The following is a 57,671-nucleotide window of genomic DNA, read 5'->3' as shown; positions in this document are numbered from 1 at the left end:
TGCCCTTTTCGCTAGAGCACCACCTACCGAAAGTCACTGATTTTTGGGTGCAGCAATTGCTGTCGGAACGGGTTTATCACGGTGAGTTATTTAAACGTCATCAACAGCTCCACCAGCAAGCGGCGTTGAGCCCACACCACTTTCACCGCTGGCTGCATTTACTCAACCTCAGTATTGACGCGCAATTTTGCGGCCCACGCTGCGACGCCATGAAACAGCGCGCCACCGCGATCGCCCAGTCTATGGCCACCGCCCTCGCCGAGCATGCAGATAAGCCCTCTGATGAGCTAGGCGTGCAATTCTACGACAAGCCTCAGCCGTAAAGCTTACGCAAACGCGCCACGCCCTCAACCAAACGCGGCATGCCCGTGGTATACGCAAAACGCACATGCTCGTCAGCGCGGTAGCGCCCAAAGTCCTCGCCTGGGGTAATCGCGATACCGTGATCCTCAAGCAGTGAACGACAAAACTCTGGGCTCTTCATCTTAAAGCGTTTAATTCCGGCATAAAGGTATAAGGCCCCATCCGGACAATGGGGAATTTCAAATCCTAGACTCCGGAGCTCCGGCAGCAAATAATCCCGACGCTGAGCAAATTCATCTCTACGTTCATTGAGGATAAGCCGCGTCTCGGGTTCGAATGCCGCCAGCGCCGCATGCTGAGCCATAGTCGACATAGAGATAAACAAATTCTGAGCCAACTTCTCCAGTTCGGGCACGGCCTCTTCCGGTGCAACCAGCCATCCCAAGCGCCAGCCAGTCATACCAAAGTACTTAGAAAAACTATTAATAACAAAAGCTTGATCGGTAATAGACAAAATACTCGGCGCATCTACGCCATAATTCAGACCATGGTAGATCTCATCGACAATTAAATAACCCTCTTTGCGCTCGCACAGGCTGTGCAAATCGCGCAACTGCGGCGCGGTGAGTATTTCCCCACTCGGATTGGCTGGTGAAGCAACCATAATGCCCTTAGTATTAGCCTGCCAGTGCTGCTCAGCTTTTTCTGCACTGAGCTGAAAGCGATCTTCCGGCCCCACTGGCACCAACTGGCCCTCGCCCTCCACCAAACGTAAAAAATGGCGGTTGCAGGGGTAACCGGGATCCGTCATCAACATGCCATCACCGGGATTAATTAATAAACCCGCCAACAGTAACAATGCGCCAGATGCCCCGGGGGTAATCATAATTCGCTCGGGAGCAATATCTAAACCGTGATCCTGCTTATAGTATTTGGCAATTGCTTGACGCAGCGCAGGAATACCCGCCGCAGGGGTATAACTCGTCTCCCCCCTATCTAACGAAGCCTTGGCGGCGCGAATAATCGGCTCAGCGCTACTGAAATCGGGCTCCCCCGCCTCCATATGAATAATATCTCGCCCCGCAGCCGCCAGTGCCTTAGCGCGGGTCAGCACCTCAACCACTCGAAACGGCTCAATATCAGCTAAACGACGCGCAAAGGATTTACTCACCTATACTCTTCCTATGACCAAAAATAGGAGTGTAACTTTATCCCTTGCGGCTTAACATCATCACAACAGCGTAATGAAATGTTGCGATCACGCCTTTATGCGCAATTTCGTGTGGCGTAGCTGGCCCATATCTGGTAGTTTTGCCGATTTGGCGGCACAGCGTCGCCGCGCATGCCCGCGGCTTGCGGTTAACGGCTTGTAAAAAGAGGGCCAACCATGCCTGCACAGCAGAGTACACCTGAGAATTTGAAGACCTTCGTTCCTTACGTAGAAAAAAAGGGCGAAGAGTATATGAACGACAAGCAGAAGGAACACTTCCGCCAGATCCTGCTCAATTGGAAAGCAGAATTAATGGAAGAAGTGGATCGTACTGTGAGTCATATGAAGGACGAAGCAGCTAATTTTCCTGACCCTGCAGACCGCGCCACACAAGAAGAAGAGTTTAGTCTTGAACTCCGAACCCGTGACCGCGAACGCAAACTAATCAAGAAAATCGACTCGACCATCAATTTAATTGACGAAGACGATTACGGCTACTGCAATACCTGTGGTGTTGATATCGGTATCAAGCGTTTAGAAGCACGCCCTACGGCAACGCTATGCATAGACTGCAAGACCCTTGATGAAATCAAAGAACGCCAGGAACGCGGCTAAAACGGCTGGGCGGCTCGCCGCCCACACCCCCCTGAATGTCACCCCCTTATAGCGCGTATATGGGCCGGTTTGCGCCGTCGCCCAGCGGGCCACTGCATATTGGCTCACTCGTTACTGCACTGGCCAGCTATTTAGACGCCCGCGCCAATCGCGGCCAATGGCTGCTGCGTATGGAAGACATTGACCCACCTCGAGAGCAAGCGGGTGCCGCGCAGCAAATCATCAACAGCCTCATTAGTCATGGCCTAATATGGGATGGCGACATCTTCTGGCAAAGCCAGCGTAGCGCAGCCTACGATACTTATTTGCAACAGCTTCTCGACAACAACCTTGCGTATTACTGTAACTGCTCCCGTCGCCAGCTTGCACCTAAGCATGGCTTACACATTGGCGCCTGCCGCCATCCGGGCAGCCCCGGCAGCTCAGCTATTCGCCTGCGCACGCCCAATGAAACGATCCACTTTGAAGATCGCATCCAAGGCAACCAAAGTCGCGCCCAAGCGGACATCGGCGACCCGGTCTTAAAACGCAAAGACGGCCTCTATGCCTACCAGCTCGCTGTTGTGGTCGACGATGCCGAACAGGGAGTTACCGATATCGTGCGCGGGGTTGATTTGCTCGATGCCACTGCCTGGCAAATTCACCTACAAAACACCCTTGGCCTACCACCGGTGCGCTACTGCCACATACCTGTCATTGTTGGTAGCGACGGCCACAAACTTAGCAAACAAAGCTTCGCCCCTGCGCTCGATGACAGTCGCGCCACCGACAATCTCCGCAGCGCACTGCACTATTTACAGCAAAGCCCGCCCCCCGACACCCTCACCGATAGCACTGCCTTACTAACGTGGGCCACCGCGCACTGGCGCCCCCAAGACATCCCCGCCAGCAGGCACATCGATGCCGTTTAACAACACAATATAAGCACCACCATGCGCAGCATGCTTTGCAGTTTACCCGCACCTCCAGTAACATCATGCCGACAGTGAACGCGTCTCGGTCGCCATGCAAATTCAATCTCCCCTGCTTTTATTATCAATTTTTGCTTTTGTGTATGCCCCAACGATGGGCCGCTGGCTCTATGAAGGCAGCAATCTCTGGTATCGCCACCATTTAATTTGGCTATTTGTTATTGGCTTTGTGTTTATCAGCCTCCGTCAGCGACACCACAATGACCTTTAGTATCAACACCCTGTTTTTAATAGGGCTTAGCTATTTACTGCTCCTTTTCGCCATCGCCTACGCTGCAGAACGTCGTCTACTGCCCAGTAAAATTATCAACCATCCCGCTACCTATGTTCTGTCTCTGGGGATATACGCCAGTGGCTTTGCCATCTATGGCGCCGTGGGCTTTGCTAAGAATTACGGCTACAGCTTCCTGAATTATTATATCGGCCTGTCCGCGGCGATGATTTTATTGCCCATAATGCTTCTACCCATCCATCGCATATGCAAAAACTACCGCCTGAACTCACTCGCCGACCTGCTAAGTTTTCGCTTTCGCAGCTCCTGGGTGGGCTCACTGGTCACACTCTTTACCGCCATCGCTATCTGGCCACTGCTCGCCATTCAAATACAAACCGTTTCGGAATCGACCCTTATATTGAGTTTAGGCCACGCGCTGAGCCAGGAAGACGATGGCTACCGAAGGCTTACCGCTCTCGGTTTTTGCGTGATTATCACGGCATTCACTATTTTATTTGGCTCGCGCAATCTGACCTCCAAAGATAGCCACCGCGGTTTACTCACCGCACTGGCCTTTGAATCGCTCGTTAAAATGTTTGCCCTGCTGCTGGTGGGCATTATCAGCACCTATGCCGTATTTGGTAGTTTTGACGGCCTACAAAGCTGGCTAGACAGTAGCCCTGATGTTTTGGCCTCGCTCAACAAGCCCCAAGCCGCCGACAGCAATCGCTTGATGCTGATTATGTTTTTTGCTGCCGCCGTGTGCATGCCCCATATTTTTCATATGCTCTTTTCGGAAAATCCCAGCGCAAAAAACCTCGCCACCGCGAGCTGGGGCCTACCGCTGTTTTTACTGATCATGAGCTTGCCAGTATTGCCCATACTCTGGGCCGGAAGCGCCCGGGGAATAGCGCTGCCAGCAGACTACTACGCACTTGGCCTGTCTCTCGAAATTGGTAAACCCTGGCTGTCGGTGCTGCTTTATTTGGGAGGCTTATCGGCCGCCAGCGGCGCCATCATTGTCACCACCTTGGCACTGGCCTCGATGAGCCTCAATCATCTCGTATTGCCGGTATTGCGCCCAAAAAGCTCAAAAGGCCGCGATATCGACATATACCGCTGGCTACTCACCACACGCCAACTGCTGATTTGCGTCATCATTCTTATTGGCTTTGTATTCTATGAACTAATCGGTGCATCGCAAAGCCTCAGCCGCTTAGCCATGACCTCAGCCAGCGGCTGCGTCCAGTTTCTGCCCGGCGTATTGGCCGTGCTGTATTGGCCTAAAGCAAATCGCAACGGCTTTATCAGCGGTTTATGTGCAGGCTTTAGCCTCTGGATAATAGGCATCATTTTGCCCATGTTTAGCGGTGTTCATCCCAGCTTTTTAGAGCACCTTTATTTATACCCCATTGAGCGAGATCAATTCTGGGTAGTCATCACTGGACTATCGCTGGCCCTGAATGGCATTGTTTTCATTATCGTGTCGTTACTTAGCGAAACCTCCGCCGAAGAGCGCCGCGCCGCCGAAGCCTGCACGATCGACGACCTAAATCGCCCCAGCCGCCACTCCCTGAACTTACACCATGCGGGTGAAATAAAATTGCGCTTACAAGACGCACTCGGCGACCGCGCCGCCACGCAAGAATTCAAGCGCGCGCTCGACGAGCTGCAAATGAATGAGCAGGAAACCCGACCCTACGCCCTGCGCCGAATTAGAGACCGAATAGAAGTCAATCTTTCCTCGCTGGTTGGCCCCTCCAGTGCTCGCCGCGTAATAGATCGCGCCTTGCCCTATACCGATAATCTCATGGGCGACAGCGAAGACATTACCTATATTGAAGAACGGCTTGAGAACTACCAAACTCACCTCACTGGCCTAGCCGCCGATTTAGACAGCCTACGCCGCTACCACAGACAAACCCTAGAAGACTTGCCCATCGGCGTGTGCGCCCTTGGTCGCGACCAAGAGATACTGTTGTGGAATATGTCCATGGCCGATATTACTCACATCAACGCCAATACTGTTACCGGATCTCGCTTAGCAGGGCTACCCGAACCTTGGTCAACATGCCTGCAAGACTTCTTAGCCAGCAGCGACCTACACCGTAGCAAGTTCAGCGTTGAAACCGACAATGGTCTGCGCTGGCTAAACTTACACCGCACCGAATCGCAAATGCTTGGCCGTGACGAATTGATAGTCGTGGTTGAAGATATCACCGACACTCAGTTGCTGGAGCATGAACTTACGCATCAAGAGCGCCTAGCCTCGATTGGTCGCCTGGCCGCCGGCGTCGCCCACGAGATCGGCAACCCGGTAACCGGAATCGCCTGCCTGGCCCAAAACCTGCGCTACGAGAGTGACAACGCGGACACGCTGGAAGCCGCCTCACAAATCGTTAAGCAAACCCAGCGCATAAGCAGTATTGTGCATAGCCTGGTTAATTTTGCCCACACCGGCCGCCAAGACCCGACCCAAGCTACCGAGGCGGTATCCGTGCGCAACTGCGTGAGCGAAGCCGTGCAGCTCTTAAGTCTCGACCCCGAGGCCCGCCACATTCACTACAACAACAACTGCCCCGAGCATATTATTGTGGCTGGCGACAATCAGCGCTTAATGCAGGTGTTCATCAATTTGCTCTCTAATGCTCGCGATGCCAGCCCCGAAGACGGCATGATCACCGTGGATGCCGAGGCTGAACAAGACAGTGCCCACATTACCGTGACCGACCACGGCAGCGGGATAGACGAGAAATTACAGAAGCAAATATTTGAACCGTTTTTTACCACCAAAGAGCCAGGTAAAGGCACTGGTCTCGGCTTAGCGCTGGTTTATAACATTATCAGCGATCTTGGCGGCGATATTAGTATTGAGAGTCCGGTACCGGAATTTAGCCAATCCGGCACCCGATTTCACATCCACCTCAGACTGAACCACCCTGAGGTACTCTAGAAATAATTGGCTGATCGCGTTATGTTGTTCGGTTACACATATCGACGCATTGCCCGTACCCAGCAACGGAGAGAATTATGCCCAGAATCCTTTTAGTCGAAGACGAAGACGTTATCCGTCTAGCACTGCGTCGCCTATTAGAACGCAATGACTATCAGGTGGACGAAGCCGATTCGGTTGCAAAAGCACTGAGCACCTACAAAGTTAACGATTACGACTTAATTATCAGTGACTTACGCCTGCCTGGTGCCCCCGGAACAGACCTTATCAGCAAAACTGACGCACCCGTGCTGATTATGACCAGTTACGCCAGCCTCAAATCTGCGGTCGACTCCATGAAAAAAGGCGCTATCGACTATATTGCCAAGCCCTTTGACCACGACGAAATGCTAGAAACCGTCGAGCGCATCATTCTCAGCACCGCAAAAGAGAACACCCCAGGCGACAAGCCGGAACCCAGTAGCAGCCAGCGCAAACAGATCGCCGACGCTAACGGCATGATTGGCAGCTGCAAAGCCATGCAACAACTCTACGATCACATTCGCCGCGCCGCGCCCACTGACGCGACCATTCTGGTACACGGCGAAACCGGCACCGGTAAAGAGCTCGTGGCCAGAGCGATACACAACCAGAGCGCCAGAGCGACTAAAGCTATTATCTGCGTAAACTGCGCCGCGATCCCGGAAACACTGATTGAGTCGGAGCTATTCGGTTATGAAAAAGGCGCGTTTACCGGCGCCAACGCTAGTCGAATTGGCCTAATTGAGGCCGCCGACGGCGGCACCTTATTCCTGGACGAAATTGGCGAATTGCCCCTTGAGGCCCAAGCCCGACTCCTGCGCTTTATCCAAGAAGATGAAATTCGTCGTATCGGCTCCGTGGAGTCCAGCAAGGTCAATGTTCGTCTTATTTGCGCCACCCACCGCGACCTCAAGGAAATGGCTCACGCTGGGCGCTTCCGAGAAGATCTGTACTATCGCATCAACGTCATGAAACTGGAGCTACCGCCCTTAAGAGAGCGCGGCAAAGACATTCTTGAACTCGCCGAAGCCTTGCTCAAACACCGCTGCGAAAAAATGAAAAAGCCCCTAATGCACTTTAGCCCCAAGGCTATTCAGGCAATCACCACCTATATTTGGCCCGGCAATATCCGCGAATTGGAAAATGCCATCGAGCGCGCCGTAATCCTGTGCGATCGCAAAGAGATTGATAACGAATTACTCGATATCGACCTCGAACTTGTCGACATTGGCCAAATTAGAGGCCGCAGCAACGAATTTAACAATCGCCCTGGCAGTGTTAACAACAATGGCGCAATTGAGCGTAAAGATAACCGCAACAAGCCGAGTCGCGCCAATGATCCCAGCGAAGACTTATCCCTCGAGGACTACTTCCAGCGCTTTGTTCTCGAGCACCAAGACTCCATGAGCGAAACGGAGCTAGCGCAAAAGCTCGGTGTTAGTCGCAAATGCCTATGGGAACGCCGCCAACGACTGGGCATTCCGCGCAAAAAAGTGGCCGCCAGAAGCAACGCCTAAGAAGCCATGAGCACCGTTACCCAATCCAACGGAATGTAACAAAGAGCGTTTACTAGGGTAACAAGTCACAAATATGTAAGGGGTTTCCACGACGAGGAAAATACCTAAGTGATTGAAATAAAAAGATTTTCAAAACATGGCACGGCATATGCTCTCTTTAGGTACAAACAACAATAAGAAAACAAAATAATAATAAGAAAAGATAAACAATAATAATAATACAACAGCAAAGAGACCTGGGTGGGGAAGACAATGTTTTCCCCTTCTTCATTTTAGAAACCCCTAAATTACGAAAACCACCAAAAATTTCCTCCTCCGCATTTCCCGCACACACCAAAGCCCTGTGCTAGAATACTGCCTTTCTCATTAACGGCCGACCCTAAAACGCAATGACATCAAGCTCTGTTACCGGTCTGTGGAAAAAGCTAACCGGCAAATTTTCCAAATCCAGCCAAGGCGCTGCACACCACGTGGCCATTATTCCTAGGGATCAACACACGGTATCGCGCAGACACATTAGCGATGCTGCGCTAAAAGTCATCCGCAAACTCAACGACGAAGGCTTCGAAGCGTTTTTAGTCGGCGGCGGAGTTCGCGACCTGTTGCTCGGCGGCCAACCCAAAGATTTCGACATTGCCACCGATGCAACCCCCGAGCAGGTTCGCAACGCCTTTCGCAATAGTCGTATTATTGGCCGGCGCTTTCGTATCGTACACGTCCGTTTTGGCCGGGAAATCATCGAGGTCACCACTTTCCGTGGCAACCACAGCGCCCCGGCGAGCAATCCACAGCGCAACAAACACTCCGCGCAAACTGAATCGGGCATGCTCACCAGAGACAATGTTTACGGCTCAATCGACGACGATGCCGCACGCCGCGACCTCACTATCAACGCCCTGTATTATTCCAGCCGCGACTTCTGCGTTTACGACTTTGTCGGCGGCCTAGACGACCTCAACAACAAACTCATTCGCATCATCGGCGACCCAGAAACTCGCTACCGTGAAGATCCGGTACGGATGCTGCGGGTAGTGCGCTTTGCCGCCAAACTCGACTTTGATATTGAAAAGCACAGCGAAGCGCCCATCAAACGCCTCGCCCCCCTGCTGAACGATATTGCCGCCGCCCGCATGTTTGACGAAGTCATCAAACTTTTCATGTCCGGCCAAGGTCTGCACACTTACGCGCTAATGCAGCGCTACGAGCTGTTTGCCCCGCTGTTTCCCGCCACCCAAAAAATGCTCAGCCAACGCGAACCCGCAGCCGAAGAAATCATCAAACAAGGCCTGATAAACACCGATGCTCGCATCGCCGACGGCAAGCCGGTCACTCCAGCGTTTATCTATGCCGTTATTTTGTGGCCAATGGTAAAACACCTCCACAAAGAGATTATGGATGCCGGCACCCCGGAAATCGCGGCCCTACATCAGGCCGCCGAACGAGTTCTTCACAAGCAGCAACAAACCGTCGCCATTCCCAAACGCTTCTCGCTACCCATGCGCGACATCTGGGAGCTGCAATGCCGCCTAACGCGGCGCTCCGGCAAGCGTCCCGAGCAACTATTGGAACACCGCTACTTCCGGGCGGGTTTTGACTTCTTATTATTACGCGAGCAAGCAGGTGAAATTGAGCCCGGCCTCGGACAGTGGTGGCTGGCATTCCAAGAGGCCCACACAGATACCCGTGGCGCCATGCTTAGCCAGGTTCCTAGTGGCGACAAACCACGAGCACCGCGGCGGCGACGCGGCCCTCGCAAGCCAAGATGATCCGCTGCTATATCGCCCTCGGTAGCAATCTTGGCGAACCCCAAAAGCAAGTTCGCTCCGCACTCAGTGCACTAGCGGCGCTGCCTAACTCCGCGCTAGTGGACTGTTCCCGACTCTACGGCTCTATCGCGGTCGGGCCGGGGCAACAAGGCGATTACGTCAACGCTGTTGCCGCGCTGGACACCACGCTGACAGCAGCGCAATTACTCGCCGCAATGCAGCGTATAGAAGCCCAGCACCAACGGCGCCGCGCCGAGCGTTGGGGGCCGCGCACGCTGGACCTCGACCTGTTGCTTTACGGCGATTCCCGGATCAATACTGACACCCTGTGTGTGCCCCATCCACGCATGCATCAGCGCAACTTTGTTTTGCGCCCACTGGCCGATATCGCCCCCCAAAAACTGTTACAGTCCGAATTCGGCGGCATCAATAGCGCCACATTCAAAGACACCGACGACCTATGGGTTTTAAACGAAAATGACCAATCACAACCTGCTTAACGAACCCATTATCAATTTGCAGCAACCACCACGCTTCATTGCCGTGGAGGGACCAATTGGGGTGGGCAAAACCACATTAGCGCGACGCCTAGCCGAATCCCTCAATTTCCACCAGCTATTAGAAAAAGCCGAAGACAACCCTTTTTTAGAACGCTTCTACGCCAACCAGCGCCATGCAGCCTTGTCTGCCCAGTTATTCTTTTTGTTTCAACGGGCCCAGCAGCTCAGCGATTTACGCCAAAGCGACCTCTTTGAACAAACCCACGTCGCTGATTTTGTTTTTCAAAAAGACCCATTGTTCGCAAAAATAACCTTAGATAACAACGAGCTAGAACTTTACAACAAGGTTTACGAGCAAGTGCAAGTCGACATACCAACGCCAGATCTCGTGATCTACCTCCAGGCGCCAGTCAAAGTACTGAAAGACCGCATACAACAGCGTGGCGTTGCTTTTGAGCGTAGTATCGATGCCGAATATTTAGAAAAAATAAACGGCGCTTACAGCGAATACTTCCACTCCTACCACGACTCACCGCTACTGATCATCAATGCGAGCGAGATCGACTTCGCCAATAATGACCAGCAATATGAACAATTATTGCAATATCTGCTGGAAATTCGCAGCGGTCGCCATTACTTTAACCCCACTTTTTTTTAAGCACCAATGAGGCGCGCCATGAGTAAGGTCAACATCCTCAGCTTGTTAGCCAAAAAGCAGAGCCAGCAAAAATTTGCCGTAGTCACCTGTTATGACGCGAGCTTTGCCAAATTGGTTGAAAACGCCGGCATCGACGCGATTTTAGTCGGCGATTCGCTGGGCATGGTTTTGCAGGGACACGACTCAACCCTACCGGTGACGATCGCCGACATGGCCTACCACACCAGTTGCGTCAGTCGCGGTTGCAATCGCCCACTGATTATTAGCGACATGCCCTTTGGTAGCTACAATACCACCGCGCAATGCCTCGATAATGCCACCACCCTGATGCGCGCTGGCGCACAAATGGTAAAACTCGAAGGCGGTGACTGGCTCTGCGAGAGCATTCGCCAGCTCAATCACGCGGGCATACCGGTCTGCGGACACCTAGGCCTAACCCCCCAATCCGTCAATGTGCTGGGGGGCTACCGGATACAAGGCCGCGAAGACAGCCAAGCCCAAGCAATACTGAAAGACGCCCTCGCCCTAGAGGCCGCCGGCGCCGCATTGCTGGTACTGGAATGCGTCCCGCGTAAACTTGCCGCCGAGATCAGTCATGCACTAAAAATCCCGGTCATTGGCATTGGCGCGGGTAACGAGACCGATGCGCAAGTATTGGTTTTGCACGACCTGCTCGGCGTAACCGAGAAAACCGCCCGCTTTGTCCGCAATTTTGCTGAGGGCAGCAGTAGCATCGCCGACGCGCTAGGCCGGTATAATGACGCGGTAGCAGACGCCAGCTTCCCTGCCGATGAGCACAGTTTTGACTGATAGCAAAAAGGTGTAAACTGTTACCTCAAGGAACATTTTACAAGGTAACAAAGTAGTGAATTTTTTGTTACCAAAGCATTGAACGGCCATTCCGATTGGGGCATACTTGCCCGCCACTGGCCCAACTGCTCAGATTGTGAGCAATCTTTCAGTTTTTAAAAGGCCTAAGGTCAGTGTTTTGGTCGCCAGCCCGCGGTGTGCGCGGACTGACTTCACAGCAAACTACCTTCGCAGTTAGCGAAGTACGAGATTGGGAAGTTAGGGGTATGAAAACGTATAGCACAGCCGCCTCCTTAAGGGCCGCCCTCAATGTGGGAAAACGCGCCGGTAAAACCGTCGCCTTTGTTCCTACAATGGGTAATTTGCATGAAGGCCACCTGCGCTTAGTCCGCCGGGCGCGCCAGTATGCCGATATTGTGGTTGTCAGCATCTTTGTCAATCCGTTGCAGTTCGGTGCCAACGAAGACTTAAGCAACTACCCACGCACCCTCGCCGCAGACAAAGAGAAATTGTTTGCAGAGGGCGCACAGTTTTTATTCCTTCCTCAGGTAGACGAAATCTACCCAGAGGGAATGGCCAGTCACAGCAAAGTATCAGTACCTGAGCTGTCTGAAGGGCATTGCGGTGCAAACCGACCCGGCCATTTCACCGGTGTTACCACCGTGGTGGCCAAGCTTTTCAATATTGTCCAGCCAGACACCGCAGTGTTTGGCGAAAAGGATTTCCAGCAGCTTAGCGTTATCCGTAAAATGGTTCGCGATTTATGCATGCCTATCGACGTGGTCGGTGTTGCCACCGCTCGCGCCGCAGATGGCTTGGCACTTAGCTCTCGCAACGGCTACCTCAGCGCCGAGCAGCGTCAAATTGCGCCTATTTTACACCGTGTATTACAGGAGTGCCGCGAGGCAATAGCCTGTGGATACGACAGTTATAGCAAATTAGAGCAACACGCCAGAACCAGCCTTAATCAAGCTGGCTTGGAAGCGGATTACTTCAATATTTGCGATGGTCGTACCCTCCGTCCGGTTACAGCGGACACCGAAGAAGTTGTTATTCTGGCGGCGGCCAAACTTGGCACCACCCGCCTGATTGACAACGTCACCCTGAACGTTAACTCCAGCACCGACTGGGGAATGTTGGCGGCTAATTAAGCCAGCGAAGACCGAAGAGAAAGGAACAGCGTTATGCAGTCCGTTATGCTGAAAGCGAAACTCCATAAAGCCTGCGTGACCCACGCAGTGCTAAATTATGAAGGCTCCTGCGCGATTGATGGCAAATTACTCGATATGTCGGGTATCCGTGAATTTGAGCAAATTCAAATTTACAATGTCACCAATGGCGAGCGCTTCACCACTTATGCAATCCGTGGCGAAGACAACAGTGGCATTATCTCTATCAATGGCGCGGCGGCTCACAAGGCCAATGTCGACGACATTATTATTATCTGCGCCTACGCTAGCTACTCTGAAGTTGAGCTAATCAACTTCAAGCCCCGCTTGATTTACATGAATCAAGACAATACGGTTAGCCACGCCAGCAACGCCATCCCCGTTCAAGTCGCCTAATACGTCGCGCGATTTTAGCCACAAGCCGAAACTCGCGCGAAAACTCCCCCAAAATCGCTTTGCCACATCCATGCTGGTGCAAGCTCGCACGCCTATAATTAAGCACCTAAACGCTCCCACTAAGACCCGACTTTAGTCGTAAGGGGCTTCAATCACTGCCGCCAAGCCGCTATTCTGCAAGATCGAAGCTAGCTATTCGACGTGCCCAAGCCGTCTAACGATAACAATCGCGCCATTGAGAGTTTTGCTATGAGTAAAGTTAACGTACATCCAGTACCCCAAAATTTCGCCGCGAACGCCCACATTAATCGTGAACAATACGACGCGATGTACGCGCAATCGCTGGCTGATCCAGACACCTTTTGGACAGACCAAGCAAATACCTTTTTAAGCTGGGACAAAGAATGGCACACCGTCAACAGCTATGACTTTAGCAAAGGTGAAGCCAGCTGGTTTGAAGGCGGCGAACTCAATGTCGCCTATAACTGCATTGACCGTCATCTCGACACCCGCGGCGAACAAACCGCCATCATTTGGGAAGGCGACGACCCGAGCGAATCTAAACACATCAGTTATCGCGAGCTGCACAGTGAAGTCTGCAAACTTGCCAATGTGCTAAAAAGCCAGGGTATTCGCAAAGGTGATCGGGTTTGCCTTTATATGCCCATGATTCCCGAAGCCGCCTACGCCATGCTGGCCTGCGCCCGTATTGGCGCCATTCACTCGGTGGTATTCGGCGGCTTTTCACCCGAGGCCCTGAAAGATCGCATTCAGAACGCCGACTGCAAAATGCTCATCACCGCCGATGAAGGCCTGCGCAGCGGCAAAACCATTCCACTGAAAGCCAATGCCGACAAAGCCCTTGAGCACTGCCCCAGCATTGAAAAATGCTTAGTCGTAAAACGTACGGGCGGCCAAGTGGATTGGCAAGATAACCGCGACCTCTGGTACCACGAGGCGATGGCCACCGTCAGCAGCGACTGTCCCGCCGTCGCCATGCCCAGCGAAACCCCACTTTTCATTTTGTATACCTCGGGTTCAACCGGTAAACCCAAAGGTGTTATGCACACCAGTGCTGGCTATTTACTGCAGTCTGCCATGACCCATAAATACGTTTTTGATTACAAAGACGGTGAAGTATTTTGGTGCACCGCCGACGTTGGCTGGATTACCGGCCACAGCTATATTGTGTACGGCCCACTGGCCAATGGTGCCACCACCCTGCTCTTTGAAGGCGTGCCCACCTACCCCGATGCCTCACGGTGCTGGCAGGTGGTGGACAAACACAAAGTAAACATCTTCTACACCGCCCCCACCGCGCTGCGCGCTTTAATGGGCGCAGGCGACGAATACGTGGCGGGTAGCGATCGCAGTAGCTTGCGCTTATTAGGCTCCGTGGGCGAACCCATAAACCCCGAAGCTTGGGAATGGTATCACCGCGTAGTTGGCGAACATCACTGCCCTATCGTCGACACGTGGTGGCAAACCGAAACTGGCGCCATGATGCTGACGCCGCTGCCCGGCGCCATTGACATGAAACCCGGCTCTGCCACCAAACCGTTTTTCGGCGTGGAACCGGCACTGCTAGACAATGATGGTAATGAAATCAGTGGTGCAGGCGAAGGCTTACTCGTCATCAAACGCTCTTGGCCCGGCCAAATCCGCAGCGTCTACGGCGACCATCAGCGCTTGATCGAGACCTATTTCAGCACCCACCCCGGCTACTACTTTACCGGTGACGGCGCCCGCCGCGATGCGGACGGCGATTATTGGATTACTGGCCGGGTCGATGATGTTCTGAATATCTCTGGACACCGCATGGGCACGGCTGAAATTGAGAGCGCGCTGGTACTCCATGAGGCCGTCGCCGAAGCGGCTGTGGCGGGCTACCCCCACGACATTAAGGGACAAGGTATTTACGCCTATGTCACGCTAATGCACGACGTTGAAGGTACTGAGGAATTGCTAAAGGAGTTAACGGCACTTTGTGTTAAGGAAATTGGCCCGATTGCCAAGCCAGATTTGGTTCAGTGGGCACCGGGATTACCCAAGACACGCTCGGGCAAAATCATGCGCCGGATACTGCGCAAGATTGCAGCCAACGAACTAGACAACCTCGGTGACACCTCAACACTTGCCGACCCTTCGGTTGTCGATCAATTAATCGACAACCGCTTAAATCGCTGAGTAAAGCCCAATAGTCACTGCGCGGCGATTAGCCGCGCAGTGACAACAACTAACAAATAAACTCTTCTTCATTCATGTCCATCAGTCCAGCGGCGCCAGCGAGCATCGCGGCTTTATGCGTAGCAGTTCTGGGGAGCAAGCGCTGAAAGTAAAACCGTGCCGTTTTTAGCTTGCCACGATACAGTGGGTCATCAATGCCCGAATCCAGCTTTTGCTGCGCGATTTCAGCCATCTGCGCCCAGAGGTAGGCAAAAACCACATAGCCCGAATACATCAGATAGTCGACTGAGGCTGCGCCCACTTCATCGGCATCTGCCATCGCCTTTTCGCCAACGGCCATGGTCACTTCGCCCCATTCTTTATTCAATACAGCTAATGGCGCTATAAACTCGGCAAGTTGCGCATTGTCTTTATTTGCTTGGCAGTACTTGTGGACAATCTTAGTGAAATTACTAAGAACGGCGCCACCACTGCCCAGCACCTTGCGACCGATTAGGTCGAGGGCCTGAATCCCAGTAGTTCCTTCATATACCGTAGAAATGCGATTATCCCGCGCGATTCGCTCCATACCGTTATCACTAATATAACCGTGACCACCAAACACCTGTACCCCGAGATAAGTAACTTCTTGGGCCGTTTCAGTACAGAACGCCTTGGCGATGGGCGTCAATAACTCGAGTAATTGCACGGCTTCCGCTTGCTCGATTTCGCCGCCAAACTGACTCAAATCGACTTGCTGCGCAAGCCAGTAAATCAAGGCCCGCTGTCCCTCAATGAAGGCTTTTTGCGTTAGCAGCATACGGCGCACATCCGGATGAACCAAAATAGGATCAGCGGGGCCATCCGGGTTTTTCGGCCCAGTTAAGGACCGCATTTGTAAACGCTCGCGGGCGTAGCCAACTGCGCCCTGATAAGCCATTTCGCCCATAGCGAGGCCCTGCAGTGCGGTGCCGAGGCGGGCCGCATTCATTAGCTTAAACATGATTTCTAAACCACGATTTTCTTCGCCCAACAGCACCGCGCGGGCGCCATCGTAATTCATCACGCATGTGGCCGAGGCCTTCAACCCCATCTTCTTTTCTATGGCGCCACAGTGAATATTATTAAAATCGCCCGCTGAACCGTCTTCATTTACCCAATACTTAGGCGCGATAAAAAGGGAGATCCCTTTTGTACCCGCTGGCGCACCCTCCACCCTCGCCAAAATGGCGTGAATGATATTATCGGTCATGTCCTGCTCACCGCCGGAGATGAAAATTTTGCTGCCCTGTAAGGTGTACGTACCGTCGGCATTTTTAATGGCTTTGGTCCGCAGCAAGCCTACATCAGAGCCGCAGTGAGCCTCGGTCAGGCACATGGTGCCCGCCCACTCGCCACTTAGTAGCTTAGGCAAATAACGCTGTTTTTGCGCCTCAGTACCACCGTTAATTAGGCAGGTCACTGGCGCGAGCGCCAATCCGCCATACATGCTGAACGCCCAACTAGGCGCGCCCACCATTTCGCCAATGACTGAGCCTAAAGACGAAGGCAAACCCTGCCCACCCTCGGCAACCGGAATGCCCAAAGTCTGCCAGCCGCCCTCGCCCCACTGACGAAAAGCCTCTTTAAACCCGTCTGGTGTTGTCACCTGACCATTTGCAAACGTACAGCCTTGCTCATCACCATTCGCCGCAATGGGGTTCACGACGTTTTCGGCAAACTTAGCGCCCTCACCAATGATGGCATCCATCAAATCGGCACCGAGTTCCTCACAACCTTTCAGGCTCGCGTAGTGTTGCTCGCAGTGTAAAAAGTCCTTTAAGACAAAATCAATATCGCGCAGGGGGGCTTTGTAGTCGGCCATCACGAACCTCAGATACAGTGTTCAAATAAAATTCAGAACACCATAGCAGTTTATGGCTCCGGCTTTAGTGACATCACAGGTCAATAGACATGCAGATCATTCACCGCCAAAAATTATGGCCGCGAGGCAAGCCAGCAATAGGCATAGGGCGGCAAGACGATATCACCCGCCTCGGGGTGAATATCAGTGTCACTGAGCAATTCGCGCCAGTGCTTATCGGCATCTAAGTTCAAACTACTCATCGCCAGCGTTTGGGCGCAGGCGCTAATATTATAGATGGCCAACAAGCTTTGTCCGGCGCTACCCTCGGTGCGACACTCTCGGCGCAAACCAAATACGTGATCGCCCAAATGCAAAGGATACTGCGCGGCGTTGGGGTGGAAAGCAGGCTGCTTAGCCCGCAACTTAATTAGCTCTTTAAGCACGGCAAATATCCGCGCGTGATGACTCGTTGTGGCGAGCTGCTCTTCTAAGTTATCTGCCGACCACTGATGACGATTAATCGCGCGGTTATGACTGGTATGCAAAACGCGATTCTCATCGTTTTCAGTCGCTAACAGGCTGTGGATATAGAACGCCGGTACGCCCTGTACCGCCAGCATTAGTGCATGGGCGCAAATAAAGCGCTGCTCTTGGTAACCATCCTCGCCATCGCCCCCGTGACTGCCATCGAGGCGACGACGCATAGCATCGAACAAACTGATGTTGATTTCATAAGGACGGTTTTCACCATTGGCCAAGGCCCGCCACGACACCCGGCCGCCACTTTTTTGCATTACGCCCACCAGCGCTTTAATTTCCTCGTCGTCGAGCAAACCTTCCGCTGGCCGCAAGCCGATGCCATCGTGGGAGGCAATAAAATTAAAATACGTGGTGCCGTCTTGGGCCGCAGGCATGCCCATCATCCACGTTTTTAAGGCGCGGCTACTGCCCGTGACCAAGGTGTTAATTAATAGCGGCGGCAGCGAAAAGTTGTAAACCATATGGGCTTCATTGGCATTGCCGAAATAGGCCAGATTCTCGCGCAGGGGAATATTGGTTTCGGTGATGATAATCGCGTCGGGGACGGCGTGCTCAATTAAACTGCGCAGCAGGCGCACGGCCTCGTGGGTCTGCTCCAAATTCAAACTACTGGTACCGGGGATTTTCCACAAAAACGCCACTGCGTCGAGGCGGAAAATTTTAACGCCCATATCGAGGTAATAACGGATAATTTTAATAAATTCCAGCAGAACCTTGGGGTTTTCAAAGTTAAGGTCGACTTGATCGTGGCTAAAAGTACACCAAACATGCCGTTTGCCGTCGAGGGTTTGCACCTCGCTCAACAAGGGGCTGGTGCGGGGCCGCACCACGGCACTTAAATCGACGCTGGGGTCGACCTCCACAAAATAATCTTGGCCGGGGTCGCGGCGCTGCTTAAAATTCTCAAACCACAGACTGCGGCTAGAGCAATGATTTATGACCAAATCTGCCATTAAATCAAAATCGCGGGCGATCGCACTCACGTCCTGCCAATCACCCAAAGAAGGATTAACCTCCACATAGTTGATCACCGAAAAACCATCGTCGGAGCTATAGGGGTAAAAGGGCAGAATATGGACGCCGCTAACCACGCCGCGCAACTCCCGCCGCAGGAAATCATGCAGAGTATGCAGCGGCCACTCACCGTCGCGCAGAATCGAGTCGCCATAAGTAATGACTAAGGCGTCACTTTCGTCCCAGTGGTTTTTATGAGCCTCGGGCATAAAACAGCGCTGATCTAAGGCCATTGCCGCAATCATTTCCTCAATGAGGCCCGCATTACCGAGCTGCGGATACAAAACCTCCAAATGGGCGGCAAGTCGATTACGCAAATGTTGCGCGGGGCTTAATTCCGTCATTACGATGCGAATTCCTCGTTGTCAGCCTCCACTGCGGCCAGCATGTCGGCCAACAAGGTCGGCTCGGCGCTGCCTACCCTATTCCAGCTCGGTATAAACGGTGTTTCCATGGGATTTTCCAGAAACATATTGCCCGCCTTTACAATATTTTGAGCAAACAACTCAACCGCCTGCTCTTCCCGATGAAGGTCCAAATCAAGACCATTCATCACCGCGTCGGCGCGATAGCTGTCGACAAAATCTAGGGCAACTCGGTAATAGGTTGCCTTGATGGTGCGGAAGGTTTCGCTATTAAACACCACGCCATTAGTGGCCAACTTGCGGAAAATCGCCTTGGATATATCAATCGACATTTTTGACAAACCACTGCTGTCATCCGCTGCAGACAGGGATTGGTGCTTATGATCGTAAACATCGGCAATATCGACCTGGCACAGACGGTTAGTGGAGTAATTGCGGTACATCTCCGAAAGCACGCCAATCTCTAGGCCCCAGTCGCTGGGAATACGCAGATCGTTTAACACATCCATGCGCATCGAAAATTCACCCGACAGCGGGTAACGATAACTGTCTAAATACTCGAGATAATCCGAGCCACCAAGAATTTTCTTTAAGGAGCGAATCAGCGGCGTGACCAACAAGCGGCTCACCCGGCCATTGATTTTGCCGTCGGCAACCCGCGCGTAATAGCCCTTACAAAACTCATAGTTAAAGGCCGGATTAGCCACGGGATAAAACAATTGCGCAAGCAGTCGACGGTCGTAGGTCAGAATATCGCAGTCGTGCAGAGCGATTGCCTCGGCGCGACCCGAGGCCTGAATAAAGCCAAGGCAATACCACACATTGCGGCCCTTGCCCGGCTCTTCCGGAGAAAGACCACGCTTTTGCAGCCGAGCATCAATTGCCCGCAGCCGCGGGCCATCATTCCACAGCACGCGATGACGCTGGGGTAGCCGACTAAAGAATTTTAAGGCGTAGCGATACTGAGCCTCATCGGCCTGATCCAAACCAATAATAATTTCATCGATATAATCGACCTTGGCAATTTCATCAATGATCGCGGCCAGCGCTGGGCCTTCTAGCTCTGAAAACAGCGAGGGCAGCATCAGGGCCATTGGCCGTTGCTTGGAGAATTGTTTCAGTTCAGCCTCAATGTCACTCACCGGCCGATCAATCAAATTGTGTAAGGTGGTAATGATGCCGTTCTGGTAAAAATCGCCCATATTATTGCCTATATTATTTTAAAAACGTCAGAGTGCTAACGCGATTTAATCGCCCGCACCAAATATGTCTATTAAGGCCTCGTTCCAACCGACTGGGCCAAAACCTTCAGTAATACGTAACTCTCCCTGTGGCGCCGTAATCTGCGGCGGTAAATGATGTGGCGAGCGCACCACCACAGCAATATCTGCTCGCTCCAGCATGGCGACATCGTTACCGCTGTCACCCAGCGCGATCAGCTGCGGCGCAGGCCCTATTGGGTATAAGCAAGAAGCCAGCCACGCCATCGCCCGGCCCTTATCTGCAGTGCCCATAATATGGATAAAACGGCCACCTTTTAGGGCCTGCAAGCCTTCTGCGGCAAGCAGGCCAGCAAACTCCTGCCAGCGCTCATCTGTGTCTTCCCAACAAATAGGCTCCGAGTACTCACGCTGCAGTGCTAATTCGGCCTCTCCCAAACTGAGCCCTGCTATATTGCACAAAGTTGGTGCATCAAAATCCGCAAAGCCAGAAAACTGATAGCCGCCCTGCGCTCGCCAAGTACGCAATAGTGTTAGGACCTCGTCGCGGCGTGGCGCAAATTCCTTTACCCGCTGGCCATTTACTGTGCTCAAATCAACATCGGCCAGCAAATCACAGCCGGCGGGCACCACCACGGCAGCGCCATTTTCAATAATAAAGGGGTAGGGATTTTTTAGCTGGGCGGCCAACTTATGGAGCTCGGCCTGGGTCTTGCTGGTATTGAGTACCCACACCACCCCGAGGTCGGCTAAGCGAGCAAGTGCTTGGGTCGCTGCACTGAAGGAGTAATTATCATGATCCAGCAGCGTGCCATCTAAATCGGTAAAAACCAGGCTCTGACGAGCATGGTCATTGCCGCGTTGTAGGTAACCTACCGCACTAATCCGCCGATCTGCGGCCATCGTCATCACACAATCCGCTTGGAAGGGAAGGTATTGTAGACACTGGCGAGTAATCCGCTCGTAGTGCTGAATAAAGCGCTCAATGGCCACCGCATCCATTAACGCTGGTGCGGCAGCCACATCCAGCGTCGCCGCCAGCTTTTGCTCCTGCTCAAGCCGCCAGCCCTGCACGCAGTCAAAGCTGGGCGCCGCCAGCATCAATAAATAATCTATTTTTGCAAAAAGACGACGATATTCCCCAGCAAGCGCGGCATTTACATAGGCCCGCCAAACGCCGTCGGGGTCTTCTTCCGCTTCAAGTGCGTTCACTGGTGTGGCCAAAGCAGGTTCCTCGCAAGGCGCCGCTCCCAAACACCAACCCTCAAAGATAATGAGGTCAACCGGACCGGAAATGCGCGGCCACGCGATGCGCTGGGCCCGATCGTCACAGGCCTTGTCAAACCGCGGTAAATCCACGCTCTGCCCCGACTTTAAGGTCAATAAGGCCGCCAAGGTTTGCTCGGCAAGCGGCACGTCATGGCTGCCCGGCACACCGCGCGTTAGAAGCAAGGGGTGCACTTTCGCCGCCAAATCTTGGCGCTCAGCGCGGCGTAAATAGAAGTCGTCTATCGACACCACCGCCACTGTCATGCCGTGTTCGCGCTGCAGATACCATTGAAAAAAAGCGGCCAAGGTCGATTTGCCACTGCCCTGGGCGCCGTGAATGCCCAATACACGCAAGTCACCCGCGCGAATCCGCGGTAATACCTCGTTAATGAAAGGGATAAAATAAGCCTGTATCTGCTGGCGATATTGCTCCGGCAAACGTTCTTGCAATAAAAACTCAGTCAAGTCGGCGCGCATGTCCGGCAAATAAGCCTCCTAAAGCTGGCGATGCTTAGATCAGAATGAATCGAACACATCGTTTAGGTATAGCACAGCCCGATGCCAGTCCATACCAAACATATCAATATTCATTAAGCAGGTTTCTTGCCAATAGGCGCTAAGTTTTAGGTTTGAGCAAAAGAGGAACGATAAAGCAGAATTACAGGCAAAAAAAAGAGGCCAATTGGCCTCTTTTAAAACTCTTAGGTAATCAGTGCTGATGACCACCGGCGCCGTGGACATGGCCATGGCTGAGTTCTTCTTCACTGGCAACACGAACTTCTTCAATGCTGACGTCAAACTGCAATACCTGACCCGCTAAAGGGTGGTTGGCATCAACAGTAACAGACTCGTCGTCAACCGCTTTAACAACAACGGTTTGCACTTGACCCTGCGCGCCGGACGCCTGGAACTGCATGCCGACTTCGATTTGATCGACGCCTTGGAATGCTTCACGAGGTACCGCTTGGATCAATTCAGGGTTCAGTTCACCGTAGCCATCTTCTGGCTGAACAGTCACTTTCATCGCGTCGCCGGTAGTTTTGCCGGTCAGCTCACGCTCTAAACCTGGGATAATACCGCCGTGACCATGCAGATAGGCCAGTGGCTCTTGACCTTTTGACGTGTCAATCTCAGCACCAGCTTCGTCGGTCAGGGTGTAGTGAAAAGCCACTACGCAATCGTTAGCAATAATCATGGGAGCCTCCCGTTAAAATAAGCCGACAAGCATGACAGTTTTGACCGGCAAGGTCACGCCACCGGGCCAATTTATTGCTTATTTGCCGAGATTCGACGATCAGCGGCCAATATTGCGGAAGTTGTCACACCCCCGCCAAACTCAGGCGCGACCGGAAATTTCCTCGCCCACCTCAACAATACGACGCCGCAGCCAAATATGACCCGGGTCATGCTGTAACAGGGGGCTCCACGCGAGCTTAAGCTCAATAGGTATTATCATAAACGGCGGTTTGCGCACGGCTAAACGCGGGTCATCCACGTACAAATTAGCTACCTGAGTCGGCAGGGTAGCAATTAAATCAGGGTGTTTCGCCAGTAATGCCGCCACCTGATAGTGACGGGTAAACACGCGGATTTGCCGCTCGTGCCCACACTCGGCCAAGGCCTCGTCGACCCAGCCTAAGCGCTGACTGTCGCGCTGACTCATACCGCGCCCAACCCCCATACCGGTCTTGCTAACCCAGATATGGGGCGCCGCTAAAAAGGCATCCATATCGAAATTACCCAAGGCTGAGTTGCCACTGCTCATCAGACAGGAAAAGCTATCTCGCCACACCGTGGCCTGATGAAAAGACTGAGGCAGACGATCAAAGCGATTGATTGCCATGTCGATCTTGCCTTGTTCCAAGTCCTGAAAAGTCACGTCGCTCGGAGTCAAAATATCTAAAGTGATATTCGGCGCTTCGTCGCGGAGTTTAAATAGCAGCGGCATCAATAGCGTAGACTCCGCATAGTCGCTGGCCATAATCCGAAACACCCGGCTACTCTTAGTGACCTCAAAATCCGAGACCGGCAATACCGCCTGCTCCACTGCCGATAAAATAGTCCGCACCTGGGGCTGCAACTCCAAGGCACGCTCCGTCGGCGTCATGCCCTCGCTGGTACGCACCAGCAGCGGATCATTAAACAAATCCCGCAGACGGCGCAGACCATTACTCAATGCTGGCTGGGTAATGCCTAACTGCTCCGCGGCACGGGTAACATTCTTCTCTCGCAACAGCACGTCGAGATAGACCAGCAGGTTTAGATCGATTCGCGATAGATTCATACTAAGAATAACTCCGCAGGGCTTTATAGTTTGGCGTGATTATGGGCGTTTTTAAGCTTTGCTGCCAGCGGCAGCAAATTAGGTCTGGCGCCGGACGCCTGATGTCAGACGTAAATACCGCAATACCTTCGTCTGACATCAGACATCCGACGCCCGACTTCGCAATAAAAAAGGCCCGGATAAATCCGGGCCAAGCCTCACTGACAGGAAAGGAATCGTTTACAGATCAAGCCTTAGCTTGAGCTTTGTATTCAATACGACGGCGATGCAGAACTGGCTCGGTGTAGCCACTAGGCTGTTCGCAGCCCTTAAAGACCAGTTCACAGGCAGCTTGGAAGGCCACGCTGTCGTCGAAGTTAGGCGCCATTGGCGTGTAGCTCGGGTCGTCGGCATTCTGCCTATCAACTACTGCCGCCATACGCTTAATGGTTTCCATCACTTGCGCCTCAGTACAAACGCCGTGATGTAACCAGTTGGCGATGTGCTGACTGGAGATACGCAGGGTCGCGCGGTCTTCCATCAGGCCAACATCGTTAATATCAGGAACTTTAGAGCAGCCCACACCGGCATCGATCCAGCGCACTACATAGCCAAGCATGCCCTGAGCGTTGTTATCCAACTCTTGCTGGATTTCTTCGGCGCTCCAATTGGGGTTCTGCGCAACCGGAATACTTAAAATATCGTCCAATGCAGCGCGCTGGCGGCTGGCCAACTGGGCTTGCACCGACTTCACGTTGACTTGGTGATAGTGCATGACGTGCAAGGTCGCGGCAGTAGGCGATGGCACCCAAGCGCAGTTAGCGCCAGCCTGTGGATGAGCAATCTTTGCCTCCATCATCGCGGCCATTTCGTCGGGCATGGCCCACATGCCTTTACCGATTTGCGCGCGGCCGCTTAAGCCACAAGCCAAGCCGATATCAACGTTCCAGTCTTCGTAGGCGTTAATCCACGCCTGCTTTTTCATGTCGGCTTTGCGTACAAATGGGCCGGCTTCCATGCTCGTGTGAATTTCGTCACCGGTGCGATCTAAGAAGCCAGTATTGATAAAGATAACCCGCTCTGGCACCGCAGCAATACAGGCTTTGAGGTTAACGGTAGTGCGACGCTCCTCGTCCATGATGCCGATTTTTAAGGTGTTGCGCGGCAAACCAAACGCGTCTTCAACCCGCGAGAATAATTCGCCAGCAAAAGCCACTTCTTCAGGGCCATGCATTTTGGGCTTAACAATGTAAACACTGCCCGTGCGAGAGTTGCGCAAGGCGCCCGTCTGCTTAAGATCGTGCATCGCCGCCAACACGGTGACCATGGCATCCATAATGCCTTCGGGTACTTCAAAACCATCCGCATCAATAATGGCTTCATTGGTCATCAAGTGACCAACGTTACGAACCAAGAGCAAGCTGCGACCATGCAGTATTTTTTCACTACCATCGGCTGCGGTGAAGGTCCGGTCGCCAACTAAGGTACGAACGAGTTCTTTACCACCTTTAGTGAGTTTCTCCTGAAGGTCGCCCTTCATTAAACCCAACCAATTGCGATAAACCTCAACTTTGTCGTCGGCATCTACTGCGGCTACCGAATCCTCACAGTCTTGAATAGTGGTCAGTGCCGACTCCAGCACTAAATCTTTAACTCGCGCCGGATCATCCTTGCCAATAGGGTGCTGGTCGTCTATTTGGATATCGATGTGCAAACCATTATTTACTAGCAAAATATTGCTAGGGCTGGCGGCATCACCCAGAAAACCGACAAACTGCTCAGGCTGCTGCAACTCGGTAACAGAGCCGTCTGCCAAGCTAACCGCCAAGCTGCCATTAACAACACGATACAGCGTGGAATCTGCATGACTACCACTAGCCAAAGGCGCACTGCTGTCCAAAAATTGACGAGCGTAAGCGATAACTTTGGCGCCGCGCACAGGGTTATAGCCCTTACCTTTGTCAGCACCATCGGCCTCAGAAATAACATTGGTGCCATATAGTGCATCATATAAGCTACCCCAACGCGCATTCGCAGCGTTCAGGGCGTAGCGAGCATTCATTACTGGCACAACAAGCTGGGGACCGGCCAGATTGGCGATTTCCTCGTCAACATTCACGGTGCTAACCGCAAAATCAGCAGGTTCAGGAAGCAGGTAATTAATTTCGGTCAAAAAGGCTTTATACTTTGCTGCGTCGAACTGACCGCGATTAGCGCGATGCCAGTCGTCAATTTGCGCCTGGATCTGCTCGCGCTTAGCCAGTAAAGCGCGATTTTTAGGGGCGAGATCTTTAATCACTGCCGCCATCGCATCCCAAAATTGATCTGGGCTAATACCGGTACCAGGAGCGACCTCCTCGTTGACCAAGCGATAAAGTACATCGGCAATCTGTAAGCCTGCGTGCTGCACCCTAGAATTGGCCTGCGAAGACATAATCACTCCTTAATAAATTAATACTTTGTGTTTAATAATTAACTGCGTGCGACATAACTCAAATGTAGACCAACATCCTAGCACCTGAGGATAATTCTGCAAATTTATCCATATTATCTTTACTATTCTTTTTATGAATGAATAATTTATATTGAGCAGCTATAATGGTGGAATTCGGCGCATTCCCAAAAGCCCTTCTATTATTGTGTAGCTATATAGCGCTTCAATGGCGATCAAGCAAACATTATTCACTCAATAAATAACCGACATAATATCTATAAATTAGAAAAATTTAACAGTCACGCGTAAACTAGGCAGCGTTAACCACCCAAACGCACAAAATAGGGACCACATATGTCAACTCTACAAGCAGACATCCAGGCAGTTGCCTCACTTAAGGAACAAGCTGGCCACAGCTGGGACGGAATCAACCCCGAGTATGTCGCACGCATGCGCGCCCAGAACAAATTCAAAACCGGTCTAGACATTGCCAAATACACTGCCGACATCATGCGTGCAGACATGGCCGCGTTTGACAAAGACAAAACCAAATACACTCAGTCTCTGGGTTGCTGGCATGGTTTTATTGGTCAGCAGAAGATGATTTCTATTAAGAAACACTTCAACGGTAAAACTGATCGTCGCTACTTGTACCTGTCTGGCTGGATGGTTGCCGCTCTGCGCTCGTCCTTTGGTCCCTTGCCTGACCAATCAATGCATGAAAAAACCGTTGTTGCCGACCTAGTACGCGAGCTCTACACCTTCCTGCGTCAAGCCGATGCACGTGAGCTGGGCGGTTTGTTCCGCGCTCTGGATGCTGCTCGCGAAGCTGGCGACACCGCTGAAGAAGCTAAGATCCAAGATCAAATCGACAACCATGTTACTCACGTAGTACCTATTGTTGCAGACATCGACGCTGGTTTCGGTAACGCTGAAGCGACTTACCTGATGGCCAAGCAAATGATCGAAGCTGGCGCTTGCTGCCTGCAGATCGAAAACCAAGTTGCTGACGAAAAGCAGTGCGGTCACCAAGACGGCAAAGTAACCGTACCCCACGCCGACTTCCACAATAAGCTGCGCGCATTGCGTTACGCTTTCTTAGAGCTGGGAGTCGACAACGGCGTTATCGTTGCACGTACTGACTCTGAAGGTGCTGGCCTGACCAAAGAAATCGCCGTTGTTAAAGAGCCAGGCGATCAGGGCGACATTTACAACTCGTTCTTAGACGTTGAAGAAATCAACGTAGCTGACATGGCTGAAGGCGACGTTTGCTTCAACCGTAACGGCAAGCTGGTTCGTCCCAAGCGTCTGCCTTCTGGCCTGTACCAGTTCCGCGAAGGCACTGGTCACGAGCGTTGCGTATTTGACTGTATCGAAGCTATCAATGCTGGCGCCGACCTGCTTTGGATCGAAACAGCCGTTCCAACCGTTCACGAAATCAAAGGCATGATGGACGAAGTTCGTAAAGTTCACCCAGATGCGAAGTTGGTTTACAACAACTCTCCTTCTTTCAACTGGACACTGAACTTCCGCCAGCAGACTTTCGATACTTGGACTGCTGAAGGTAAAGACGTATCTGCCTATGATCGTGCAAACCTGATGTCAGCTGAATACGACGAAACTGAATTGGCTGCCGTTGCTGATGAACGTATCAAGACTTTCCAGGCAGACACTGCCCGTGAAGCGAACGTATTCCACCACCTGATCACTCTGCCGACTTACCACACTGCAGCGCTGTCTACTGACAACCTCGCAAAAGAGTACTTCGGTGAGCAGGGCATGCTGGGTTATGTTGCTGGCGTACAGCGTAAAGAAATCCGTCAGGGTATCGCCTGTGTTAAGCACCAAAACATGTCTGGTTCAGACATGGGTGACGACCACAAAGAATACTACGCTGGCGAGCTTGCACTGAAAGCAGGCGGCGCGAAAAACACTTCTAACCAGTTCAACTAAGTTGAATTAAGGTGTAAGTGACGTGCCCTGGCGATTGCATACGCATCAGCAGGGCACAGTTCAGCGCAGTAGAAAAAGGCGACCCTTGCAAAAGGTGTCGCCTTTTTTATGAATAGAATATGATGGTTTCCCGCTATAGCGGCAAAGGCAGCGAGTTGCTTTTCTTTCAGCATTTCAGCTCTTTGCCAACTAAAACTGACTAAGTGACTTCCAATATGACTAATACACCTACTTTTCTTAAAGACGCTAACAATGTATTGCGCGACCAAGGATTTGCTACGAGTAACGTCTGGTATCACGGCACTTCGTCGGCGCTAGTCGACTCAATCAAAACCCAGGGCCTGAAGCGCTCCGGTGACAAAGTACTCAAAAACGCCGCAAAGCAAACCATGGCAACCATCGGCAATAGTTATACCGAATCGATTGAGCCGGTTTTTTTAACTCAAAGCAAAGAGCTGGCTTTTTATTGGGCGCAGCAAACCGTGAGGAACCGCAGTGTGCGTGTTGAAGGCAATGAGCACCCTGTTGTGTTTGCCGTAAGCCTTCCAGAAGGCCTAAACGCCAAAGTAAAGCCCGATGTCGGTGCCGCGAGCTTGCTGCTACTCAAAGAAGGTGAAGACTTTATGGCGTATTTGGCAGGGATTTATCAGGAAAATGGCTTCGGCATACCCGATATCGATCTAATGAAAGCCGATCGCCTGGAGTACTTAACCGTACTGGGCATGGCCTATATCAATAGCGATATAAGCGCCAATTACCTAAAACTTGTTAGCGAATAAGTAAAACCGTTTACCCAATACGTGACGGGAGACGGGAGGCGCAAAAAAAGGCATAGTGGTTTTTACCCTTTCCATTACTCGCCCACCACCAACCACTGCAGGAGTTACTATGAATACGATATCCACCCCCGATCTCTGCGATGAACATGGCGATAACGTGCGCGTACTAGAGGTGAACTTCCGCCACTATGGCGGTAAACAGCATTTCTGGGGCGAAATCGTCACCATTAAATGCTTTGAAGACAACTCCAAAGTTGCCGAAGTGGTTAAAACACCGGGCAATAATCGCGTGCTCGTTGTCGATGGCGGCGCCTCACCGCGACGCTCACTACTCGGCGACAACCTTGCTCGCGCTGCAGCCGATAACGGCTGGCGCGGTATTGTAATCTACGGTTATCTGCGCGACGTGGAAGAGCTGGCCAACATGCCCATTGGCATCATGGCGCTGGGCAGCGTACCCCGCAAAACCGAAAAACTGGGCGACGGCCGTTGCAATATTGCACTGGAATTTGGCGGTACTACACTATACCCAGGCGAGCACCTATACGCCGACCTAAGCGGCGCAATCATTTCAAAGCAGCCACTGACAGACACGCTGTAATCTACTAGGCTGTGGCAATCAAATAAAAGGATAAAATAATGAAACTAGGACTATTACTGGGCTACTCTGGCGCAAAACTCTCTATTCCCATGGATACGGTTAAGCACGCCGAAACACTGGGTTTTGATTCGGTGTGGACAGCCGAAGCCTACGGTTCTGACGCCGTTACTCCGGCCGCGTGGATTTTAGCCCAGACTAGCAAAATTAAAGTCGGCACCGCCATTATGCAAATGCCGGCGCGAACCCCGGCCATGTGCGCCATGACCGCCATGAGCTTAGACCAACTCTCTGGCGGTCGCTTTATAGTTGGCCTCGGTGCATCAGGCCCACAGGTAGTCGAAGGCTGGCACGGCGTGCCCTACGGCAAGCCGGTGACCCGCACCCGTGAGTACATTAAAATTATGAAGGAGATTTTTGAGCGCAAGGGGCCAGTTACCTTCGACGGTAAGATGTATCAAATGCCCTATAGTGGCCCCGGCGCTACTGGTCTTGGCAAGCCCCTAAAATCCATACTTCACGGCGACCCAAGCATCCCGATCTACACCGCCTCAATTACCCCCGCTGGCGTGAGCGCCTCCGCTGAAGTCGCCGACGGCGTATTCCCCGTGTGGATGAGCCCAGAAAAATACGCTGTACTAGAACCCAGCATCGAAAAAGGCCTCGAAAAAAGCGGGCGCAAAAAAGCCGACTTTAATGTTGCACCCTTTGTTGGCGTCATTATGGGCGACGACCTCGACGGCTGCCGCGTATTTATTAAAGACTTCCTCGCACTTTACATTGGCGGCATGGGTGCCAAGGGTAAAAACTTTTACACCGATTACGCAACGCGCATGGGCTATGGCGATGCCGCTGAGAAAATCCAGGATCTTTATTTAGCGGGCAAAAAAGAAGAGGCTCGCGCCGCCGTACCCGACGCTCTAGTCGACGAAGTCGCGCTCGTTGGCCCTGAAGCGAGAATTCGTGAACGCGCCAAAGACTGGAACGCCGCGTCCAGCCGAGGCGAGGTTGATACCATGCTACTAAATTGTCAGCAGCCAGAAGCCATGGAAATTTTGGCGGATTGCTTCCTTTAGCGGGAGACGCTTGATGGAAGACGGGGGACGCTAGGGTATTCGCTACGCTCATGTCGGAAAATATCAGCTCACGCACATAGTACGATTAAGCGTTGCTGTTGATTTTTCGCCAGACGCCTGAGCTCCGACTTGGTTTTAGCGTCTTCCGTCCAGCATTCTGCCAAACTAGGCTTACCAGCAAACAGAACTAAACTCAGGAACCACACGCATGACCGCAGTTACCCGTCGCCTAGCCATGGCTATTCTCAATGGTTTCGATGCTTTTTTTGCCGAGTACAAAAACATCACCCTCGGCGCGCAAGCGCGTTTTGAAGGGGCCGACTGGCACGGTGCACAAAAAGCCATGCGTGATCGTTTAGATTTATGGAAACAAAAGCGCAGAATCGTTGCCGAAGCTGCATATACCATTACCGGCGGCAGTGTTGAAGATCGGGACAACTGGGAAATTGCCAAGCAGGAATACGCAGAGCTTATACAAAATCACGACAATTTTGAAATTGCGCAATCGTTTTTCAATTCGATTTATTGTTACATATTCAAGCATGAAAAAATCCGCGATGTGCACACCTTTGCCCTGACCTCAGTCGAACACTGCGCCCCAGTCTCAAGTGAGTCCATACTGCGCCGCTACCGCTTTGACGGTGACAATGCCGTCGATATCACCAAATCAATGCTCATTGACTGCGAGTTCAACATCCCCTGGGAAGATCTCGACCGCGACGTGGGCTTTATCATGAACGTCGTTAACCGCGAACTTATTCCCAAAATTCGAGATCGCAGCAAAGACATTTATGTCGAAACACTAGAGTCGTTATTTTTCCGCAACAAAGCCGCTTATTTGGTCGGCCGCATTGTCAGCGGCGACTTCACCATGCCCTTTGTACTGCCTATTTTACACAGCGAAAACAATTCCATATTCGTTGACACCGTACTCTCTGATCCCGATGACATCTCAATCTTATTCAGCTTTAGCCGAAGCTATTTTATGGTCGACACCTCGGTGCCATCAGAGTACATCGCCTTCTTACATCGGCTAATGCCCCACAAAGAGATCTTTGAGCTGTATATTGCCATCGGCATGCCCAAGCACGGTAAAACCGAGTTTTATCGCTTTGCGGTGAATGAAACTGCCAATAGCGAATCGCCGTATATCATTGCACCGGGCATTAAAGGCATGGTTATGCTGGTATTTACCCGCCCGGACTTTGGCTATGTGTACAAAGTAATTAAAGATCGCTTTACACCGCCCAAAGACATGAGCCAAGAGCATGTTCGCAAATGCTACAGTTTGGTAAAACGCTGGGATCGCGGCGGGCGCATGGCGGACACACAAGAATTCAATAATCTTGCTTTTGATCGCCGCCGCTTTTCCGACGAGCTTATTGCCGAATTAGAAAAAGAGGCGCCCTCAAAAGTTAGCGTTAGCGGCAATGCGCTGCTTCTAAAGCACGTATACATCGAACGTAAAATGATTCCCCTCAATCTTTACCTCAAAGACTGCAATGAGCAACAGCTCGACAGCGTGATGGGCGAATACGGCAATGCCATAAAGCAATTGGCAGCGGGCAATATCTTCCCCGGCGATATGTTACTCAAAAACTTTGGCGTTACCCGTCACGGCCGCGTGGTGTTTTACGACTACGATGAAATTTGTCCACTGACCGACTGCAACTTCCGCTCACTGCCCGAGCCGAAAAACGACGAGCAAGCCATGGCCAGCCAGCCCTGGTACGAGGTCAAACCAGAAGATGTATTCCCCGAGGAATTCCGTTTATTTTTCTCTGGTAACCAGCGCGCCAAAAAGGTGTTTGATTCATTGCACAGTGACCTCTACGACCCAGCCTACTGGCGTGGCCTGCAGGAAACCATACGCAATGGTTACGTCGCCGACGTATTCCCCTATCGGAAAAAGCAGCGTTTCCAACAACGACCACATTAAAGCAATACCACCGACAACTAGGAGTTTGACATCACCTAGCAAGCCTATAGAGTAGTGCGGCTATTGTATTTAGTTAGACAAGCGTAGAATTTAGAGCGCAGAGGATAAACCCATGAACAATAAAATGCTCGCCATAATAACTGTCCTTACCTTAGCCGCCTGCGGCGGCGGCAACTCCAGCAACCGCGCAAGCGGCATAGCGGTAGACAAGGCAACTGTCCAAGTAATATCGAATCGACCAGATCTTGTTTCAGCAGGCGATGTACTCGTTGAGGTGGTGCTAGCTAGCGCTGACGCAAGCGATGAGCTTGTACTGCTCCGTAACAACACCGACGTAACCAGCGTCCTGCAAAGCACGCCAGATAATCCCTTGCGCCTTTTAGGCGTGGTCGAGGGTTTAAGTGTGGGTGAAAATACCATCAGCGCCAATATCGGTAACAGCATCACCGTGGTGAACCACCCCTCGGGAGGCCCAGTGTTTACCGGACCGCACATCCAACCTTGGGAATGCCAAGAGGGCGCAACCGACGAGGATTGCAACCAAGCGGCAACATACCAATGGCTTTATAAGTCGACCAATCCATTGCTCGCGGGCTTACAGCCATATGATCTTGAGAATCCACCAACCGATGTGGCTACCACCACGACCGATAACGGTGAAACCTTACCATTTATAGTACGCCAGGAAATCGGTTATCAGGCGCGGGACCAATACACCATCTTTACCCTACACAAAGCCGATGAAAGCTGGACACCAATACAACCCCAGTCACAGTGGAATCGCCGCCTACTCGTAACCCACGGCGGCAATTGCCGTGGTGACCACGACACCAGTTCCGCGCGCACCGACGACTACGCGGGCACCATTCCCGGTAACCCAGCAATCGAACAGTCCTATATCACCGCGCTGAGCCTGGGCTGGTCAGTACTGTCCACCGCCCAACTCAACCTGGGTCACAACTGTAATTTGAGCTATCAGGCCGAATCGCTAATGATGGCCAAAGAGCGCTTTGTCGAACAATACGGTGAACTGCGCTACACCGTGGGCACGGGCTGCTCCGGCGGCGCAATTACCCAGAATATGATTGCCAACGCCTACCCCGGTTTGTACCAAGGCTTATTGACTACCTGCACCTACCCCGACGTTATGAGTACTGCAACTCAGTTTGCTGACTACCACATTTTACTGAAGTACTTCGGCCTTAAGGCCGAAAATCCGGTGGCGCCAACCACCCGCGACGGAACAATATTTACACCAAACCAACAGAACGAGATTTACGGCCACCTAAACGGCATTGTGAACGCCTCACTTGCTGATTCCGCGCTATTTGGCGAAGCGGTAGAGCCCGCCTCAAACTGCGGCGGCATCACACCCGAAGAACGCTTCAATAAAGACACAAACCCCGGGGGCGTGCGCTGCGATGTACTCACCTTTATGGAAAATATGATCGGCGCGCGCGAGCGTTTTCCTGCGGAAGACCCACTGCGCGACCATTGGTCAAAAATAGAACAAGACCTTGGCTATGGCTTTGCTGGATTCCCTCTGGGCAACGAAGGTGTGCAGTATGGCCTACTGCCCTTGCAGCAAGGCATTATCAGCCCCGCCCAATTTTTGGCACTGAACACCAATATAGGTGGCCTAGACCCAAGCCTCAACGTGACTCAGGCGCGCTTGAAGCCTGACTATCCGGCACTCCCCAACGCCTATCGCACTGGCATTTTAAATACCATTGTGAACATGGATACCGTACCTATTATTAATATGACTGGCCCCGATCCCGGCGCGGCGCACGACAGCGTGCATGGCTATTGGGTGCGCTGGCGCCTTGAACGCGAGCTTGGCCACCGCGACAATTTTGTCCACTGGGGCGGCGCCACGGCCTTAATCGGTGACGCGAATTACATGAACCAATCACTCATTGCCATGACATCTTGGCTAGACGCCATCGAAGCCGATACCAGCGCCACGCCACTGGCGCAGAAAATCATCATCAACAAACCGGCCGATGTCCAAGACCAATGCAACGGCGTGCCCGGCGTAATGTGCCCGGAAGCCGCTATGCTGGTATTTGGCACACCGCGCACCCAAGCGGGCGCCGACAAGTATGGCGACCAAGTGCAGTGCCAGCTCAAGCCCTTTAGTCGCGCCGACAACTACGGTTTAGGCAACACTGTGTGGCAGGAAGAAGACTGGGCGGCACTAGAGCAAACCTTCGCCACCGGTGTTTGTGACTGGTCTAAACGGCCACTGGAATGGCAGCGCACAGTTACGTGGCTGAATTATCAAGATGATAAAGGCGATGTGATTACCGGTGGCCAGCAAATGGCACCGGCCAAGTTTCCTGCTGCTTGGGCTAGCCCCGCGTTCAGCAAGACCTGGGAACCCACTTGGCTGCAACCCTAACCCAGGCAGGGCAGTAGCGTAAAATAAAAACGGGCGAGATAGAAAACTATCTCACCCGTCTTATTGGCTCGCATCCCGCGAGCCCCATCTATGGTCATTACAGGTCAATTAAAACTGCAAACGCGCACTCACCCCAATTTCATCAGTATCTAAATCACCAATAAAACTTCTGCTGATGTTTGCCGCCAAAGAAAACTGAGGCACAACATACACCCGAACACCGGCACCCAATATTGCGCCCGTGTCAGTGCCACCGAAGTCAGCATCTTGATGGGCCAAGCCACCCATTAAATTACCTTCAACATTATTGGTCAGCCATGTGCGGCTCGTCACACTGCCAGTCAAGGTGTCAATGTCAGCGTTATCCAACGCCGGGTTTTTACTGTCTGACTCTGCAAAGCTGTAATCCAGCGCCAACACTAAATCGCTGCGCTCAGACATTTTCATAGGGTGACCCACACCGATGCTCACCGTGTCAAACTCAAGGTTTTTATTCACATCGAGATTACCCAGTGAACCGCGAACGAAGATATTTCTATCCAGAGCCAGCGAACCGCCGCCATAAATGTAATCGGCATCAGTATTGTCTATATCGACATCAGAAAAGCCACCTTCTACATAGGTATAGCTAAACTCTTTAGCATTAGCCTGCACTGATGCGATCGCCGCCACTAAACCAAGTCCCAAAAGCTGCTTCTTAGATATATTCATTACAATGTCTCTCCGTTGGATTGATGCAGATTTAGACTGGGCTTTGGCAAACAGTTCCTCGAAAACAACAACTTGTGCACTATGCACACTCGCGCAACTTTCCACGCATTCACGTGTCTGCCCGCCCCTGTGCGCGAGCATATTAAGCCTGACCAATCCGCGCACCAACCACTATTGAACAAGTAGCAATAAAACAATAACTAACCAACACAAAATTTCTGCAAACCGAGCGAAATAGCCATAACAGATCAACAAAAATGCAGTATCTCAAACAACACCGCTAATGAGTTAAATTCAATAGACAAGCAAAGCGACCCATGTTATTGTCCAGATATTGACATGCAAATCAATAGAGATAACAAGAGAGAAATCAGCCGAATGAACGCCGACATACTGTACAGCGTAGCGGAGAATGGGCTTGCCACGGTCACAATGAATCGGCCAAACACCCATAACGCCTTTAACAATGAAGTAATCCAACTACTTCAAGATGCGTTTGCTCGTGCCGCCAACGACAAGTCTGTCCGCGCCCTACTTTTGCAAGCCAAAGGCAGCAGCTTTTGCGCTGGCGGCGACATGAACTGGATGAAGCAAATGGCAGGCTATAGCTACGAGGAAAACCTCGCGGACTCTAAAAAGATTGCCGCCATGCTAAATAAGCTAAACACCCTACCCATGCCCACCATTGCACGGGTACAGGGCGCGGCTTATGGCGGCGGTGTCGGCCTTGTCGCCTGCTGCGATATAGCCGTTGCCACCACAAACGCCAATTTTTGTTTAAGCGAAGTAAAAGTCGGCATGATCCCCGCAACCATCAGCCCCTATGTTATCGCCGCCATTGGCCAGCGCGCCTCTCGGCGCTACTTCACTACTGCCGAGGTAATTTCCGCTGAAAAAGCCTTGGGACTGGGTCTTATCAGCGAATGCTGCGCAACAGAAGAAGACGCAGACCACGCTATTGCAGCACTTATCAAAGCCTTGTTAAAAAATGGCCCCCGCGCCATAAGCGAGGCCAAGAAGTTGGTCCTCGACCTAAGCAACCGACCCATTGACGCCGAACTTATCGAAGAAAGCAGTCGCCGAATCGCCCTGACCCGAGATTCTAGCGAAGGCAAAGAAGGACTTAGTGCCTTTTTAGAGAAGCGTAAACCCAATTGGATTCAATAAGCTAAATATCAACCTAGTAGGTAGCGTTTATGAGCACAGACAAGAAAATATTAATTGCCAATGGCCAAGGTTTTTGGGGCGACAGCCTCCTCGGTCCACTGCGGCTCGTGAAAGAAGGTCCGCTGAATTACCTGACCCTGGACTACCTTGCCGAAGTCACCATGAGCATTATGCAGCGTCAAAAAGAGCGCAACCCAGACGCGGGCTACGCGACAGACTTCGTGGACATGCTCCGCGAAATTCTACCAACGTGCAAAGAAAAAGGCATTAAGGTGATTGCCAATGCCGGCGGCGTAAACCCCAAAGGCTGCCGCGACGCAATTCAAGCGGTGGTAAAAGAACTCGGCCTCACCGGCGTTAAAGTCGGCATCGTTGAAGGTGACGACATTCTTGAGCAATTGCCTGAGCTGATCAAATCTGGCGAGAGCTTTAAAAACCTCGACAATGGCGACGCCCTAGACACCGTACTCAGCCGCCTATCCAGCGCCAACGTCTATATCGGCGCCAAACCAATTGCCGACGCCCTTGCCCAAGGCGCCGACATCGTTATTACCGGCCGCGCCACTGACCCGTCATTGGTATTAGCACCGCTCATCTATGAATTTGGCTGGTCAATGGAAGACTACGACAAGCTCGCTGCAGGCACCGTGATGGGCCATATTCTTGAGTGCGGCCCCCAATGTACGGGCGGCAACTACAATGACTGGCGCAATGTCCCTAACTTCGCCCGTATTGGCTACCCCATTGCCGAAGCCAGCGCCGATGGTAGCTTTGTTATCACCAAACACGATGGCACCGGCGGCTTAGTTAACGTCGACACGGTTACCTCGCAGCTACTGTATGAATTGGGCGATCCAAAAAATTACCTCGGCCCCGACTGCACCTCAGACTTCACCACAATCCGGCTCGCTGAAGACGGCAAAGACCGGGTACGGGTTAGCGGCATTAAAGGTTCGGCGCCCACGCCTACCTATAAAGTCTCTATGTCTTACGCCAATGGCTACAAAATTGTTGGCCAACTCACCTACACCGGCCCAGACGCTATTGAGAAGGCCCAGCTCGGCGCTGAAATTCTATTTGAACGGGTTGGCATGTACGGCAAAGAAATTCCTGAGCAAGACCGCTTTGTTGAACTATTCGGCACCAATGTTTGCTACAAGGGCATTGTTAAACAGCCAGAAGAACCCGCAGAAGTCATGCTTCGCGTTGGCGCCAAGAGCGACGACAAAGCCCTTTTGAACATTCTCGGCCGCGAATTAGCGCCGCTTATCACCAGCGGCCCTGTTGGTGTTACCGGCTTCGCCGCTGGACGCCCCCGCCCCGCTGAGATCGTTGGATACTGGCCCGCGCTGATCGACAAAAACAAAGTCACCACCACCGTATTGGTAGAAGAGGTATAACATGGCTAAAGTGAAATTAATGGACGTTGCCATTGCCCGTTCCGGCGACAAAGGCGACGGCAGCAACGTCGGCATTAAAGCGAATACCCCAGAGATTTATCAGTACCTGGTAGAGAATCTGAGCATTGCACGGGTTAAGCAGCATTTCTCTGAAATTTGCTTCGGTGATATTCAGCGTTACGAACTGCCAAATCTGCAAGCCCTTAACTTTATTTTGGAAGATTCACTAGGCGGCGGCGGCACTGAAACCCTCATCATGGACGCCCAGGGTAAAGTTCACGGCCTAGCATTGCTGCACATGGAAATGGATATTCCCGACGCGCTACTTACAGGGCAAACCAAGTAAGCATGCTGTAAGCAGCACCCTCGCTCAGCAGCGCCAATATAGCCATCAACACGTTCTTGCCGGTAAAACATCAAGAACGTGTTGACGGAAACCCGGAAAAAGCGCGTTATTAAGGCTGCATGAACTTGGCCTTGTTACGTCATTTGCCTAAGCGCCAACCAGAAGCCTATCCCAGCAACGAAGCATCAGCTAAATGCCAACCCCAATATCCTTCAACGCCGCTAAACACGCCAGCGTGCAATATTAATGGGGTCAGCCACCGTTAATATTGCCCTAGAGACTTGGCTAAACCTCAAAAATAAACTCACGCCGATCTTGCAGCCCAAGCGCAAGAAGCATACGATTCGTATACACATCGTATATTTAGAGCTTTTTATGGGTATTGTTAAAATAAGTGATGACCTGCACGAAGAAATCCGCAAAGCCAGCACAGTCATGGTTCGCTCCATCAACGCACAAGCGGAGTTTTGGATAAAAATAGGCATGCTTGCCGAGACCAATCCAAGCATGTCGTTTACCCAAATCATGAGCGAAGAAATGAAGCGTGCCGAGGTTGAACTAAGAGTGGTTGCTGGTGGCTGAGCTAAGACTAAAAACCGCGCCAGAGCTGCAGTTAATGCGCGAGTCTGGCCGACTACTCGCGTCAGTATTCAGCTATCTCGATCTTCATATTGATGTTGGTATATCCACCATGGACATTAACAACCTGGCGGAAAAATATATTGTTGAGCAGCTTAAAGCGCGCCCCGCCAGTAAGGGCCAATACGGCTATCAATACGCCCTCAACACCTCAGTAAATCATGTTGTTTGCCATGGCGTGCCCTCAGATAATCAAAAGTTAAAATCCGGCGACATCGTTAATGTGGACATCACCCTAGAGCAAGGCGGCTTTATTACCGACTCTAGTAAAATGTATATGGTCGGCGAGGTGACACCGCTGGCGAAGCGCTTGGTGGACAAAACCTATGAAGCAATGTGGGCAGGAATACGAGCAGTAAAGCCAGCCGCGACACTTGGCAATGTTGGTCACGCCATCCAGCGCCACGCCGAAAAACACGGTTACAGCATTGTTCGAGAATACTGCGGTCACGGCATTGGCCGCGAAATGCACGAAGAACCGCAGGTTTTGCATTTTGGCCAGCCCGGCAAAGGCTTAGTCTTACGCGAAGGCATGACGTTCACCATCGAACCAATGCTTAACCAAGGAAAGGCGAAAGTTAAGCTGAAAAAAGACGGCTGGACAGTCGTAACAAGCGATAAAAAATTATCTGCCCAATGGGAGCACACCATCGCCGTGACATCCACCGGTTATGAAGTGCTTACTCTTCGAGACGAAGAGCACCTAGAGCATAGCTCTGCGATCAAATTGCAAACTTTGAATTAAAGAGGCCAGAGCCCTTAAATCATTAATTTTGACTCTGACCTCAAAATCCTTAAACCTGCAAATTCACACTAATAAGCCCCCTCGCTATACACCAATTCATAGCTGTGGCTGTATATTTCCAAGATATTACCAAAGGGGTCTTCCATGTAAATCATGCGATAGGGCTTGCTGCCAGGATAATAGTAACGTGGTTTTGGCATACGCTTCTTACCGCCAGCCGCAACAATCCGCTCAGCTAATTCCTCTAGATTCGGATCTTGTACACAAAAGTGGAACACCCCAGTTTTCCAGTACTCAAAATTATTCTCGGGGTTAATCTGCCCTTTAAATTCAAAAAGCTCAACGCCAATACGATCACCGGTTGACAGATGAGCGATTCGAAACTTATCCCAGCTACTACCAAATACGTCGGTGCACATTTCACCAATGGGGCTGTCGTCTTCCACAACCTCAGTGGGCGCCATAATTAAATACCAGCCCATGACCTCGGTATAAAACTTAACTGCGGCCTCCAGGTTGGGAACCGATATGCCAATGTGCGAAAAATTGCGCGGGTAGGTGTTACTCATAATCTACTAAGCTCTGATTGCTGTTGTAAGTAGGTTACAAAGCAGAACGTATTAAGTAAAATTATCAATGTTAATAATAATGAGTACAAATATTGATGATTAATCCCGCATGGCTACGTACATTTTGCACGCTTGTAGAGATTGGCCACTTCACCCGTACCGCCGAAAATCTGCACATGACCCAATCAGGGGTGAGCCAACATGTACGCAAACTAGAAGCGCAATTAGGTCAACCGCTGCTTATTCGGCATGGCAAAAGTTTCACTCTTAGCAGCACCGGTAATCGTCTCTATAAAGAAGGCCAAAAGCTGATTCTTGCCCTAGACGATCTCGAGAAACGAGTTGGTCTAGACCCCAGTCACGAAGGCACTGTTAAAATCGCGTCGCCAGGTAGCGTAGGCTTAAAGCTTTACCCGCATTTATTAAATTTACAAAAACGCCACCCAAAACTGGTGATTGAATATCGATTTGCACCGAACAGCGAAATAGAGAAACTGATTGCCGAGCACAAAGTGGATATAGGTCTTATGACTTGCCTATCAAAACTCGGAGCCGTAAAACTCAAGCCAATCGCAGATGAAGAGTTGCTATTAGTTACGCCTTCGAATGTTTCAAAGCCTAGCTGGACGCAACTTCTTACACTGGGATTTATCGACCACCCCGATGGCGCCCATCATGCAGGACAACTGCTAAGTGTAAACTTTTCAGAATTCCTAAATTCCAATCAACTTACAATCTCTGGGTTTTCAAACCAAATTAATCTCATTCTTGAACCCGTGGCCATGGGACTGGGCTTTACCGTACTGCCAATTCACGCGGTGGGCGCGTTTAAAGAGCCCAGCAAAATAAAAGCGCACCGGCTCAACAATAAGGTTTTCGAGACGCTACACATGGGAACTCATGCCAATAAGTTCCCAGAAAACAGGGTGAAGACAGTCATGACCGAAATCGAAAAATGCCTTCGGACCAGCGCGGAGTCAGAGTAAAGCTTAATAAGTTTTACTCTGACTCCTCACCAAGAAAGATCAGCCTAACTAAAATAATCTGGCTTACCCGCCATCCACAAGTCACCCCACAGCTTACCGCCACCATCGACGGTAAGCACCTCACCAGTGACAAAGCCCGCCGCCTCAGAGGCTAGAAAAGCACAGGACTGAGCAATCTCCCAGGGCGTACCGAAGCGTTTCATAGGATTGGAGCGATCAAAGGCGCTGCGGGCTTCGTCTGAATAAACCCCCATGCCTTCGGAGAAGATAACGCCAGGGGCAACGCAGTTAACGCGAATACCGTATTCCGCCCACTCTACCGCGACGGTTTTTGATAAGTGGATAACACCAGCGCGGGCTGCACAGGTGTGAGCACCACCCGCCATACCCCGCGACACCACCGCCACCACGTTCACAATCACGGCGCGCTGTTTACGCTCCCGCCACTGCCTCGCGGCCTGCTGCATCATATACCAGCTGCCGTTCAAATTATTGCCAACAACGGCATCAAAACCGTTCTTGGAAAACTCAATAGCAGGCTGAGGAAACTGACCGCCAGCGTTATTAATTAAGGCATCGAGACGACCATATTTGTCAAAGACCTTGGCAAACATGGCGGCAATACCGTCGTAGTCTCGAATGTCTTGAACATGATACTCAGCGCGATAGCCAGCGGCGGTAATTGCTTGGCAACAAGCTGCCAATTTAGGCTCGGTGCGGCCAATAATAATCACTTTGGCGCCCAGCCTAGCCAGCAGCCATGCAGTCGCTTTGCCAATACCACTGCCGCCACCGCTGACCAATACCACCTTATCGCTAAAGCTGCCTTCGCCAAACAAGGTTTTTGCCTCGGCGAAATCCTGGTCGGTCATCACCGTATTGGCAGCCGTCATATTATGTTTAAACCCTTATTTGGCGAGTAACTCACCGGCAATTATCAATTTGCGAACCTCGGTCGTACCCGCGCCAATTTCAAGTAACTTGGTAGCGCGGAACAAGCGGTTCATTTCTGACTCCCAAATATAACCGCTGCCGCCGTGAATTTGCACGCCATTATCCAACACGGTGTTCAAACTATTGGCCGCGTACAAAATCGCCGCTGCGGTGAGCTTGTGAATCTCGCCGCGACCGGCTTCGCCATGACCTACAGACTGACATGCACTCAGCGCCTTGTAAGTCATCAACTTCATACTTTCAATCAACGTATACATATCCGCCAGACGCGACTGCACCATTTGGAAGCTGGCGATGGGCTTACCAAATTGCTCGCGAGTTTTCGCGTATTCAATAGACAACTCCAAGGCGCGCTCGGCAATACCAACACAGATAGGATTGATCATAGCGCGCTCTAAGTCCAAGCCACTCATGACGACTTTGTGGCCTTGATCCAATTCACCAACGATATTTTCTACCGGTACACGGCAATCTTCAAAAACTAACTCGGCGGTCTGACTACCCCTAAACCCCATTTTGATCAGCTTCTGTGCAACCTTAAAGCCTGGTGTGGTGGTTTCTAGTAGGAATGCAGTAATGCCTTTAGAGCCGGCATTTTTATTAGTTTTAGCGTAAACCAAAACCACGTCCGCAATTGGCCCGTTAGTAATATAAATCTTGGTGCCGTTGAGCACATAGTGATCGCCATCTTTCACTGCGGTGGTACGCATAGAACCTAATGCATCAGAACCTGCACCCGGCTCAGTTAAGCCTAGGGCACCCACTTTTTTACCGGCGCAAACATCAGGCAAATACTTCTCTTTTAAATACTCACTGCCATTTGCATAAACATTATTGGCAAACAAATTGTCGTGCACCACCCACGCCAAACCCGCCGCATGGTTCCAGCGTGAGAAGGCTTGAGCGATCATGCCACAAGACATAAAGTCTAAACCGGCGCCGCCGTATTTGGGGTCAACCGTCACGCCCAGCAGACCCAGCTCACCTAACTGAGGAAACAAATTTTCCGGCCACCACTCATCGTCATCCATCTTTTGCGCCAATGGATAAAGCACATCACGACCGATGCGGTCACAGTGATCAAGCAGTTCGCGATGCTCGTCGGCAAGTTCAAAAGCACTAGTCATAATAACCTCTACAAATTCAGTTGGTGGCCCACGCTATACGCGGAACACACCGTAATGTGGATCGTCTATCGGGGCGTTCAATGAGGTGGCAATGGCCATACCCAGTGCATTGCGCGTATCTGCCGGGTCGAGAATACCGTCGTCCCACATTAACGAAGAGGTGTAGTACGCACTGCTCTTGTGGTGGTAATCGGCAATGATTTCTTCTTCAATGCGCTCTTTCTCATCGCTAGCCAGCTCTTTGCCTTCGCGCAGTAATTGATTGGTTTTAATCGTCGTCAGTGTTTTTGCGGCCTGCTCGGCACCCATCACCGAAATTTCGCTATTTGGCCAGCTGAATAAAAAGCGTGCATCATAGGCGCGACCACACATACCGTAATTACCCGCACCGTAGGAGCCGTTGGTCATCACCGTAAATTTGGGCACATCAACACCAGCTTGGGCCATGATCATCTTGGCGCCGTCTTTTGTTATACCCTCGCGCTCGTAGGCTTTACCCACCATATAGCCCGTAATGTTTTGTAAAAACACCAGCGGCGTTTTGTTCTGATTACAGAGCTGGATAAAGTGCGAGGCTTTCTTCGAGCTGTCGTTAAACAGAATGCCGTTATTAGCAACGATGCCAACTTTATAGCCCCAGATGTGAGCGTAGCCACAGAGCATAGTCTTGCCATAATTGGGCTGATATTCGTGGAAGCGACTGCCGTCAACAATACGAGCAATGACTTCCATCATATCGAACTGAGTTTTGATGTTGGCGGGGATAATGCCGTACAGCTCTTTCGGGTCGTAATAGGGTTCTTCAGGTTCTTGTTGCTGGGCATCCCATTTTTTAGGCGTGCTCCACTGGGCAACAATTTCTCGACCTATGGCAATGGCCTCGGCTTCGCTTTCTGCTGGGTAGTCACAGGTGCCCGACACCGAGGTGTGCATATCTGCACCACCCAGATCTTCAACACTCACTTCCTCACCCGTTGCCGCTTTTACCAGCGGCGGTCCACCGAGAAACACTGCACCTGTGCCGCGCACGATAACATTGTAGTCGCTCATTGCCGGCACGTAAGCGCCACCAGCAGTGCAGTGACCAAACACCAATGCCAGCTGCTTAACACCCATTTTAGACAGTATCGCCTGATTGCGGAAAATACGGCCCGCAAAATATTTGTCGCCAAACAACTCAGACTGCAAAGGCAAAAAGCCACCCGCGCTATCACAAAGGTGAATCACCGGCAGGCGATTTTCAATGGCAATGTCCATGGCACGAACGATTTTCTTAATCGTCATCGGATACCAAGCGCCACCTTTTACGGTGCTGTCGTTGGCGTGAATAACCACTTCGCGACCAGACACAATACCAATACCGGTAATGCAGCCTGCCGAAGGCGCATCGCCATCATAAAGTTCACCGGCAGCCAGCGACGACAACTCGAGAAACGGCGTGCCTGGATCTAATAATAGCTCTAATCGCTGACGCGGTAGCATTTTGCCTTGCCGCTCCAGACGATCCAAATCACGCTGGGGACGGCTGTGTCGAGCCGCGTCCTGGCGCCGGTGAAATTCTGACAAACGCGCTTCGTTTGCCTTAAGGTTTTCTTGATATTCGGATGAATTAGTATTGATCCGACTTTGAATTCTGCGCATGGCGATAGTCCAGCCGTATTAATCTGATTTTGATCGACGTTATTCGCCGTCGATTTCCACAAGTACATCGTCTTTATTAAATTCGGATCCCGCTGTGACGCTGATGCGCTTTACCACACCGTCGCGCGCTGCCTTCACCGTAGATTGCAACTTCATACTTTCTATTGTCATCAGCTTGTCGCCGGCAACAACCTCGTCGCCCTCGGCCACCAGCACTTCGACAACCACACCCGGCATTGGCGCACGAATACTGCCCTCACCCTCTGCAGCAGCCGTCACCAAGGAACGGGGATCAAAAGCCGTCACTTTAAAATAGCGGCCTTCAATTTTAAGAAAAATATCGTCGCCGTCGCGGGCAACCCAGCTTTGGTAATTGCGGCCATCAAGACTTAACTGACATGCACCGCTACGGTCATGGTCAAACACCAACTTGCAGTCCCGGTCACCAATAGCCAGCACCAACTCATTGGCAAGACTCCGAGGCGCCACTTCAACCATTTCATCGGCTAATTTAAAGGTATATCTCACCTCAGTTTCTCCACTCTTTCATGAGACGGTACGGACTTGGAATCGCATCCATCATTGCCACAAACTGACGATCACTAAGGGCCGCAGTGGCCACTAGCGCTGTTTTAAGCTCTTCACTCACTGCCAGTGGCAGCAAGTCGTCGGCGTGGTGACGAATAAAGCCGGTATCGGTTTTACCTTCACCAAAGGCTTGATGTCGCAAGATCCGAGCTACGTAGTCGGCATTGGCTTCCACCCCAAGTAACACAAACTCATCCAGCGCCACCAAACATTTTGCAATAGCGGCATCGCGATCCTCTGCATGCACAACCAACTTCGCAATCATCGAGTCAAAGGCGGTGCCGACTTTTTGACCTTCGTAGCAAGCGCTGTCAAAACGTACGCCGTCACCAACCGGAGGGCGAAGCATCAGCACCTTACCCGCCGAGGGCGCAAAATCATCATCGGGAATTTCTGCGCAGATACGGCATTCAATCGCATGCCCGCGCTGCACAATGTCGTCCTGCGCTACGCTGAGCTTTTCGCCCATGGCCACACGAATTTGCTCTGCAACCAAATCAACCCCGGTCACCATCTCAGTAATGGGGTGCTCAACCTGAATACGGGTATTCATTTCAAGGAAATAAAACTCACCGTCTGGCGCGTAAATAAATTCGATGGTGCCAGCACTGGTGTAGTTAACTGACTGAGCAATACCCACGGCCACATCACAAATCGACTGGCGCTGCTCTTGATTCAAGGCGGGCGATGGCGTTTCTTCAATGACTTTTTGGAAGCGGCGCTGGATAGAGCACTCACGCTCCCACAGGTGCACGCAGTTTCCGTGCTGGTCACCGAGCACCTGAACCTCGATATGACGAGGGTTTTCTATATAGCGCTCGGCATAAATACGCGGATCGCCAAAATAACGCTGAGCCTCAACTTTGGCGGTCGCCACCACATCGCTTAGGCCATTGGCGTCGCGCACAATCTGCATGCCCTTACCGCCGCCACCCGCAGAGGCCTTAATAACCAAGGGAAAACCAATTTCCATAATCCGGGCAATAAATTGCTCGGCATCACCCGTATCTAACACCGACGGCGCCACCGGAAATCCGCGCTCCTGCACAAAATTGCGCGAGCCGATTTTATCGCCCATTAAGGTCATAACTTCAGGGCGAGGGCCAATAAACTGGATGCCCGCCTCATCTAGGGCCTCAACAAATTTTGCGTTCTCCGCCAAGAAACCGTAACCGGGATGCACCGCATCAATGTCGTTCTCGCGACAAATTTTGACAATATTCTCAATATCTAAGAATGCGGCTACCGGGGTATCGCCGGTCACCTCATAAATTTCGTCGGCCATTTTTAGCGACGGGCTATCGGCCTCAACACGGTGAAACAGCAGTGCTGATTTCAAGCCCATTTCTTTAATGCTGCGCAAAATTCGCACTGCAATCTCGCCGCGATTGGCCACCAATATTTTGTTTATTTGTCGCTTAGCAGACATAGCTCAGTTTCCAACCCTAGGTTTATCCTAATCTAACGCCGCACCCCGCTTCCGGGCGCTGCAAAATTTCTCGTAATTCGGCAGCGCTAAAAAGCCGCTATTGAGCCAAACTATAATTGGCATTTATTGACACATAAATCAACATAGACTGTCAAGCTCTTGAGTGCTTAAAAATAGAAGACTCAAGATATGAAAGAATGCACACACGTCACAAGCAATTGTTTTAGCTAGTTAAAATAAAATCGTGGCAACTACGTCAAGCAAAGTGATCTTTTGGTCAATAAGTTTAATTGAGTTTAGCTCAACATTCCGCTAACCTAAGAACATCATCATAAGATCGGCGAGGTCAAAAAAGTGTTTAAAGAGGATATATTACTGGGCAAAACAGCCTATATTTCCGGCGGCACAAGCGGCATTAACTTGGGAATCGCCCTGACGCTGGCGCGCCATGGCGCCAACATCGCCATTATTGGCCGCGACCTAGAAAAAGCCGAGCGCGCCGCAGACACCATTCGCAGCGCAGCGCCCACCGTAAAGGTGCTCTGCTTTAGCGCCGATGTTCGCGACTACGACGCCATTGAAGACACCATGAAGCAGACTAGCGAACAGCTAGGTCAGCTCGATATTGTTATCGCTGGCGCTGCCGGCAACTTCTTCGCCCCCGCCGTTAGCATTAGCCCCAAGGGTTTTAAAACCGTAGTTGATATCGACTTAATGGGCACATTCCACGTATTCCGGGCTGGTTTCGACTACTGCAAAAAGACCACCGCGTCCTTCATTGCCATTACTGCGCCCCAGGCAGTTAACGCCACGCCGCTGCAAGCTCATGTTTGCGCTGCAAAAGCCGGCGTCAACGCACTGCTAAAAACCTTGGCCATGGAATGGGGTCCTTCTGGCATAAGGGTGAACGGCATTGCACCTGGACTCACCGGCGACACCGAAGGCCTAAAGCGCCTATTTGCCACCGACCCTGACGGCGGCCAGAAAATGATCGACGCCCTACCCATTCGCCGCCTTGGCTCTGTAGATGACATTGGCGCCGCTGCGATTTACCTCAGCTCGCCACTGGGCGCCTATGTTAACGGCACTGTTCTCGACGTTGACGGCGGCTACCAAATCGGCGACGCCAGCCTCGACTGCCTCAGCCCCACCCGATAAACGGACCGCAACCATGATTAGCACCTCACACAGCAATCACGTTAGAACCATCTACCTCGACGATCCAACGTCTTTCAACGGTATTAGCGAAGCCCTAGTTGCCGCAGCAACCGAAGCGCTGACCGCCGCCCTGCAAGATCAGGACGTGCGCGCCATCGTCTTAAGCGGCAAGGGCAAACTCTTTAGCGCGGGGGGCAATCTTAAGAATTTCATGTCCCAAACCACGCCCATGGATGAATACATTAGCGATGCCATGACCAAGGTCTACAATCCCTTCGGCCTGTTTCTGCGCAGCCTCAGCAAACCCTTGGTGTGCGCAGTAAATGGTCCCGCCATTGGCGCGGGCGTCGGCATCGCCCTGAGCGGTGACATTACCGTAGCCGCTCGCTCGGCGTATTTCTCGCTACCGTTTGTGCCCAAGCTTGGCGTAGTTCCGGATATGGGCTCATCATGGCTGCTGACCCGCGCACTGAATTACAACCAAGCTTTGGCACTGACCCTCACCGGCGAGCCCCTGTCTGCAGAAGACGCCACCGCCGCGGGAATGATCTGGCGCTGCGTAGACGACGAACAACTGGCCGACACCGCCCAACAGCTGGCCGAGAAGCTGGCCCAATGCTCCCCAGCCGCGATTCGACGCAGCAAGCAGCTACTCGCCGCCGCCGCCGAGAACAGTTATGCTCAGCAACTTGAATTAGAACGCGACCTACAAACCGTGAGCTTTGGCGGCAACGCCTTTAAAGAAGGCCTCCAATCATTTGCAGAGCGCCGTCCAGCAGATTTCATCAACCGCGGCGACGAATAAACGAAACATAAGGGATATTTAGTTTGGCAAAGATCAAAAGTAACAGCGCGAGAACCCGTCTTTCGCCCGAGCAACGTCAACTCGAAATTGTACAGGCCGCCAGATCAGTTTTTGAATCTCAGGGCTACGAATCCTCTACCATCGCCGATATTGCAAAATGCGTCGGCGTTGTAGAGGGCACCGTGCTACACTATTTTAAAACTAAACGCGCGCTAATGACCAAAGTCATCGAAGAGTTTTACTCTGACATTACTGGCACCATGGAAGAAGGCGTGGCAGGCATAGATGGCGTGCGCAATAAAATTCGCTACGTAATCTACACCCATATGTCGATTCTTCATGACAACGCCAGTTTGTGCACCGTAATACTTAACGAATCCCGCAGCAGCCAAAACGAATTACTCGAAAAAGTTCACGACCTTAACCGGCGCTACAGCCATATCGTTATCAGCATCATTCGCGAAGGCCAAGACAGCGGCGAAATTGCGGAATTTGCTTCCCCGGTACTAGTTCGCAATGTGGTATTTGGCGGTATAGAACACTACCTCTGGGACATCGTTTCTGGCGGCCGCAGTGCCGACATCGACAAAATCGCCGACCAACTAACCCAGCTCGTCTACACCGGCATTGTGAATCGCCCCGACGACGTCACCGGGGAAGTGAATCAGTTAATCGTTAAACTTAACAATATGATCAAGTAATTAATCCTGCCATTGCAGCCCACGCGGTGGCAGCTTATCGTTCACACAATAAATAGGCATTGCGATGAGCAACATCATTATTCACCAACTCGAAATCTCCCCCTTCTGCGACAAAGTTCGTCGCACGCTGCATTTTAAAGGCTTGGATTACAGCGTAGTAAACGTCCCCATGGGCGAGTTGGCCAAACTCAAGAAAAAGTCTGCCATTGGCAAAGTACCTGTGCTCGAAATAGACGGCGAATTCATTGCCGACTCCAGCACCATCTGCCGGGAGCTAGAACTGCGTTTCCCCGACAAACCACTACTACCTAGCGACTCCGCCCAACTGGCACTGACCAATATTCTTGAAGACTGGGCCGACGAAAGTCTCTATTTTTTTGAGATGACCATGCGCTTCACCTGGACCTACGACCGCGCCCGCTGGGTCACCGAAATACTGAAATACGACAATGCCCTAATGCAACGCCTTGCCCGCCCGCTAGTGCCCTACCTAACCCGCAAACAGGGTACACTGCAAGGCCTAGCAAAACGCAGCGAGGCCGACATACTCAATGAACTCAGCCGCCACATACAAAGCCTAGAAAACCTGCTCGCCAGCAACGGCGACTATCTTGTTGGCGACAGCCTTAGTCTTGCCGACATTAGCGTATTAGCACAAATCGAATGCATTGCAGGCTCGTCAAAAGGCCTCCCAATTATTGAAAAGGCGCCGAGGTTGATGGCGTGGATTGAGCGGGTTGAGGGGCTGACGGGTGGCGCGGCGACGCGTTGATTTTTGTCGGACGTAGGCTTGCTGTACGCTTGACGAGAGATTGAAGACGCCAGACAAAAACCGTTTAGGGTAATTGCTCGTCATACCTGAAAATTTCGTCATACCGGGAAATTTCGTCATACCTGCGTAGGCAGGCATCCATGTGAACGAAGTGCATGCTTTGAGACTCAGCACCAAGGCTGCACTTTGTTGCTGGGATGGGCCCCTGCCTTCGCAGGGGCGACGGTTTAATCGTATCTCGTCACACCTGAAAATGTCGCCATACCGGGAAAATTTCGTCATACCTGCGTAGACAGGTATCCATGTGAACGAAGTGCATGTTTTGAGACTCAGCGCCAAGGCTGCACTTTGTTGCTGGGATGGGCCCCTGCCTTCGCAGGGGCGACGGTTTAATCGTATCTCGTCACACCTGAAAATGTCGCCATACCGGGAAATTTCGTCATACCTGCGTAGGCAGGTATCCATGTGAACGAAGTGAGGGACAAAGTAGAAGCATTTTAGAATTTACTCCTGCCGCAATCTTTTTTAGGACCTATAGCTAGACGAAGCTCACTCTCTCGGTAATCTTCGCGTTAATCACATCGCTGTATTTTGCAATCAAACTTTTGCGCTTTAGCTTCATCGTTGGTGTTAACAAGCCATTCATTATTGTCCATTCCTCTGGGGTAATAATGATGGCCGCAATTCGTTCATACGGCGGCATAGTAACGTTGATTTGATCTAGGGCTTCGATGAGTTTTGCAGCTAAGGCTGCGTCATCGAGATCAACTGCAAGCTCTGAGCGAGTCGCGAGCATCACGGGCTGATCTAGACCGTGACCGCAAACACAGACTTGACCCAGCTCAAGTACCGCGCCAAATTTGTCTTCTAACTTAATTGGACTAATAAATTTGCCCTTAGTAGTTTTGAAGACCTCGCTCATTCTCCCGGTAATCCACAGATTGCCGTTTTCGTCGAGTTTGCCGGTATCGCCGCTGTGATACCAACCGTCGATGAGCACGTCGTCGGTTTTGTCTGGGCTTTTATAGTAGCCTGTCATTAAGCCGCTGCTACGAAAACACACTTCTTCGTCGGCGGTGAGTTTTATCTCCACCCCAGGCAAGGGCTTGCCAACACAACCCGCAGGCGGACGACTGGATTCGCTCCAGAAAGTACCGTCGCAGAAATTCTCAGTCATGGAGTAGCCTTCCCGCAGCATGACACCCAAGTCCAAAAACCAGTTTTGTACATCTTTAGGGCACGGCGCCGAGCCGGTTAAAATAACTTTGGCTTGGTCCAATCCCAATTGTTTGCGCACGCCTTGGCGCTGCTCGTCGGTAAATGCGGCCTGCACTTCCGGTGGAATCTTAGCGTCGACAGCGGTTTTAAATTTCACCCAGAGCCGCGGGACAGAGAAAAAGAAAGTGGGTGCAACTGAGCGAAGCTCTTCGGCAAAAAATTCCAAACTTTCCGAAAAAGAGATTACACCATTGCAGTACAGGGCGTTCATTTCAACTATGCAGCGCTCGGCCGCGTGGGATAAAGGCAGGTAAGACATAAAGCGCTCACGCTCGTCATGGCTACCAATACCCCAGGCTCCTTGAAAGCGCGGCAGCACGTTGCCGGGAGTCGCGTGAACATGCATAACGCCTTTGGGGTTACCGGTGGTACCCGAGGTGTACAGAATCGTGAATAAGCTCTGCGGGTCAGGCACTGGCGAGCCGGAAAACGGCTCATAGTGGGCAAGTATGTCAGCTAATGACTCATCGACTTCAATGCTGCAACCGTGAATACCCACCCGCGTCATACCGGCAGGCAGTATCTCGCCGGCGGTCTCGGCAATATCGAAACTACCAAGGAATATCAGCTGGCTCTCGCTGTGGTCTAATATGTACTTGCTTGAGCCAGCATCCTGACCTGGATACAGCGGTACACTGACGTGGCCCGCCAACATTATGGCAAAATCAACCACTACCCAGTCTGCACAGTTTTTAGCAAACACCGCGATCCGACTGCCCGGCTCAAAGCCCTGTTCAATGATGTAGGCCGCTAAGCGACGGGCGCGGTCGGCAACCTCTGCCCAGGTGTATTCTGTCCACGCTAAATTCGCCGGTTGCCGTAAAAATACTTGGTCAGCCGCCTCTGCTTCCCAGCGATAAAACATTTCCAATGGCGTTTTCACAGCATCACGCATTTCCGACATCCTCTTTTATCATTATTTCAATACTGCCGTCTAAACAGCACGCGCCAAACTCAGCTGCTACAAAAAACCATCGATATAGCCGTAGTTTTGACCATGGTTTTTCTTGGCCCGCAATTGAACATGACTCAGTAGTGATAAAAATTAACATTCATCACGGCCTGAGTCCAGACTAATTGATCTTTAACTCAATTAAAATTCGCGCCCTCAGCAATTTTATCGGCCACAATGGCTGGCGCCCGGAAGCGCTCGCCGTAGGCCTCCGCCAAGGTTGTGCAGCGCTCAGCAAAGCGCTCAAGGCCATAGGTATTAACAAACTGTAGATAACCACCGGTCCAGCTCGGCGCGCCAATACCCATTATTGCGCCAATATTACCGTCGGCGACACTGCGCAACACACCGTCTTGCAGACACACCAGGCTCTCAATAACCGGCCGAAATAACAGACGATCACGAATATCAGCGTCACTTATTGCGGAATCTACCCCTTCTTTAAAGTATAGCGCTTTCAGTTTTGACCATATGGCCTTGCCCGATTCGCTATACTCGTAATAGCCACCACCATGCACTCGGCCACCGCGACCATGCTCATTTAATAAACAGCGCATAAGAGCGGTGCCCTGGGGCGTGGGATCGTCTTCTGGTTTGCGCAAGCCCATGGCGATTTGGGCGTCGATTATGTCCAAAGACAGTTTTTGACTAACTTCATCTTGCAAGGCCAGCGGTCCTACTGGCCAGCCCACAGATTTACCGACATTTTCAATACGAACCGCATCCACACCTTCCGCGATTAACTGCGCAGCCTCTTGAATTGGGGTACTGATGGTGCGCGAGGTGTAAAAGCCTGGCGCATCATTCACCACAATCGGCATTTTTCGTAGTTGCTTGGCAAGGTCAAAGGCCTTGGCCAGAGTTTCATCGCTGGTCTGCTCGCCGCAAATAATTTCTAACAACGGCATACGATCTACTGGCGAGAAAAAGTGCATGCCAATGAAGTTTTCAGGCTTGCTGCTGGCGGCAGCAATACGCGTAATCGGCAAAGTTGACGTATTAGAAGCCCATACGCCACCGTCTGCCAACATGGTTTCAGCTTCCTTCACCAATGCGTGCTTAAGCTCGATATTCTCAAAGACTGCTTCAATAATAAAATCGCAGCCCTGCAAGTCGGCAACGTCGACACTTAGTTTAATTCGCGCTAGCGCCCGCGATGCGTCCTCTGCCGTCATCCGTCCTTTTGCCACCAATTTGGCAAAGCCATTTTCGGCATAGGCTTTTGCTTTGGCGGCAGATTCGATGCTCACGTCTTTTATGACTACCTCAATCCCCACCTGCGCGGCCACCATGGCAATACCCTGCCCCATCATGCCGCCGCCGAGTACACCCAGCTTTTTAACGGTATGCTTTTCTGCGATTTTTGGTCGGCTCTTGCCGCCAGCAACCTGATTCATTTGAAAGAAAAAGGCGTTGATCATATTTTTAGCTTCGGGCCGGGTGACCAGTTGCGAAAACTGGCGACTCTCAATAGTCAGCGCGGTATCAAAATCTACCCGCAGCACCTCAACCATGGTATTGAGAATAAATTCTGGCGCGGGCAGTAAACCCCGGGTTTTCTTGAATAAGGCTGCCGACGCCATAGCAATTTGCTGACTCATGCCGGGGCTGCTCTCATTACCACCGGGAATGCGAAAACCTTTGCGATCCCATGGCTGGCTCGCACCTTCACTGCCCGCTGCATTGTTTATAATCCAGTTTTTCGCCGTCGCTAAAAGTGCAGTTTGATCTGCCGCCAGCGCATGGATAAAGCCTTCGCTAAGCGCTTTTTCGGCATTGATTTTTTTACCGTCCATTAAATACGGGAAAGCTTTTTGAAAACCAATTAATGAGGTTAAGCGCACAATACCGCCGCCACCGGGTAGCAAGCCAAGGCCAACCTCAGGCAGGCCCAGTTGAACGCTGCGGTGATTTACTGCAATACGGCAATTGCAAGACAAGGCCAATTCCAAACCGCCGCCCAGTGCCGCACCATTTATTGCCGCAACCGAGGGCGCGCTCAATTTTTCAATACGCCGAAATAAGGATTTAATCATTTGGGTGCGCGTAAACACCCCCTCTTCTTGGCCGGGTTGAGCCGCAATAAGCTCATTGAGATCACCACCAGCCACAAAGGTTTTTTTAGCCGAAGTGATGATCACACCGGCAAGATCAGGCTCCTGCTCTAGCCTGTCTAAAGTTTCTTTTAGAGCGGCAATAAAGCCGTCGTTTATCGCGTTTACCGGGCCATTCATGTCCATGGTAACCGTCACGATATTGTCGGCGTCTTTTTGATAGATAAATTCTGTGTTCATAATTCTACTCAGCATTCGGTGAAATTAATTTGTAAGCCTGCAGCACGGGCAATCACACCCGCTCTATAATCGTGGCGATACCCATGCCCCCCCCCACACACAGGGCCACTAAGCCGCGCTGTAAATTTCGGCGCTCCAATTCGTCGAGCATGATGCCAATTAACATGCCGCCGGTTGCGCCCAGCGGGTGCCCCATGGCAATGGCGCCACCGTTAACATTGGTAATGCTGTCGTCTATACCCATGTCCGCCATAAAACGCAGCATGACCGAGGCAAAGGCCTCGTTGATTTCCCACAGGTCGATGTCACGCACAGATAGACCAGCTTTTTTAAGGCATTTATGCGCCGCAGGACCCGGGCCTGTAAGCATGATAACGGGGTCGCTGGACGTAACAGCGGTGGCAACAATCCGCGCACGGGCTTTAAGACCCAACGCCGAACCGATCTTGGCACTGCCAATTAAGACCGCGCTGGCGCCATCGACAATACCCGATGAGTTCGCGGGAGTGTGCACGTGCTCAATTTTTTCTAGGAGGCTATATTTGGACAAGGCGAGTTCGTCCATACCCATATCACCCATCGCTTGAAAGGAGGGCTTAAGAGCGGCGAGGCTCTCGAGGCTACTATTGGGTTTAATAAAATCATCTTGGGCCAGAATCACCGCTCCACTGCTATCGCGTACGGGCACCAAAGAGGTAAACCAAGCATTGTCGCGGGCGCGCGCCGCACGCTGCTGCGAGGTCACTGCAACTTGATCGACATCACGACGGCTCCAACCACCAAGATTGGCGATTAAATCGGCACCTATGCCTTGGGGCGCAGCTTTTTGACCCAAAATAAATTCAGGGTCAGAAAACATAGCGCCACCATTGCTACCCATTTTTACCCGCGACATGCACTCAACACCGCCAGCAACAATAAGATCTTCCCAACCAGAGGCAATTTTCTGGGCGGCAGTGTTAACCGCTTCGAGACCAGAAGCGCAAAAGCGGTCGAGTTGAAACCCGGCAACGCTTTCATCCCAGCCCGCATATTGTACCGCCGCCTTGGCAATGCAGCTGCCCTGCTCGCCCACGGGGGTAACGCAACCCAGTATCACGTCGTCTACTACGCTGGTGTCTAAATCATTGCGCTGCTGCAACTCCCGGAGCAAACCCGCCGCCAGTGCCACCGGTTTAACCTCGTGCAATGAACCACCCGCTTTGCCTTTGCTACGCGGTGTTCTGATCGCGTCAAATATATATGCACCAGTAGTCACACCAGCCTCCAGAATAATTGCCAACACGATATCGCCTGTCGAAATCGCAAGTAGGTCTAGTGTGGGAGACAGCGATAATCAGTACAATGATTAAAAAAGCGATTAAAATTGACATAAAACTGCAAAATAAGCTTATATTTGCACTCTATGAACAATTTATCGACGCTAACTATCTCAATGGCCACGGTGGCACGCAGCCTCACCGGCGCCCGTCTGCACGGCATTAATTGCAGCCATCTATTGCGCAGCTGCGGCATAGACCCAGCCTTACAGGGTTCACCGCAAACCCGTATTCCGGCGCGGCAATTTATCGAGCTATGCCGTCGCACCAGTGGCCGCCTAGAAGACGAACAGTACGGCCTGCTAGAACGTAAACAGCGCATTGGCAGCTACCACGCCATTGCCACTAATGCGGTGCACGGCAAAACCCTAGGTGAAGCCATGCGGCGCTTCACCTCGGTGAGCAACCTCTTTGATAACAGCCTACATTTGTCCTGTGAGCTAAACGACCACAAGGTCAAAATCCGGGTCTTGCGACGCACCGGCATGCAAGTGCGAGACAGTTTTGCCATAGACACAATACTGATGATTTTGCACCGTTTTGCGAGTTGGCTAATCAATGAACGCATTGCCCTGCAAATGGTCGCACTGGATTATCAGGCCCCACCACTGCACGAACACGAGCATCTGTTTTATGGCAGCACCGTCGTCAACGGCGCCGACTACAGCGGCATTGAGTTTGATGGCGCTTATTTTGACCGCCCTGTAGTGCAAACCGAGTTAAGCCTAGCTGACTACTTTCAAGATGCCCCCGCCAACCTCTACCTGCCCTTTGAAGAAAGTGGTCAGTACACCTTGTACATACGCCGTTATCTTGACCAGCTGCCCAGGGAAGATGCTCCACAACACAGCTTAAAATCGTGCTGCAACGCACTCGGCATCAGTAGCGACAGCCTACGCCGCCGACTTAAACAAGAAGGCAGTAGCTGGCAGGGCATTCGCAATAGCGTGCGCCGCGAACAGGCCATTAAACTGCTGGCTAGCAGTGACAGCAGCGTAGAACAAATTGCATTTAGCATTGGCTATACCGAAGCTGCGCCCTTTATACGCGCCTTTAGAACCTGGACCGGCATCACCCCACTGCAATTTAGAAAATCCCTGCAAGGGTAAGCTGGCAATTAT

At 51.7% G+C, this 57,671-nt stretch carries 47 protein-coding genes (1 of these 47 cut by a window edge); 29 read left to right on the top strand and 18 right to left on the bottom strand.

Annotated features, from left to right (window positions below; genetic code table 11):
• Positions 1-323, top strand: the 3' portion of a protein-coding gene (locus AZF00_RS01945; RefSeq protein WP_062382881.1) for a group III truncated hemoglobin. The gene continues 118 nt to the left of window position 1, outside the view; 323 of the gene's 441 nt are visible here — the last part of the coding sequence; its start codon lies off the left edge, out of view; the stop codon is at positions 321-323.
• Here AZF00_RS01945 and AZF00_RS01940 read toward each other — a convergent pair.
• Positions 314-1,474: a pyridoxal phosphate-dependent aminotransferase gene (locus tag AZF00_RS01940; protein WP_008251302.1), complete on the bottom strand. Its 1,161-nt coding sequence runs from the start codon at positions 1,472-1,474 to the stop codon at positions 314-316. The two genes, AZF00_RS01945 and AZF00_RS01940, sit on opposite strands and share 10 nt — an antisense overlap.
• A gap of 216 nt (positions 1,475-1,690) precedes the next feature.
• Here AZF00_RS01940 and dksA point away from each other — a divergent pair, with 216 nt between their 5' ends.
• From dksA to acs, 11 genes are all read left to right on the top strand, one after another.
• Complete coding sequence (dksA, locus tag AZF00_RS01935) at positions 1,691-2,128, top strand: RNA polymerase-binding protein DksA (RefSeq protein ID WP_008251300.1); 438 nt, start codon at positions 1,691-1,693, stop codon at positions 2,126-2,128.
• Between the two features lie 59 nt (positions 2,129-2,187).
• Complete coding sequence (gluQRS, locus tag AZF00_RS01930; protein WP_082793642.1) at positions 2,188-3,039, top strand: tRNA glutamyl-Q(34) synthetase GluQRS; 852 nt, start codon at positions 2,188-2,190, stop codon at positions 3,037-3,039.
• A gap of 260 nt (positions 3,040-3,299) precedes the next feature.
• Positions 3,300-6,266 carry a sensor histidine kinase gene (locus AZF00_RS01925; protein ID WP_062382876.1) on the top strand — a complete coding sequence of 989 codons (2,967 nt, stop codon included), beginning with the start codon at positions 3,300-3,302 and terminating at the stop codon, positions 6,264-6,266.
• Positions 6,267-6,343: 77 nt separating this feature from the next.
• Positions 6,344-7,804 (top strand): sigma-54-dependent transcriptional regulator, encoded by a 1,461-nt coding sequence (locus AZF00_RS01920; protein WP_008251295.1) that lies wholly within the window; start codon positions 6,344-6,346, stop codon positions 7,802-7,804.
• 389 nt (positions 7,805-8,193) lie between these two features.
• Complete coding sequence (pcnB, locus tag AZF00_RS01915) at positions 8,194-9,570, top strand: polynucleotide adenylyltransferase PcnB (RefSeq protein ID WP_008251293.1); 1,377 nt, start codon at positions 8,194-8,196, stop codon at positions 9,568-9,570.
• The gene (folK, locus tag AZF00_RS01910; protein ID WP_062382873.1) at positions 9,567-10,070 is read left to right on the top strand and encodes a 2-amino-4-hydroxy-6-hydroxymethyldihydropteridine diphosphokinase; all 504 of its coding nucleotides are present in this window, start codon (positions 9,567-9,569) and stop codon (positions 10,068-10,070) included. Before pcnB ends, folK begins: the two co-directional genes overlap by 4 nt.
• A complete protein-coding gene (locus tag AZF00_RS01905) occupies positions 10,048-10,728 on the top strand; it encodes a deoxynucleoside kinase (RefSeq protein ID WP_062382870.1) in 681 nt (226 codons plus the stop codon). The genes folK and AZF00_RS01905 overlap by 23 nt, the downstream gene beginning before the upstream one ends.
• Before the next feature lie 18 nt (positions 10,729-10,746).
• A complete protein-coding gene (gene panB / locus AZF00_RS01900) occupies positions 10,747-11,538 on the top strand; it encodes a 3-methyl-2-oxobutanoate hydroxymethyltransferase (protein WP_008251286.1) in 792 nt (263 codons plus the stop codon).
• Between the two features lie 266 nt (positions 11,539-11,804).
• Positions 11,805-12,689: a pantoate--beta-alanine ligase gene (gene panC / locus AZF00_RS01895; RefSeq protein WP_008251285.1), complete on the top strand. Its 885-nt coding sequence runs from the start codon at positions 11,805-11,807 to the stop codon at positions 12,687-12,689.
• Positions 12,690-12,722: 33 nt separating this feature from the next.
• The gene (gene panD, locus AZF00_RS01890) at positions 12,723-13,103 is read left to right on the top strand and encodes an aspartate 1-decarboxylase (protein WP_008251283.1); all 381 of its coding nucleotides are present in this window, start codon (positions 12,723-12,725) and stop codon (positions 13,101-13,103) included.
• Positions 13,104-13,352: 249 nt separating this feature from the next.
• A complete protein-coding gene (acs, locus tag AZF00_RS01885; RefSeq protein WP_062382868.1) occupies positions 13,353-15,290 on the top strand; it encodes an acetate--CoA ligase in 1,938 nt (645 codons plus the stop codon).
• 49 nt (positions 15,291-15,339) lie between these two features.
• Here the strand turns inward: acs and AZF00_RS01880 are convergent, their stop codons facing one another.
• From AZF00_RS01880 to AZF00_RS01845, 7 genes are all read right to left on the bottom strand, one after another.
• Complete coding sequence (locus AZF00_RS01880; RefSeq protein ID WP_062382866.1) at positions 15,340-17,133, bottom strand: acyl-CoA dehydrogenase C-terminal domain-containing protein; 1,794 nt, start codon at positions 17,131-17,133, stop codon at positions 15,340-15,342.
• Positions 17,134-17,246: 113 nt separating this feature from the next.
• On the bottom strand, positions 17,247-19,013 hold the full coding sequence (locus AZF00_RS01875; protein ID WP_062382857.1) for an alpha-amylase family glycosyl hydrolase: 1,767 nt from the start codon (positions 19,011-19,013) through the stop codon (positions 17,247-17,249).
• Positions 19,013-20,236 (bottom strand): glycosyltransferase family protein, encoded by a 1,224-nt coding sequence (locus tag AZF00_RS01870; RefSeq protein WP_062382853.1) that lies wholly within the window; start codon positions 20,234-20,236, stop codon positions 19,013-19,015. Before AZF00_RS01870 ends, AZF00_RS01875 begins: the two co-directional genes overlap by 1 nt.
• A gap of 45 nt (positions 20,237-20,281) precedes the next feature.
• On the bottom strand, positions 20,282-22,000 hold the full coding sequence (locus AZF00_RS01865; protein WP_062382850.1) for an HAD-IIB family hydrolase: 1,719 nt from the start codon (positions 21,998-22,000) through the stop codon (positions 20,282-20,284).
• A 232-nt stretch (positions 22,001-22,232) separates the two neighbouring features.
• Positions 22,233-22,718 (bottom strand): FKBP-type peptidyl-prolyl cis-trans isomerase, encoded by a 486-nt coding sequence (locus tag AZF00_RS01855; protein ID WP_008251266.1) that lies wholly within the window; start codon positions 22,716-22,718, stop codon positions 22,233-22,235.
• A gap of 141 nt (positions 22,719-22,859) precedes the next feature.
• Positions 22,860-23,807 (bottom strand): LysR family transcriptional regulator, encoded by a 948-nt coding sequence (locus AZF00_RS01850; RefSeq protein ID WP_008251265.1) that lies wholly within the window; start codon positions 23,805-23,807, stop codon positions 22,860-22,862.
• A 226-nt stretch (positions 23,808-24,033) separates the two neighbouring features.
• Positions 24,034-26,220 (bottom strand): malate synthase G, encoded by a 2,187-nt coding sequence (locus AZF00_RS01845; RefSeq protein ID WP_008251264.1) that lies wholly within the window; start codon positions 26,218-26,220, stop codon positions 24,034-24,036.
• Positions 26,221-26,574: 354 nt separating this feature from the next.
• On the opposite strand from AZF00_RS01845, the gene AZF00_RS01840 reads away from it, so the two are divergent.
• The 6 genes from AZF00_RS01840 (at position 26,575) to AZF00_RS01815 (ending at position 34,969) form a co-directional block, all read left to right on the top strand.
• Positions 26,575-28,173 carry an isocitrate lyase gene (locus AZF00_RS01840; RefSeq protein ID WP_008251263.1) on the top strand — a complete coding sequence of 533 codons (1,599 nt, stop codon included), beginning with the start codon at positions 26,575-26,577 and terminating at the stop codon, positions 28,171-28,173.
• A 215-nt stretch (positions 28,174-28,388) separates the two neighbouring features.
• Positions 28,389-28,952 (top strand): hypothetical protein, encoded by a 564-nt coding sequence (locus AZF00_RS01835; protein WP_062382845.1) that lies wholly within the window; start codon positions 28,389-28,391, stop codon positions 28,950-28,952.
• 109 nt (positions 28,953-29,061) lie between these two features.
• Positions 29,062-29,553, top strand: coding sequence for a ribonuclease E activity regulator RraA (gene rraA / locus AZF00_RS01830; RefSeq protein ID WP_062382842.1), 492 nt, complete (start codon positions 29,062-29,064; stop codon positions 29,551-29,553).
• 38 nt (positions 29,554-29,591) lie between these two features.
• A complete protein-coding gene (locus tag AZF00_RS01825) occupies positions 29,592-30,626 on the top strand; it encodes an LLM class F420-dependent oxidoreductase (RefSeq protein ID WP_062382826.1) in 1,035 nt (344 codons plus the stop codon).
• A 208-nt stretch (positions 30,627-30,834) separates the two neighbouring features.
• Positions 30,835-32,565 (top strand): bifunctional isocitrate dehydrogenase kinase/phosphatase, encoded by a 1,731-nt coding sequence (gene aceK, locus AZF00_RS01820; RefSeq protein ID WP_062382823.1) that lies wholly within the window; start codon positions 30,835-30,837, stop codon positions 32,563-32,565.
• A 112-nt stretch (positions 32,566-32,677) separates the two neighbouring features.
• Complete coding sequence (locus tag AZF00_RS01815) at positions 32,678-34,969, top strand: DUF6351 family protein (protein ID WP_062382820.1); 2,292 nt, start codon at positions 32,678-32,680, stop codon at positions 34,967-34,969.
• 108 nt (positions 34,970-35,077) lie between these two features.
• Here AZF00_RS01815 and AZF00_RS01810 read toward each other — a convergent pair whose 3' ends face one another.
• Positions 35,078-35,680, bottom strand: coding sequence for an outer membrane beta-barrel protein (locus AZF00_RS01810; protein ID WP_008251242.1), 603 nt, complete (start codon positions 35,678-35,680; stop codon positions 35,078-35,080).
• Positions 35,681-36,058: 378 nt separating this feature from the next.
• Here AZF00_RS01810 and AZF00_RS01805 point away from each other — a divergent pair, with 378 nt between their 5' ends.
• The 5 genes from AZF00_RS01805 (at position 36,059) to map (ending at position 39,977) form a co-directional block, all read left to right on the top strand.
• A complete protein-coding gene (locus AZF00_RS01805) occupies positions 36,059-36,847 on the top strand; it encodes an enoyl-CoA hydratase/isomerase family protein (protein WP_008251241.1) in 789 nt (262 codons plus the stop codon).
• 29 nt (positions 36,848-36,876) lie between these two features.
• Positions 36,877-38,247: an acyclic terpene utilization AtuA family protein gene (locus tag AZF00_RS01800; protein ID WP_008251240.1), complete on the top strand. Its 1,371-nt coding sequence runs from the start codon at positions 36,877-36,879 to the stop codon at positions 38,245-38,247.
• A gap of 1 nt (position 38,248) precedes the next feature.
• Positions 38,249-38,593, top strand: coding sequence for an AtuA-related protein (locus tag AZF00_RS01795; RefSeq protein ID WP_008251239.1), 345 nt, complete (start codon positions 38,249-38,251; stop codon positions 38,591-38,593).
• A 375-nt stretch (positions 38,594-38,968) separates the two neighbouring features.
• A complete protein-coding gene (locus AZF00_RS01790; RefSeq protein WP_008251238.1) occupies positions 38,969-39,175 on the top strand; it encodes a ParD-like family protein in 207 nt (68 codons plus the stop codon).
• Complete coding sequence (gene map, locus AZF00_RS01785) at positions 39,168-39,977, top strand: type I methionyl aminopeptidase (RefSeq protein WP_062382818.1); 810 nt, start codon at positions 39,168-39,170, stop codon at positions 39,975-39,977. Before AZF00_RS01790 ends, map begins: the two co-directional genes overlap by 8 nt.
• Before the next feature lie 68 nt (positions 39,978-40,045).
• Here map and AZF00_RS01780 read toward each other — a convergent pair whose 3' ends face one another.
• Positions 40,046-40,546, bottom strand: coding sequence for a lactoylglutathione lyase family protein (locus AZF00_RS01780; RefSeq protein WP_008251236.1), 501 nt, complete (start codon positions 40,544-40,546; stop codon positions 40,046-40,048).
• A 95-nt stretch (positions 40,547-40,641) separates the two neighbouring features.
• On the opposite strand from AZF00_RS01780, the gene AZF00_RS01775 reads away from it, so the two are divergent.
• On the top strand, positions 40,642-41,532 hold the full coding sequence (locus AZF00_RS01775; RefSeq protein WP_062382811.1) for a LysR family transcriptional regulator: 891 nt from the start codon (positions 40,642-40,644) through the stop codon (positions 41,530-41,532).
• A gap of 44 nt (positions 41,533-41,576) precedes the next feature.
• On the opposite strand, the gene AZF00_RS01770 is transcribed toward AZF00_RS01775, so the two are convergent.
• From AZF00_RS01770 to AZF00_RS01750, 5 genes are read right to left on the bottom strand one after another with little or no spacing between them, the layout of a single operon-like run.
• Entirely contained in the window at positions 41,577-42,425 is an 849-nt protein-coding gene (locus tag AZF00_RS01770; protein WP_062382809.1) for an SDR family oxidoreductase, read from the bottom strand.
• 15 nt (positions 42,426-42,440) lie between these two features.
• On the bottom strand, positions 42,441-43,613 hold the full coding sequence (locus tag AZF00_RS01765) for an acyl-CoA dehydrogenase family protein (protein WP_062382806.1): 1,173 nt from the start codon (positions 43,611-43,613) through the stop codon (positions 42,441-42,443).
• A 33-nt stretch (positions 43,614-43,646) separates the two neighbouring features.
• Positions 43,647-45,254, bottom strand: a complete 1,608-nt coding sequence (locus AZF00_RS01760; protein ID WP_062382804.1) for an acyl-CoA carboxylase subunit beta — start codon at positions 45,252-45,254, stop codon at positions 43,647-43,649.
• 39 nt (positions 45,255-45,293) lie between these two features.
• Positions 45,294-45,782: an acyl-CoA carboxylase biotin carboxyl carrier protein subunit gene (locus AZF00_RS01755; RefSeq protein WP_008251229.1), complete on the bottom strand. Its 489-nt coding sequence runs from the start codon at positions 45,780-45,782 to the stop codon at positions 45,294-45,296.
• Position 45,783: 1 nt separating this feature from the next.
• The gene (locus tag AZF00_RS01750) at positions 45,784-47,271 is read right to left on the bottom strand and encodes an acetyl-CoA carboxylase biotin carboxylase subunit (protein WP_062382802.1); all 1,488 of its coding nucleotides are present in this window, start codon (positions 47,269-47,271) and stop codon (positions 45,784-45,786) included.
• A gap of 354 nt (positions 47,272-47,625) precedes the next feature.
• Here AZF00_RS01750 and AZF00_RS01745 point away from each other — a divergent pair, with 354 nt between their 5' ends.
• The 4 genes from AZF00_RS01745 to AZF00_RS01730 all read left to right on the top strand — a co-directional run bounded on the left by AZF00_RS01745 (position 47,626) and on the right by AZF00_RS01730 (position 50,707).
• The gene (locus AZF00_RS01745) at positions 47,626-48,429 is read left to right on the top strand and encodes an SDR family oxidoreductase (protein WP_062382800.1); all 804 of its coding nucleotides are present in this window, start codon (positions 47,626-47,628) and stop codon (positions 48,427-48,429) included.
• 13 nt (positions 48,430-48,442) lie between these two features.
• Positions 48,443-49,234, top strand: a complete 792-nt coding sequence (locus AZF00_RS01740; protein ID WP_008251226.1) for an enoyl-CoA hydratase/isomerase family protein — start codon at positions 48,443-48,445, stop codon at positions 49,232-49,234.
• A gap of 23 nt (positions 49,235-49,257) precedes the next feature.
• A complete protein-coding gene (locus tag AZF00_RS01735; RefSeq protein ID WP_008251225.1) occupies positions 49,258-49,935 on the top strand; it encodes a TetR/AcrR family transcriptional regulator in 678 nt (225 codons plus the stop codon).
• A gap of 64 nt (positions 49,936-49,999) precedes the next feature.
• Positions 50,000-50,707 (top strand): glutathione S-transferase family protein, encoded by a 708-nt coding sequence (locus AZF00_RS01730; RefSeq protein ID WP_008251219.1) that lies wholly within the window; start codon positions 50,000-50,002, stop codon positions 50,705-50,707.
• Between the two features lie 538 nt (positions 50,708-51,245).
• Here AZF00_RS01730 and AZF00_RS01725 read toward each other — a convergent pair.
• The 3 genes from AZF00_RS01725 to AZF00_RS01715 all read right to left on the bottom strand — a co-directional run bounded on the left by AZF00_RS01725 (position 51,246) and on the right by AZF00_RS01715 (position 56,489).
• Positions 51,246-52,880, bottom strand: a complete 1,635-nt coding sequence (locus tag AZF00_RS01725) for an AMP-binding protein (RefSeq protein ID WP_062382797.1) — start codon at positions 52,878-52,880, stop codon at positions 51,246-51,248.
• A 194-nt stretch (positions 52,881-53,074) separates the two neighbouring features.
• Complete coding sequence (locus AZF00_RS01720; RefSeq protein ID WP_062382793.1) at positions 53,075-55,231, bottom strand: 3-hydroxyacyl-CoA dehydrogenase NAD-binding domain-containing protein; 2,157 nt, start codon at positions 55,229-55,231, stop codon at positions 53,075-53,077.
• A 52-nt stretch (positions 55,232-55,283) separates the two neighbouring features.
• Positions 55,284-56,489, bottom strand: a complete 1,206-nt coding sequence (locus AZF00_RS01715; RefSeq protein WP_062384807.1) for an acetyl-CoA C-acetyltransferase — start codon at positions 56,487-56,489, stop codon at positions 55,284-55,286.
• A gap of 147 nt (positions 56,490-56,636) precedes the next feature.
• On the opposite strand from AZF00_RS01715, the gene AZF00_RS01710 reads away from it, so the two are divergent.
• Complete coding sequence (locus tag AZF00_RS01710) at positions 56,637-57,659, top strand: AraC family transcriptional regulator (protein WP_081482695.1); 1,023 nt, start codon at positions 56,637-56,639, stop codon at positions 57,657-57,659.
• Positions 57,660-57,671: the final 12 nt, after the last annotated feature.

The sequence above is a fragment of the Zhongshania aliphaticivorans genome, assembly GCF_001586255.1.
Classification (GTDB): Bacteria; Pseudomonadota; Gammaproteobacteria; order Pseudomonadales; family Spongiibacteraceae; genus Spongiibacter; species Spongiibacter aliphaticivorans.
This window is presented reverse-complemented; position numbering and strand designations above follow the sequence as displayed.

Excerpts from the sequence above, each read along its gene's own strand:
- dksA (WP_008251300.1), top strand. The coding sequence starts at position 1,691 with ATGCCTGCACAGCAGAGTACACCTGAGAATTTGAAGACCTTCGTTCCT.
- gluQRS (WP_082793642.1), top strand. The coding sequence starts at position 2,188 with ATGGGCCGGTTTGCGCCGTCGCCCAGCGGGCCACTGCATATTGGCTCA.
- AZF00_RS01925 (WP_062382876.1), top strand. The coding sequence starts at position 3,300 with ATGACCTTTAGTATCAACACCCTGTTTTTAATAGGGCTTAGCTATTTA.
- AZF00_RS01920 (WP_008251295.1), top strand. The coding sequence starts at position 6,344 with ATGCCCAGAATCCTTTTAGTCGAAGACGAAGACGTTATCCGTCTAGCA.
- pcnB (WP_008251293.1), top strand. The coding sequence starts at position 8,194 with ATGACATCAAGCTCTGTTACCGGTCTGTGGAAAAAGCTAACCGGCAAA.
- folK (WP_062382873.1), top strand. The coding sequence starts at position 9,567 with ATGATCCGCTGCTATATCGCCCTCGGTAGCAATCTTGGCGAACCCCAA.
- AZF00_RS01905 (WP_062382870.1), top strand. The coding sequence starts at position 10,048 with ATGACCAATCACAACCTGCTTAACGAACCCATTATCAATTTGCAGCAA.
- panB (WP_008251286.1), top strand. The coding sequence starts at position 10,747 with ATGAGTAAGGTCAACATCCTCAGCTTGTTAGCCAAAAAGCAGAGCCAG.
- panC (WP_008251285.1), top strand. The coding sequence starts at position 11,805 with ATGAAAACGTATAGCACAGCCGCCTCCTTAAGGGCCGCCCTCAATGTG.
- panD (WP_008251283.1), top strand. The coding sequence starts at position 12,723 with ATGCAGTCCGTTATGCTGAAAGCGAAACTCCATAAAGCCTGCGTGACC.
- acs (WP_062382868.1), top strand. The coding sequence starts at position 13,353 with ATGAGTAAAGTTAACGTACATCCAGTACCCCAAAATTTCGCCGCGAAC.
- AZF00_RS01880 (WP_062382866.1), bottom strand. The coding sequence starts at position 17,133 with ATGGCCGACTACAAAGCCCCCCTGCGCGATATTGATTTTGTCTTAAAG.
- AZF00_RS01875 (WP_062382857.1), bottom strand. The coding sequence starts at position 19,013 with ATGACGGAATTAAGCCCCGCGCAACATTTGCGTAATCGACTTGCCGCC.
- AZF00_RS01870 (WP_062382853.1), bottom strand. The coding sequence starts at position 20,236 with ATGGGCGATTTTTACCAGAACGGCATCATTACCACCTTACACAATTTG.
- AZF00_RS01865 (WP_062382850.1), bottom strand. The coding sequence starts at position 22,000 with ATGCGCGCCGACTTGACTGAGTTTTTATTGCAAGAACGTTTGCCGGAG.
- AZF00_RS01855 (WP_008251266.1), bottom strand. The coding sequence starts at position 22,718 with ATGATTATTGCTAACGATTGCGTAGTGGCTTTTCACTACACCCTGACC.
- AZF00_RS01850 (WP_008251265.1), bottom strand. The coding sequence starts at position 23,807 with ATGAATCTATCGCGAATCGATCTAAACCTGCTGGTCTATCTCGACGTG.
- AZF00_RS01845 (WP_008251264.1), bottom strand. The coding sequence starts at position 26,220 with ATGTCTTCGCAGGCCAATTCTAGGGTGCAGCACGCAGGCTTACAGATT.
- AZF00_RS01840 (WP_008251263.1), top strand. The coding sequence starts at position 26,575 with ATGTCAACTCTACAAGCAGACATCCAGGCAGTTGCCTCACTTAAGGAA.
- AZF00_RS01835 (WP_062382845.1), top strand. The coding sequence starts at position 28,389 with ATGACTAATACACCTACTTTTCTTAAAGACGCTAACAATGTATTGCGC.
- rraA (WP_062382842.1), top strand. The coding sequence starts at position 29,062 with ATGAATACGATATCCACCCCCGATCTCTGCGATGAACATGGCGATAAC.
- AZF00_RS01825 (WP_062382826.1), top strand. The coding sequence starts at position 29,592 with ATGAAACTAGGACTATTACTGGGCTACTCTGGCGCAAAACTCTCTATT.
- aceK (WP_062382823.1), top strand. The coding sequence starts at position 30,835 with ATGACCGCAGTTACCCGTCGCCTAGCCATGGCTATTCTCAATGGTTTC.
- AZF00_RS01815 (WP_062382820.1), top strand. The coding sequence starts at position 32,678 with ATGAACAATAAAATGCTCGCCATAATAACTGTCCTTACCTTAGCCGCC.
- AZF00_RS01810 (WP_008251242.1), bottom strand. The coding sequence starts at position 35,680 with ATGAATATATCTAAGAAGCAGCTTTTGGGACTTGGTTTAGTGGCGGCG.
- AZF00_RS01805 (WP_008251241.1), top strand. The coding sequence starts at position 36,059 with ATGAACGCCGACATACTGTACAGCGTAGCGGAGAATGGGCTTGCCACG.
- AZF00_RS01800 (WP_008251240.1), top strand. The coding sequence starts at position 36,877 with ATGAGCACAGACAAGAAAATATTAATTGCCAATGGCCAAGGTTTTTGG.
- AZF00_RS01795 (WP_008251239.1), top strand. The coding sequence starts at position 38,249 with ATGGCTAAAGTGAAATTAATGGACGTTGCCATTGCCCGTTCCGGCGAC.
- AZF00_RS01790 (WP_008251238.1), top strand. The coding sequence starts at position 38,969 with ATGGGTATTGTTAAAATAAGTGATGACCTGCACGAAGAAATCCGCAAA.
- AZF00_RS01780 (WP_008251236.1), bottom strand. The coding sequence starts at position 40,546 with ATGAGTAACACCTACCCGCGCAATTTTTCGCACATTGGCATATCGGTT.
- AZF00_RS01775 (WP_062382811.1), top strand. The coding sequence starts at position 40,642 with ATGATTAATCCCGCATGGCTACGTACATTTTGCACGCTTGTAGAGATT.
- AZF00_RS01770 (WP_062382809.1), bottom strand. The coding sequence starts at position 42,425 with ATGACGGCTGCCAATACGGTGATGACCGACCAGGATTTCGCCGAGGCA.
- AZF00_RS01765 (WP_062382806.1), bottom strand. The coding sequence starts at position 43,613 with ATGACTAGTGCTTTTGAACTTGCCGACGAGCATCGCGAACTGCTTGAT.
- AZF00_RS01760 (WP_062382804.1), bottom strand. The coding sequence starts at position 45,254 with ATGCGCAGAATTCAAAGTCGGATCAATACTAATTCATCCGAATATCAA.
- AZF00_RS01750 (WP_062382802.1), bottom strand. The coding sequence starts at position 47,271 with ATGTCTGCTAAGCGACAAATAAACAAAATATTGGTGGCCAATCGCGGC.
- AZF00_RS01740 (WP_008251226.1), top strand. The coding sequence starts at position 48,443 with ATGATTAGCACCTCACACAGCAATCACGTTAGAACCATCTACCTCGAC.
- AZF00_RS01730 (WP_008251219.1), top strand. The coding sequence starts at position 50,000 with ATGAGCAACATCATTATTCACCAACTCGAAATCTCCCCCTTCTGCGAC.
- AZF00_RS01725 (WP_062382797.1), bottom strand. The coding sequence starts at position 52,880 with ATGCGTGATGCTGTGAAAACGCCATTGGAAATGTTTTATCGCTGGGAA.
- AZF00_RS01720 (WP_062382793.1), bottom strand. The coding sequence starts at position 55,231 with ATGAACACAGAATTTATCTATCAAAAAGACGCCGACAATATCGTGACG.
- AZF00_RS01710 (WP_081482695.1), top strand. The coding sequence starts at position 56,637 with ATGAACAATTTATCGACGCTAACTATCTCAATGGCCACGGTGGCACGC.